We start from the raw sequence: 57,671 nt of genomic DNA, 5'->3' as shown, positions 1-57,671 counted from the left end.
AGGCTAAGTGCCAAGGTAAGCCTCCTGCACGCGTTGGTCGGCCATGACTTCGGATGGCGTGCCGATGGCGATGATTCGGCCAGCGTCGAGGCACATGACGCGTTCGGAGAAGCGCATCACGGCCTGCATGATGTGTTCGATCATGATGATGGTGATGTCCCGGCTTGCAAGGCTGAGCAGCAGGTCAAGCACCTCGTCGACTTCCGAGCTGGAGAGGCCTGCCATGGCCTCGTCCGAAATCAGGAGCTTCGGATGCGTCGCCATTGCACGCGCGAGTTCCATCTTGCGCAATTCCACCTGACTAAGCTGCGTGGCCGAGACGTTGGCCTTCGAGGCGAGGCCCATTTGATTGAGGATCGACATCATGGTGTCTCGCCGCTGCGCCACCGAGACGTGCTCGTGCGCGGCAAAATCGAGCGCGACCATGAGATTTTCGGCGACCGTCATGCTCCTGAACGGTCGCGGAATCTGGAAGCTGCGGGCGATGCCGCGGCGCGTGCGCACATGCGGCTGCAGCGGCGTGATGTCCTCATCGCGAAACAGGACGGTGCCGGGTTCGGTACGAAACGCGCCGGAAATGCAGTTGATCAGCGTGGTCTTGCCCGAGCCGTTCGGACCGATCAGGCCGAACCGTTCGCCGGGCCGAATGTCGACGCTCACGTTGTGGAGCGCCGTGAACCCGCCGAAACGCTTGGTGAGCGACGAAATCCGCAGCAGGGGCGACTGGGTTCCTGAGAGCGTCATACCTCGCCCTCCTTGCGGTCGCCGCGCAGCTTGCGGATCAGGCCGATGATGCCCTCCGGGGCGCCCACGACAAACAGCACGAGCATCACGCCCAGCACCAGCACATTGACTTCCGACGAGATCGTTACCGTCAGCAATTGCTGCGTTGTGCCAAGCAGGATCGCGCCGATGATCGGTCCGGACCAATGCGCGGTTCCGCCGATCAGAGACATCGCGAGTGTCGTGACGGAGTAGTTGAGATTGAACGCGGACGCAGGGTCGGCATATTGCAGGTACATCGCCGCCGGCGCGCCGACGGCGCACATCAGCGCCCCTGAGATCACACAGGCCAGCAGCTTCAACCGCAAGGTCGGCACGCCCGTGCATTCGGCCGCAAGCTCGTCGTCCCTCAGCGCCTGCAGGCCGCGGCCGATCCATGAGTTCTGGATGTAGCGCGAGATCGCAACCGCCAGAACCACGAGGAGAGCCTGGACGAAGAACAGCATCTGCACATAATTGTCGAATGGCGCCATCACCGCCGGCCGCTGGATCTGGATACCCGCTGCTCCGCCGACGTATCGCCAATTTGTTATCGTCGTCTCGATGATGATCGTCAGCGCAATCGTCGCGATCGAGAAAAAGATGCCCTGCATGCGAAGCGTCAAGAGACCGAGCGCAAACCCCATGAGCGCACCGATCGCGGCGCCAGTCAGTATCTGCAGGGGTAGCGGCGCGCCAAAGGCCTTGACCAGGAAGACCGCGGCATAGACGCCGACGCCGAAAAACGCGCTGGTGCCGAAATTTACATAGCCCGCATAACCGCCGAGGATGCTCCATGCCACGGCAAGCGCGATGAACTGCAGGATGACGTAGCCGGCAAAGAATGGATACTGGTTGCCGACGACCTGTGTCATCACAAAGACCGCGACGAGAAAGACGGTCGCTCCGGTCCAGAAAGCAATGCTGTTGCGTGTCATGATCGCCTGCCAAACAGGCCTTGCGGCCTTACGGCGAGAACGCCGAGCAACATCGCAAAGGAAATCGCCGGAGCCCAGGAGGCGCCGAACATGGTGAGCACAATCGTCTCGGCAACACCGAGAATGATGGCGGCGACGAGCGTGCCGCCCATACTGCCGAGCCCCGCCATCACAACGACGCAGAATGTACGCCCGATATAGGCACGGTCGAGTGTCGGATCGACAGGAGCGACGATGATGAGCAGGGCGCCGGCGATCCCGAGCACGGCCGTGGCGATGCCGAACGCCCACTGCTTGATCCTGATCGGGTTGGCGCCCATCAACCGCAACGCCTCCTGGTCCTGCGCGACCGCCCGGATGGCGCGTCCCATGAAGGTCCGCGACAAATACAGCGTGAGCAGGACGGTCAGTGCGGTCGCGACGACAAAGGCGACCAGGAGCCGGTACGGAATGCGGATATCGCCGAGCCGCCAGGCCCTGCCGACATAGTCGGCGGTGACGGAGCGCTGATCGACGCCGAATTGCAGGATGATCAGCACTTCGATGATGAAGGCGACGCCGAAGAAGAAGGCGATGCCGCGCACCGCGGCGTCGCTGCCTCGCTTCTCGAACGTTTCGTAGTACAAGCGATAGGCCACGAGCCCGAGCAGAAAGAATACCGGTGTGATCAGGAGCCCGGCGATCAGCGGATCAACGGCATAATGCTCGTTGAGGAAATACACCGCGTAGGACGCCAGCACCAGAAACGCCGGATGCGCCACATGGGGGACGTCAAGCAGCCCGAACGACACGGACAATCCGAGGCTGACCGCGCCGTAGAAGCAGCCGAGCAGCACCCCGATCACCACCGCATCGAGCAGCAGATCAAATGAAAACAATTGAGATCCCCCTTGACCCGCTTTGAGATCGACTCCCCGATCAACTCGTGCCGGGGTAGCCGATCCTGGGACGATCTTTACCGAGCCGTCTCGCGATATCCAGCTTACTTCCGCGCGGCCTCAAACGGAGCGACCAACTCGCCGGATTTCAGGTTCTCCGGGAACAGGATCACCTGCTTGCCCGAGCTGCGGAACTGCTCCATGTTCTTATCCACGACGCCGCGGAACTGGGCCTGCAGCACCGCAGTTTCCTTGCGCTCGCCATCAGGTGAAAACGCGATCGGACCGACGATGGTCTTGTGGGTGTTTTCGCGCAGATATTTTGCGAGTGCCTTCTGCTCCAGCGATCCCACCGCGTTGATGGCCTGCTCGATGAGCTGGCCGCTGGCATAGCCGAACGGCGCCAGATAATAGCCGAGTGGATCGATCTTGGCTTCGACGGCACGTTTTGTGTACTTGTCGAAGAACTCCTTGGTGCCCTCGAAATACATGCTCTTTTCGGGCAGCCACGTGTTGTAGTTGACGACGCCGTTGAGCAGCGATCCCATATTCTCCATCACGGCGCCGAACTGCAGGCCGACCATGCCGCCGCCGAAAACCTTGACGTTGTCGCCGATCCCGATCTCGTTCACGGCACGCAGGATGCCCGCCGAATCCGGCGGATAAGACGCGATATAGACGATGTCGGGCTTGGATGCCTTGAGCGCGCGGATGATGCTGGAGAACTCCACCGTGTTCGGCGGATAGGCCTGGTCGAATACCATCGGCAGGTTGCGCTTCGCTGCGACTTCACGCGCGGTCTTCGCCAGATTCTGCGCGAATTCCTGGTCGGCGGCCAGCAACGCCATGGATTTGCCGCCGGCCCTCTGACCGATATCGAGGAACGAAGTGGCCCAGCTGTCAGCCGGTCCCCACGGCGCATTGTTGAACCACATGTCATGGCCGACTTTGCTGTTGACCTGGAAGGAGAAGTTACCCATCAGCAGAAGCCCACGCTGCTTGACCATTGGCATGATCGGCGCCGTCGGCACGGTAGCATAGGGCGCGAACAAGAGGTCGACCTTGTCGACATCGATCAGCTTCGAATAGATCGCCGGCGTCTCCGACGCGCTCGATTTGTCGTCATAGACGACGAGTTCGATCTTGCGGCCTCCGAGCAGCCCGCCCCTGGCGTTGACGTCGTCACGCCAGATCTCGATGCCGAGCAGCGAGGCCTTGCCGCCACCTGCAAGACCGCCGGTCTGCGGCATGCTCATGCCGATCCTGATCGGCGTCTGCTGCGCCTGCACCAGCTTGGCGCCGAACGGCGAGGCAGCGAGCGTTACGCCGGCAGTCGCCAGCAGCCGGCGGCGGGAAATCGATCCTGGCTTGGAGACCTTCTTCGACATTGGCAGTTCTCTCCCCTAGGTCGTTGTTGCTTGGTGTGATTGTATTGTTTTGCGGCGGCGTCCCTCGTCAGATCCGTCCCAAGGCCGTCAGGATAAGCTGCGGTGTCAGGGGGATCTCGGTGATTATTGTTCCGAACGGTTCGAGCGCATCATTGACCGCGTTGGCCACTGCCGCCGCCGCGCCTGCGGTACCGGCCTCGCCCGCGCCCTTGGCGCCGAGCTCGGACTCCCGCGTCGGCGAGACGACGTGGCCCACGTCGATGTCGGGCATTTCGCCGGACATCGGCACCAGGTAATCGGCCATGTTGGCGTTGGTCAGCTGTCCCCGGTCGTCATAGACGCACCTTTCAAACAGCGCCGCACCAAGCCCCTGCACCACTCCGCCCCTGATCTGTTCATCGACCAGCTGCGGATTGATGATGGTGCCACAATCCTCGACCACCCAGTGCTTGAGCAACTTGACGAAGCCGGTGTCGGCATCGACTTCGACCCAGGCGGCTTGAACGCCATTGGTAAAGGCGAAAGGATATTCACGGGGCACATAGTGCCTTGTCGCCATCAGTTCGGGCTGGATGCCCGGCGGCAGGGTGTCGGGACGGAAATAGACGATGCGCGCAAGCTCATCGAGTTCGATGCGCGGCGCGCCGTCGCTGACATTGACCACGGCATTGTCGATGATATCGAGTTCGGCCGAGGTCGATTGCAGAATGACGGCGGCCACATCGAGGATATTCTTGCGCAAGACCTTCGTCGCCTGCAGCGCCGCCTCGCCGCCGATGCCGGCGCCGCGCGAAGCCCAGGTGCCGCCACCGTAGGGCGTCATGTCGGTGTCACCGAGCATGACGCGGACGCGATCCATGGAAACGCCGAGGACGCTGCCCACGATCTGCGCCGTGAGCGACTGCGAACCCTGCCCCTGCTCGGTGATGCTGGTCTGGCAGATCACCGAGCCTTGCGCATCCAGCCGCACCGCCACGCCATCCTGTGACGATATCTTCGCCCCGCCAACGCCATAGAACGCGGCGCTGGGATTGGTGACTTCGATAAAGCTCGCGATGCCGATGCCGCGATGAATGCCTTGCTTGCGCAAGGCCACCTGCTCGGCACGCAGCGCTTCATAGTTCATCATCTCGACGATCTTGGCCAGCGACGCATGGTGCGACAACTGCTCGAACCGCAGCCCCGACGGCGAGGCGCAGGGATAGGCGTCGTCAGCAATGAGATTGCGGCGGCGGATTTCCACCGGATCCATACCGATCTTCATGGCGGCGAGATCGACCAGTCCTTCAGTCACCGAGCAGGCAATGGGATGGCCGACCGCGCGGTACTGGCACATCACGTTCTTGTTCTGAAACACCACCCGCGCCCGGGCGCGATAGTTCTTCGTGGTGTAGGGGCCGCCGACGAGGTTGACGACCTGGTTGGCCTCGATTGCGCTCGTGCGCGGGTACATCGAATAAGGCCCGATGCCGGTCAGATCGTCGATCTCGAACGCCGTGATGGTGCCGTCGCGCTGGACGCCGATCTTTCCCTTGCAGCGATGGTCGCGGGCGTGAATGTCGGTATTGAAACTCTCGACGCGGTCGGCGACGAATTTTATCGGCCGACGCAATAGCTTGGCCAGCGCATAAGTCGCCATCTCGTCGGCGTAGATGTGCACCTTGATGCCAAACGAGCCGCCGACATCCTTGCAGACGACGCGAACCTGCGACTCTCGCAAACCCAGGTGCAGTGCAGCGATGTTCTGCACCATATGCGGGGCCTGCGTCCCCTGATAGATCGTGAGCCGCGCTTCCGCGGCATCCCAGTCGGCAACGACCGAACGCGGCTCCAGCGTCACGCCGGTGTGGCGGCCGAAGATGAATTCGGCCTCGACCACCGCATCGGAACCGGCGAAGGCTTGATCCACGGCGCCTGCGTCGAGGACGCGCTCGAACGCCAGATTGTCGCCAAGCGAAGCATGAATGACCGGTGTCGCCGGATCGAGTGCCGTGCGCATGTCGGTGACGGCCTCGAGCTCCCTATACTCGACCGCAACATGCTCAGCGGCATCCTCAGCCGCCGCACGGCTCGTCGCCACGATGGCGGCCACCGCCTCGCCCTGCCAGCAGACCCGGTCGACCGCGATCGCCGATTGTGGCGCGGATTTGAGGCCCTTGAGATGGGAGAGCACGCCGATCCACGGCGTGATGACGTCCGCAAGCTCTTTGCCGGTGACGACCGCGATCACACCCGGCATCCGCCTTGCAACGGCGGCGTCGATGCTCACGATCTCCGCGTGCGCATATTGCGAGCGCAAGAACACGACATGCGCCATCCGCGGCAGCTCCATGTCGCTGACATAGCTGCCCCGGCCCTGCAGCAGCCGCTCCAGATTCGGCCGGGGCACCGTCTTGCCGATATAGGAGTTCGGCCGGTCCAGGACCGACAGCCTTTCCGGATTGCTGCGGGCCGAGCTCATGCCTTCAGCTCCATCCGCGCCCGCGCGGTCGTCTCGATCGCGTCGATGATGGCGTGATAACCGGTGCAGCGGCAGTAATTGCCCGAGAGGTGCTCGCGGATCTCTTCACGCGCGGGCGTTCGGTTCTCGCGCAACAGATCCTGCGCCGCCATCAGCATGCCCGGCGTGCAGAAGCCACATTGCAGCGCATTGCGGTCGCGAAACGCCGCCTGCAGATCGGCGATCTCGCCGGAGTCGGACAGCCCCTCGATCGTCTCGACCACGGCGCCATTCGCCTGCACCGCCAGCATCAGGCAGGAGCGCACAATCTCGCCGCCGACGCGCACCGTGCAAGCTCCGCAGACGCCATGCTCACATCCGAGATGCGTGCCCGTCAGTTTCAGGTGCTCGCGCAGGAAATCCGCAAGATTGAGTCGCGGCAAGACATGCGCTTCCACGCGCTCGCCGTTGACCGTGACTGAGATCGCCATTGGAGCCGTCACGTCCGTCCTCCGATGTCGAGATCGGGACGGTTCAGGAGCGAAGCGACGCAGCGCGCCAGCAAGACTCTTGCGAGATGCCGGCGCATTGCGGGCGTCGCCTGCTGATCCTCATGCGGATCAAGCTCATGCGAAAGGGCGTCGGAGGCCTCGGCCAGCAGTGCGGGCGTGATTGCAGCGCCCGCCAGTTTGTCGGCAGCCTTCGCCAGGACGGGCTTGTCGCCGACGGCGAAATAGCCGAGCCGGAGGTCGGCAAACCGATCGCCCTGCAGCACGGCCTGCGCCGCAAGGCCGACGATCGCATAGTCGCCGTGCCGCCGCGCAAACTCCTGGAAGAAATGCGCCGAGCCGGTATGGGCGACTGGCAGTTCGATGGCGACCAGCAGGTCCTGCGGTGCCAGCTGCGTCTCGTAAATCCCGGTGAAAAAATCCTCCGCAGCAATCCGCCGCTCGCCGCCGGGGCCGTGGACGACGATCGACGCACCCAGCGCCAGCATGCAGGCGGGCAGTTCGGATGCCGGATCGGCCTGCGCGAGGCTGCCGCCGATGGTACCCCGGTTGCGGATTGCGGGGTGCGCCACATGCGCCGCTGCCGCCCCGAGCAGCGGCGCGCATTTCACAATGTCGGATGATTTCAGGAGATCGGCATGCCGGGTCAGCGCGCCGATGACGAGTATATCGTCCTTGACCGCAATCCCGCGCAATTCGACGAGTTCGCCGATATCGACGATCACCTCCGGCGCAACCAGCCGCAGATTCATCGCGGGGATCAGGCTTTGCCCGCCCGAAAGCACCCTCGCTTTCTCTCCGTGCACGGCAAGCAGCTCCAGCGCATTGGCAACGCTGGTCGCGCGTGCGTAGGTGAAAGCCGCGGCTTTCATTCAGGCAAGCCCCTCCCCGGAACTGCTTTTCTGCTTTTGAGGGGATTAGAGGGTGGGACTTTTCGAAGGTCAAGCGACTAGATTTCGCAGTCTTTTCGACTTTCGGACTTGCCTTGATCGACCGGCCGACGCACCCTCCCGCCAACAAGAACAGCTCGGGGAAGCACAGCAATCATGAAGCTCGGGTTCTTCACGATGCCGATCCATCCCCTGGACAAGGATTGGCGGCAATCCCTGAAGGAGGATCGGGAAGCCTTCCTGCTGGCGGACGAGCTCGGATTTTCGGAAGCCTATGTCGGCGAGCACGTCACCGACCGCGCCGAAAACATCACGTCCTGCATCGCTTTCATCGCCTGGCTTGCCGCCGCCACCAAGCAGATCAAGCTCGGCACCGGCACGGTCAACATGCCGAACAGCCATCCGGCCGCAATTGCCGCCTCTATCGCAATGCTCGACCACATGCTCGACGGCCGGCTGATCTTCGGCATCAGCCCGGGCGGCCTGCTGTCGGACGCCGAGCTGTTTGGCAATCTCGAGGCCGATCGCAATGCGATGTTCCTGGAGGCCATCAACCAGGTGCTGGCAATCTGGGAGGGCAAGCCACCTTATAATCTTGCAGGCAAATACTGGAACATCTCGATCGAAAAAACCCTGATCGAGGACATCGGTCAGGGCTTTATCGCAAAGCCGCTGCAACGTCCGCATCCACCGATCGTGGTCACTGCCGTCGCGCCCTTCTCCAAGGGCGTCACTGAGGCGGCCGCGCGCGGCTGGGAACCGATTTCCGCCAACTTCCTGATGCCGGCATGGGTGAAGAGCCACTGGCCGAAATATGTCGAGGGCTGCGAGCGCGCCGGGCGTCGGGCCGATCCCGCCAACTGGCGCGTGGCCAAAAGCGTATTCGTCGCCAAGGATGCCGCTACCGCCAAGGCCTACGCCACCGACCCCAACGGACCTTACGTCTACTACTATCGCTCGCTCTTCACCAAGCTGAAGCGAAATGGTCGCATCGAGCTGTTCAAGACCCGGCGCGACCAGCCCGACGATGAGGTGACGCTGGAGTCGATCTGCGAAAAACTCATCATCTACGGCACACCGGAGAGCGTTGCCGACCAGTTGCTGGCTTTCCAGGAGGACGTCGGCACCTTCGGCACGCTCCTCTACGCCGGCAAGGATTGGCGCGACCGCGAGGCCGGCCGCCGCTCCATGATCCTGATGGCCGAGCAAGTCATACCACGCGTCAACGCCGCCTCTGCCCGAAGCCGCGACGCCGCAGGTTGAACACGATGGCTCTCTCCGATCGCATCCCCTACATCGCTCAGGTCGACCGCCCGAAGCTCAAGCTGCCCGGCGGCAAGAGGCTCGCCGTCTGGGTCATCCTCAATGTCGAAGAATGGCGGATCGAAAATGCCATGCCTCGTACTGTGCTGTCGCCGCCAATGGGGCAGCCGCTGTTGCCCGACGTGCCGAACTGGTCGTGGCATGAATACGGCATGCGCGCGGGTTTCCGGCGCCAGTTCAAGGCACTCACGGAGCGCAACATCCCGGTGACGCTCGCCATCAACGGCAATGTCTGCAATTCCTACCCCCGCGTCGCCTCCGCCGCGCTGGAAGCCGGGTTCGAGTTCATGGGCCACGGCTTCCTGCAGGGGCCGATGCACAGGCTCGACAACCAGGCCGATGCGATCAAGCGCGCGGTCGACACCATCACCAAATTCGCCGGCAAGCCGCCGCGCTCATGGGAGAGCCCTGGTCTCACCGAAACCGAGGCAACACTCGACCTGCTCCGCCTCAACGGCATCGAATATGTCGCAGATTGGGTGATCGACGATTTGCCGCAGGAGATCGCCACGCCCCACGGCACCATCACCACCATCCCCTATTCGGTGGAGACCAACGACATAGTCATCCATGCGCTGCAGCATCTGCCGTCCGAGCAGTTCTTGAAGCGCTGCACCGACCAGTTCGACCGCCTTTATCTCGAAGGCGCCGATAATGCGCGGGTGATGGCGATCTCGATCCATCCTTACATCACCGGCGTGCCGCACCGGATCAAGTATCTGGAGGCACTGCTCGACCATGTCAGCAGCCATGATGGCGTCGCGCTGATGACCGCAAGCGAAATCGGCGACTGGTACCGCGCCGAGATGGCGGGAAAATAGCGCAGATCTATTTGCTGTCGCCAGATGCGTTCGCTCTGCTGATCGATGAGCCGGGTCTGCGCGACGAGCCCAAACGATGCGGGTTTGTCGTTCTGTCTCTCCACCGCTCGAGGACGGTGATTACTCCGATTGGGTCAGCGGATTTCATTCACATAGCGATGGTGCGCGGTCGTCGCGCGGTGCTCGCTGAGCAGCGCCAATGCTCCGGTCTGATCGTAGGCCTCTTCGTGAATGGCCAGGACGGCGCTCGGCGAGCGCAAGCCGAGCAGACGCCGGTCTTTCGCGTCCGCGAGCTCTGCCGACAATTTTTCGCGGACCGCAGCAACGCGGATGCCGTAGACGTCGAGCAGATGAAGGTAGAGAAGCGCCGGCACACGTGCCGGCTCGCGCGGGAAATCGGGCACGCGGCGCGCAAGGAGCTTGATCTGCGAATGCATGACCGGCACGCCGCCGATTCTCCGGATGCGGTCGAGACATAGCAGCGGCTCACCCGCCGGCTCCGAAAAGAGCGCGGCTTCCTCGGCGCCTGCCGGCCGGATTGCCACGGACAAGACCTCAGGTACGGAGCGCTGCAGGCCGCCGTCCTCACCATGCAGGCGGAAGTATTGAAAGAAGAAGCGCAGGCTGTGCTGCGGAGCACGGCCGGTGACGACCGTACCGGTCTTGCGACGGCGCACCAGCATGCCGTCGGCAGTCAGGTCCGCCAGCGCCCGGCGAATGGTGCCAACCGCAACTCCGTACCGCGTTGCAAGCGCGACCTCTCCCGGCAGCACCGTACCCGGAGCCAGCTCTCCAACCAGGATCGCCTCGGCGATCTGCCGCTTGACGTGCTCGTACAGAGGAACCGGCAGGCTCGACGAGCCCGTCACCGCCGCTTTTGCCTGTTTACCGGTCACCTCTGCCTCATTCTTTGGAATTGACAGCAATCGGTTCTCATCGTGTATTTCTTTATAGAATATAGAAATGAGCTGCCGCAAATGGTTTCTCCGCTTAACGGTCCAGCGCAGTCCGGGCTAAGCCTGGGTTTCGCCGAAATCGAACGCGCTGCCGAAAGCGCGGTCGACGATCTTGCGCGGATGGTGGCGGTCGACACGACCTTCCCACCCGGTGCGGGATACCAGGCGTTTGCCGGATTGATGGAGAGCTTCGTCGCGCCGCTTGGCCTCGAGTGCCGGCGCATCGATGTCCCCGAGCACCTGTGGCGCGTCGCTGGCGGCCCGGCGCAAGGCGCGCGCACCAATCTCATCGCGCGCCGCCGCTCCGGCAGGCCGGTGCTGGGCTTGTATTTTCACGTCGATACGGTGCCGGCCGCGCCGGGCTGGGCCACCGATCCGCTGCACTTGACGCGCGACGGCGACCGTCTGATCGGCCTTGGCGCCGCCGACATGAAGGGGACGATCGCGGCCGTGCTGCTGGCGCTGCGCGCCGCCGACCGCACCGGCCTGCCGCTCTTCTATGATCCGATGCTGCTGCTCTGCACCGACGAGGAAGGCGGGCTCCATCCCGGTGTCCGCTATCTCGCGGACCGGGGCTTGCTCGAGGGGCACATCCTCAACTTCAACGGCGCGGCGGCGCCACGCATCTGGGCCGGTTGCTTCGGGCTGTTTACGCTGCTGGTGAAAGTCCATGGCAGGACGGTTCATGCGAGCGAAGCGGCAAACGCCGGAAGCGGCGCCAATGCCATCGAGGCCGCGCTGCCGATCCTCAATGCGCTCGCCGCCTTGAAGCCGGACATCGCAGAGCGCATCTCCGCCCTGCCCGCCGCGCCAGGCGCGACACGCCCGCTTGCCGCACAGCTCGATATATCGGCCGCTCATGGCGGCCAGTGCGGCGGGCAGATTCCCTCGCGCTTCGATATCCTGATCTGCCGCCGCTATGCGCCGGAGGAGGATTTCCTCGCCGCGCGCCACGAGATCGAGGATGCGATCCGCAAGGCTGCGCCGTACGCAGAGATCGAAATCGCACTGACGGGGCACCTGATGCCGACGTCGGATCCGACCGGTCCGCACTGGCCGCGTTGGCAGGACGCGCTGTCGGCCGGATTCGGCTACGCACCCGACGAATTCGCCAAATGGGGCGCAACGAGCTGTTCCGACTTCGGCTGGGTGCAGGCGACCGGCATGCAGGAGATCCTTCTGACCGGCCTCGGTCGGCCGACCAGTCGCATTCACGCGCCCGGCGAATTCACCACGCTCACCGACATCGTCGCGCTCGCAAAGTCGGTCCTGGCTTATCTGTCCGCCGAATTCCGTCCCGACCTTTCGCCCGAAGCAACCGCCATTCGCTAACTCGAGGAGCCTACTGCCATGCTGTCCGTCACCCGCCGCCTGTTTCTTGCCGGCACGGCCATCAGCCTCGTCACTCTCCCCAGGATCGCCGTCGCGGATACCCCTAAGCGCGGCGGCGTGCTGCGGATGTCGCTCGACCAGGCGGCGTCGGTGATTCACCCGATGCTGGCGCGGGTCAATCCGGAATATCTCGTCACCGAATTGCTCTATTCCAACCTGACCCGGCTGAAGCCGGACATGACCGTCGAGCCGGACCTCGCGCTCTCCTGGGAGCCGAACGAGGCGCGGACGGAGTGGATCTTCAAGCTGCGCCCGGGCGTGACGTTCCACGACGGCTCGCCGCTGACGTCGGAAGATGTCGTCGCCAGCATCAATGCCATTCTCGATCCGAAGACCGCCTCCCCCGGCCGGACCAATGTCGGTCCGATCAAGGAGGTCGCGACGATCGATCCCCTGACCGTCAAGTTCACGCTATCAGGCGCCTATGCCGATCTGCCGGTGGCCCTGACCTATCTCAACGCGCGGATCGTTCCGGCGAAGGTCATCGCCTCCGACCTCACCAGCCTCTCCACGACTGCAAACGGCACCGGCCCGTTCAAGCTCGTGTCCTACGAGCCCGATCGGAAGATCGTCGTCGAACGCAACGCCGCCTATTACGACCCGACACGGCCTTACCTCGACCGCGTGGAATTGCTCGTATATCCGGACCGCACCGCCGAAGCGTCGGCGATGATCTCCGGCGAGATCGACCTGCTTCTGACGACGACGCCCGGCGAATACGAGCGGCTCGTGAAGGCGAGCGGCGTCAAGGCGCTGCGCACGCCCTCCGGCCAATTCCTCAACATCAACCTCGGATGTGATCAGAAGCCGTTCAACGACGTCAGGGTCCGCCAGGCGCTGGCGCTGGCGGTTGATCGCGAGGCGACCGTCGGCTTTGTCGCCGGCGGTTACGGAACCCCGGGCAACGACACGCCGCTCAATTCCGCCTATCACTTCTACAAGAACATCCCGATGAAGAAGCCCGACGTCGCCAAGGCGAAGCAGCTTCTGGCCGACGCCGGCTATCCCAACGGCATTGACCTCACGCTGATCGCATCCGACAGGCCTGCGACCCGCACCCAGCTCGGCGTCGCGGTTCGCGAGATGGCCGCGGCGGCCGGCTTCCGCATCAACGTGCAGACGATGCCGCACGCGACCTATCTCGACCAGGTCTGGAAGAAGGGCAATTTCTACGTCGGCTTCTACAACATGCAGCCGACGGCTGATGCGATCTTCAACCTGCTCTATACGTCCAATGCGACCTGGAACGAGACGCGCTGGAACAACAGCGCGTTCGATGCCGTCATCAATGCGGCCCGCGTCGAGACCGATGAGGCCAAGCGCACCGCGCTCTATGCCAAGGCGCAGGAGATGATGAACACGGAGGTCCCCACCGTGATCTCGGCGTTCTTCGACCTTCTGGCCGCACAGCGCTCCTACGTCGAGGGCTACGCGCTGCATCCGCGCGGTTCGGTCTTCCGCCTCGATCTGGTTTCGCTCGGCGCCGGCGCGCCGAAGCGCGGCTGACGCGGAGGCTTCGGGTGTCGCTTGCCTGGTTCGCGCGCCGTCTGCTGCTGATGGTCTACACCGTCATCGTCGTGTCGATGCTGGTGTTCGCCATCACGCAGGTCCTGCCGGCCGACGCGGCCCAGTCGCTGCTCGGCGAGAATGCGACGCCCGAAATGCTGGCTGCGCTCAGGGCGAAGCTTGGGCTCGGCGCTCCGGCCTGGCAGCAATATCTGCGCTGGGCCGGCCACGTCTTCACCGGCGATTTCGGCATCTCGATGCGGACCAGCCAGCCCGTCGGCCCGGAAATGCTGAGCGCGCTGTCGCGTTCGCTGCTGCTCGCGGCATCGTCCATCCTCGTCACGCTGGTCGTCGCCGTACCACTCGGTGTGGTGGCGGCGCTGCGGCAAGGCAGGGCCGCCGACACCGGCGTTAGTCTGATCGCATATCTCGGCGTCTCACTGCCCGAATTCGTCACCGCGACACTGCTTGCGCTCCTGCTGGCCGACACGTTGCATTGGCTTCCGGCGACGGGCTACGTGTCGCCGCTGGAAAATTTCGGCGACGGCATCTCTCATTTGGCGCTGCCGGTGCTGACGATTTCGGTGATCCTCATCGCGCACGTGATGCGCATGATGCGCTCCGAGACGCTGGACGTGCTGAAATCGGACTATATCCGCGCAGCGCGCCTGAAGGGTTTGCCGGAACGCAGCGTGCTATTCCGTCACGCGCTGCGCAACGCGCTGTTGCCGGTGGTGACGATCATTGCGCTCGATGTCGGCTACCTGCTCGGCGGCATCATCGTGATCGAGGAGATCTTCGCCATTCCCGGCATCGGACGGGCCCTCATGGTCGCCATCACGGCGCGCGACCTGCCGTCGATCCAGGCGGGCGCGTTGATCATGGCGGCGACCTACGCCGTCACCAACACGCTTGCCGACATGGCCTATGCCGTTCTCGACCCGCGGATCCGCTATGACTGAGCTGCTCATCCGCCTGATCCGAAGACCGCAGGGGCTCGTCGGCGTGACGCTCCTGGCGCTCATTGCCATTGCATGCCTGTTCGGGCCGGCGCTTGCCCCGTACGCGCCGGAGAAGATCGATTTTCTCGGCCGGTTTCGCCCACCCGGCTGGCAGAACTGGCTTGGCGCGGACCAATTCGGCCGCGACATCCTGAGCCGCCTGATGGTCGGCGCCCGCTCGACCGTGCCGATGGCCCTCATCGCGACCTTCGTTGGCAGCGCGGCCGGCGCCATCATCGGCGTCGGCTCGGCCTATCTCGGCGGCCGAACCGACGAGGCCATCATGCGCACCAACGACGCGGTGATGGCGATCCCCGGCCTTCTGCTCGCGCTATTGCTGGTCTCGACGCTCGGCAATGGCGCCGGCAACGCCGTCATCGCCATTGCGGTGGCTTTTGCGCCCGGCATGGCGCGCGTCACCCGCTCCGTTGCACTCAACGTGCGCAATCAGGACTACGTCAAGGCGGCCATCGCGCGTGGCGAGGGCGCAGTCTGGATCATCTTCCGCGAGATGCTGCCCAACGTGATGGCGCCGATCGTGATCGAATCGACCATTCGCGTGTCCTTTGCCGTCATGCTGTTCGCGACCCTCAGCTTCCTCGGCGTCGGGGCGCAGCCGCCTGCATCGGAATGGGGGCTCATGGTGGCCGATGCCCGGCAGTACATGTACCAGGCGCCGTGGGGTCTGATCGTGCCCGCGGCGGCGATCGCACTCACCGCCATTGCCTTCAACCTGCTGGGCGACGGCCTTCGCGACGCCCTCAATCCGAAGGATGAGCGGTGATCCCTGCCCTTGCCATCGAGAACTATACGCTCGACTACGCGACGGCCGCAGGACCGGTGCGCGTGCTGCACGACATCTCGCTTCAGATCGGCCCGGGCGAAGTGCTGGGCCTCGTAGGCGAATCCGGCTCGGGCAAGAGCTCGCTCGCCTGGGCGCTGATGCGCCATTTGCCGGACAATGCCCGCGAGATCGCAGGCTCCCTGCATCTCGGTGACACCGACCTCCAGCGCCTGAGTCCGCGCGGGCTGACCCGAATCCGGGGACGCCGCCTCGGCATGGTGTTCCAGGATCCGTCGACCTCGCTCAACCCGACCCTCACCATCGGCCGGCAAGTGACGGAGACGCTAATCCAGCACCGCGGCCTCAAGCAGCGCGAAGCGGATGCGCTGGCCGTCGACCTGCTCAGTCATGTCGAACTGCGCGATCCCGCCGCGATCATGCGACGCTATCCGCACGAGATCTCCGGCGGCGAAAAGCAGCGTGTCATCATTGCCACGGCGTTCGGCTGCCGGCCTGATGTCATCCTGTTCGACGAGCCGACCACGGCGCTCGACGTCATCACCGGTGCACGCATCCTCGAACTGTTCGCCCGGCTGCGCGAGGAAACTGGCGTTGCCGCACTCTATATTTCCCACGACCTCGCGCTCGTGACGCGGGTTGCCGACCGGGTCGCGGTCCTGAAACACGGCCGTCTGGTGGAGCAGGCCCCGGCCGCCGAGATTTTCCGCGCGCCCCGGCATGCCGATACGCAGGCCCTCGTGCAGGCCGTGCCGCGGCCGGAACGGCGTCTCATTCACGACAAGTCCAGTGACGATGTCCTTCTCGCGGCTTCGGACATCGAGGTCCATTACGGTCGCGGCAGCCTCTTCGGCCATCCGCCGCCGCCCGCGACCAAACGCATCGGCCTCGATGTGCGGGCGGGAGAAATTCTCGGCCTCGTCGGCGAATCCGGCTCGGGCAAATCCTCCGTGGCACGTGCGCTCACCGGTCTTGCCCGCTTCTCGGGGAAAGTCCGCTTCGACAATCGCGAGATCACAGGCGCGCGTGACATGAACGCGGCCTATCGCCGCGACGTGCAGATCATCTTCCAGCATCCGGATTCCTCGCTCAATCCGCGCCAGAAGGTCGGCGAAATCCTGTCGCGTCCCCTGAAGCTGTATGGCGGCAGCACCGCCGAGATTCCCCGCCTTCTCGAACAGGTCCGCCTGCCGACGTCCTTTGCCGATCGCTGGCCGCACCAGCTTTCCGGCGGCCAGAAGCAGCGCGTCGCCATCGCACGGGCCTTTGCCGCGCGGCCAAAGCTCGTGATCTGCGACGAGATCACCGCGCCGCTGGACGTCTCCGTGCAGGCGCAGATCATCGAATTGCTGCTGGCGCTGCGCGCCGCGACCGGAACCGCCTTCCTCTTCATCACCCACGATCTCAACCTCATCCGTCAGATCGCCCACCGCATCGCCGTGATGCGCCGCGGTGAAATGGTCGACCTGTTGCCGGCCGAGGATTTCGACGCAGAGCACGTTCATCCCTATACCCGCGAACTGATGGCCGCCTCGCCCGTACCGGTCGGCTGACGACAAGGATTTCTCTCATGGATCACAACGCACTTCTCGCCCGGATCGACGTGCCCGCCGCCCTCGACCTCTTGTCGCGCATGGTGCAGCACAAGAGCTACTCCAAGTCGGAGGGCGAGAAGCAGCTCGCCTCCTTCATGGCCGGCCGCATGCGCGAGATCGGCCTCGAAAGCGAGCTCACGCCCTTCGGCGACGAGGGACGCGTCAACGCCGTCGGCCGCTGGAAAGGCACCGGCGGCGGCAAGAGCCTGATGTTCAACGGCCATCTCGACACCAACCCGGTGACCGAGGGCTGGACCGTCGATCCCTGGGCAGGCAAGGTCGACGACGCCTTCATCTACGGCATCGGCGTCTCCAACATGAAGGCCGGCGACGCCGCCTATTTCTGCGCCGTCAAGACGCTGATCGACGCCGGCGTCAAGCTCCGAGGCGACGTCATCCTCACCTACGTGGTTGGTGAGCTACAAGGCGGCGTCGGCACCTACTCGCTCGTCGAGCAGGGACTTCGCGCCGATTATTTCATCAATTCGGAGCCGACCGACCTGAAGGCGATGACCATGCACGCCGCGGCGTTTATGTTCATCATCGAGCTCACAGGAAATACCCGTCACCTGTCCAAGCGCGAAGAGGCGGTCGACGCCATCACCGCGGCGTGCGACCTCATTCCGCGTCTCAACGCGATGAAGTTCTCGGGCGCGCTCTCGCCGGAGCACGAGGGCATCAACCGCGTCCATGTCGGCGTCGTCCATGGCGCGCTCGGGCGCGAGCTGCACGAATGGCGCGCGCCGCAGGTTGCCGACTTCGTCCGGATCAAGGGCTCGGGCCGCTATGCGCCGGGCCAGACCGAGGCCGGCGCACTGGCCGACATGCGCCGCGAGCTCGATGCGCTCGAAGCACGGTTTCCCGGCCTCAAGGCCAAGATCATGTCGGAGGATCGTTCCGGCGTGCCGACCATGCCGCCATTCGAAGTCGCGCGTACGAGCCCGATCGTCGCCGCGATCAACCGCGCCTATCGCACGGTGCGCGGCGAAGACCAGCCGACCGGACCCGTGGCGCCGAGCTGCTTCTACGGCACCGACGCCGGTCACCTGCACTATTTCGGCAAGATGGAAGGCATCGTCTGCGGTCCCGGCGGACGCTACAACACCATGCCCGACGAGCGGGTCGATATCGTCGATTTCGTCGACATGATCCGCATCTACATGCTCGCGATCCTCGAGATCTGCGGCTGACGCGCGCTCGAAATCGCGCATCTGATCCCACGAGGGCGAATGACGATGTTGTTTCCGATCGACGAATATGACGCACGCGTCAAGCGCGTGCGCGCGCAGATGGCGGCACGAAATCTCGATGTCCTGATCATCGATCAGAGCGAGTTTCTCGCCTATCTCACCGGCTTCCTGATCTCGGAGAACATGTATCGGGCCTGCCTGCTGCCGCGCGATGGCGAGCCGATCATGATTCTGCGCGCCGTCGACCTCGGCCCGTTCAGCGAGAGCTCATGGCTGCAGCGCTCCGTCGCGTTCGCCGATTGGGAAGACCCGGTCAAGGTCCTCGCCGGTATCGTCCGCAGCCTCGGTTTCGCCGCAGGCCGTGTCGGTCTCGACGAAGATTCCTATTGCATGCCGCTGTCCCGCTTCAAGCATTTGTCTGCCCAGCTGCCGGACGCGCAATTTGTCGACTTCTCCGGCGTGATGGCCCTGCTCCGCGCCAGGAAAAGCGCAAGGGAAATCGCCGTGCTCCGGCGCGCCGCCGCAATAGGCGATCTCGGCATCGATGCCGCTGTGAAGGCGGCCGGCGAAGGCCGGTCGGCCCGCGACGCCGCGGCGGCCGTCTATCAGGTGTTCATGCAGGAGGGCGCCGATGCGGCGCGCGCGGGAATCATCACCGCCGGCGTTGGCAACGCCTTTCTGCACGGCGGGCTCACCAAGCAGCCGCTCGCCAAAGGCGACGTTCTGCATATGGAGCTGTTGCCCTATATCGACGGCTACGGCGCCCGCCTGATGCGCTCGGCCGTGATCGGCGAGATCGACCCGCGCCGGTCGCAACTCGCCCGCCGTCTGATCGAGATCCAGGACCGGCAGCTCGAAGCGATGAAGCCGGGTGCCGCAGCCGCCGATATCGACGCGCTGGCCAGAGACACGATGCTCGCCGAAGGCCTGCGGCCCGACTTTCCCAATATCACGGGCTATTCGCTCGGCTGCTATCCGCTCCACACGCCTCGCACCAGCGACTTCTCACGCGTCTTCCTGCCCGGCGCCGACTGGAAGCTGGAGGAAGGCATGGTGTTCCACATGTATGTTTCCGCCGACGGGCTCGCGCTGAGCGAGACCGTGCTCGTCACGGAAGCCGGGCATGAGTGTCTGACACGTGCCCCCCGGCGGGTGTTCCAGATTTAAGTTTGCACGGCCCCAATAGCAGCGACGTCTGCCTGAAGGACTCGTTCAGTCATACTGAGCCGTGTGCGAGCTGCCTCGCTTCACCGCACTTTCCGCAACCGCCGGTCCTGTCGCGGGCACGGCTCCGCCTGCTTTCGGGAATGTCAGCGTCTCGGAGAGCTCGCCGCGCACCATCGTCACCTCGCGTGGGTGCACCGAACTGAGGCGCCAGCCCTGGTAATCTCCGTCGAGCTTCAGGCGCAGCGTGGCCTTGCTGGTCTCGTCGACGAAAATGCCGACACTCTGATCGCCCCCGACGACGGTTCCGACCAGCACGAGCCGCAGCTCGGCCGGCGGTGGGCTCGGCGGCGCGGGCGGCACTTTCGATACAGGCTCCGAAACCGCAGGCGACGACGGCGGCCGACGCGAGGCCGAGAAGATCGGCCGTTCGTTCGTGTCCGAAAGCGCCGCGAGCGGGACGGCCCAGAGCGGATTGCCGCGCATTGCCTCCCGGTTGACCGGAGACCGCGATGGCGCCGCGGAACTGACCGGTGCCAACGTTGCGGGAGACTCCCCAAGGCTGGACGTCCCAAGGCTGGACGTCGGCCCGTTGAAGCCCGGCACGTCGATGTCAGGGAAATCCGCCGGCAGCGCGGAGGTCGAGGCGGACACGTCGAGCAGAAACGCCAGCACGAGCACGAACCCCACCGATATCCGCCGCGCCGCCTTGTGCCCTCTCATGTTCCCAGTCATCGGCCTGTCGGAAGCAACGCGCAAGAGTCTCAGTCAAGAAGGCTGGCGGCCAGCTCAGGCAAGACAAGCGGCTCGCCAGGCGCTGAGCACCGAGGGGAGCAAGGCTTATCGGCTGCCGATGTGACACTTGTGCGAAACATCCGCGACCTCCCCGATGTTTCCCCGGCCGGTTGCCGTCGCGTCATTCCGCGCCTCGACACCGGCTCCGGGCCCCAGTATGACATTGTTGCCGCATCGTCATACTCCCCTGCTAGAGCTTGGCGTTGCTGGACTGGTAGGAATGCGGAGACGTGGCGGTGCGTGGGACCTTGTTGCGGATGTTTTCGGCCGCCGCATCGTCCGCCCTGTGTACGCTTCCGGCAGCAGCCCACGAGCTCAGCCCGGTCGCGGCCGCCGAGCTGCCGCCGGTCACCGTCGCGGCCGAGGTGGAACAGCATCCGAAGCGGCTGGCCCGCAAGAAGTCACCGAAAACTGCGGGTCCACGCAATCATCCGACGGCCGCTCGCACGGACAATTCGACCGAGGGCGGCGGCGCAGCCGGGGCGGCGGCGCCCGGCGGCTCAACCGCCTTGCAGCCCACGGCCGCCAGCGCAGTTCGCATCAGCGGCAAAGAGGTCAATGCCATCCCATTCTCGCGGCCCGGCGAGGCCCTGGAAGTGGTGCCGGGCCTGATCGTCACCCAGCACTCCGGCGAGGGCAAAGCCAATCAGTATTTTCTGCGCGGCTTCAATCTCGATCACGGCACCGATCTTGCGATCAGCGTTGACGGCATGCCCGTCAACATGCCGACCCACGGCCATGGTCAGGGCTACGCCGACATCAATTTCCTGATCCCGGAGCTGATCCAGTCCGTCGATGTGCGCAAGGGACCGTATTTCGCCGACCAGGGCGATTTCGCATCCGCCGGCGCCGTGGCGATCGACTATGTCAACAAGCTGCCGCACAACATCGCGGAGCTCACCTTCGGCAGCTTCGGTTATGGCCGGGCCCTGGCGGCAACATCGAACGCCGTCGGCGCCGGCACGCTGCTGGCGGCGCTCGAGGCCACCAAATATGATGGCCCGTGGCGGTCGCCGGACGACGTCCGCAAGCTGAACGGCGTGCTGCGCTACAGTCAGGGCACCGCGACCGACGGCCTGACGCTGACGGCGATGGCCTATTCCAATGGCTGGAATTCCACCGACCAGGTTGCGCAACGCGCGATCGACCAGGGCCTGATCGATCGCCTCGGCACGCTTAATCCGACCGACGGCGGCACCTCGAGCCGGTTCAGCCTGTCCGGCAGCTGGGCGCAGTCAGGCGACTACGGACAAACCAATGTCCGCGCCTATGTCGTGCGCTCCGACCTGCGGCTCTTCAACGATTTCACCTACTTCCTCGACAACCCGGTCAATGGCGACCAGTTCAGCCAGCTCGACCGCCGCAGCTTCGGCGGCGTCGATGCGCGGCATGCGTTCGACTGGCGCTTTGCCGGCCTCGAATCGCAAACCCGTGTCGGCATACAGAGCCGCTACGACGACATCCATGTCGGCCTGTTCAAGACCGAGCAGCGCAATTGGCTCTCGACCGTGCGCGATGACCGCGTGCGGGAGGGCAATGTCGGCCTCTGGACCGATACCACCACGCGGTGGACCGACTGGTTGCGCACCACGATCGGCATCCGCGAAGATGTCTTCGCCGGGCACGTCTTCAGCGACACGCCGCAGAATTCGGGGAGCGCGCAGGCGTCGATGGCGAGCCCGAAGGCCGGCATCGTGCTCGGCCCCTGGTATGGGACCGAGTTCTACGCCAATGCCGGCTACGGCCTGCACAGCAACGACATTCGCGGCGCGACGATCACGGTCGATCCCAACGACAAGGTGACCCCGCTCGACCGCGTGCCGCTGCTCGTGCGCTCGCGCGGCGCCGAGCTCGGCGTGCGCACCAAACCGATCGAGGGTCTGACCAGCTCGCTCGCAGTCTTCGTGCTCGACTTCGACTCGGAGCTGCTGTTCGTGGGCGACGCCGGCACCACCGAGCCGAGCCGCCCCAGCCGCCGCGTCGGCGTCGAGTGGACGAACCAGTACAAGCCGCTGCCATGGATGACGGTCGATCTCGACGTCGCCCATACCCACGCGCGCTTCACCGATTTCGATCCGGCCGGCGCCCGCATCCCCGGTGCGCCAGCATGGGTGGCGAGCGGCGCGGTCACGCTCGGCGGCGACACCGGATGGTTCGGTGCGCTGAAGGCGCGCTATTTCGGCCCGCGTCCCCTGATCGAAGACGACAGCGTCCGTTCACGGTCCTCGCTGATCTTCAACGCCCGCGCCGGCTACAACTTCGACAACGGCGTTCGGGTGCAACTCGACGTGCTCAACCTCTTCAACGCCCAGACCAACCAGATCGAATACTACTATCTGTCGCGGCTGCCGGGCGAGCCCATCGAGGGCGTTGCGGATCGTCACGTCCATCCGGCCGAGCCGCTTGCGGTGCGGCTGACGGTGGCCGCGAGATTCTAATGCGACTTGCGGGACCGGCGTGGAAGCCACCGGCGCCGGCCGTCATAAATCCTGAAAAAATCTGACATAGGGCGGATGCTTTGATGAACCGAGCGCGCGAGATCGGCTGACGCAAGACCCCGGCTCCGACCGCCAAGCCGGTCGCGTTCGAGGCAGGAGTTTAGGGGAATGCAATCTGAGCCGGACATTAGCATGATCGCCTCGGCAGAGCGGCTCGCGCGCACGGCGCAGGACGAGACCGCATCGATCCGTGGGCAGGCTGCACGCCCGTGGGCGCTTGTCCCCATCGTGACCGCGTCGGGCTTTGCGGGCCTCGGCTACGAGATCGTGTGGACCCGCCAGTTGAGCCTCGCACTCGGCACCGAGATGATGGCGATACTCGGCGTCATTGCCGGTTTTTTCGGCGGTCTGGCCCTCGGCGCGTTCGCTCTTGATCGGCTGATCCGCCGCTCGTCATCGCCATGGCGCGTCTATGCGGCTCTTGAGGCCGTCATCGCCGTCTGGGGCCTGATCAGCGTGTGGCTGCTGCCGGCGGCCGGGCGGGCCCTGCCGCCTCTGCTCGGCACCGAACCGTCTCCAGTCTTGCTGTGGGCCGGCAGCCTGGTGCTGCCGACGCTCGTGCTGCTCCCCGCAACGATCGCCATGGGCGGAACTCTGGCCGCGCTGGAACGGATGACGCGACACGCGCGCGGCGAGGCGCGCGTCACTTCAGGCGTGTATGGGGCGAATACGGCTGGGGCGCTCGCCGGCACGCTCGCTTCCACATTCCTGCTGATCCCGGCGCTCGGATTTTCGGGAACATTGCTCTGCCTCGCCGGCGTCAACGCGTTCTGCGCCCTCGCCGCGCTCGCGCTTGGGTCTGCAGCGGCCAAAGCCGATGCCGAACAGCCGCGGATCGCGCGAATTCGCGACCTCAGGCTCACGATCACCCTGTTTGCAACGGGACTGCTCGGAATCACCTTCGAGGTCCTTGTGGTCCGGCTCGCCGCGCAGGTGATGGAAGATACCGTCTACACATTCGCAGGATTACTGGCTGCGTATCTGCTCGGCACCGCGGCAGGCGGCCTGCTCTGGCAGCGGACCGGACGAGAGGCGACTGACGGAAATCTCCGCGGCCTGCTCGCTGGAGCCGCATTCGCCTGCATCACAACCGCCGCTCTTGCGCCCTATGCCGGCCGACTGGTCGAGATCGCATCGGCTGCGGACATCTTCGGCGAGCTCGCAGTGGCGATCGCCCTCTTCCTGATCCCCGCAACCGCGATGGGCGCACTGTTCGGCCTGCTGGCCCAGCGGCTGAGCGATCAGCGCGGCTCGGTCGGAACGGCCGTCGGGATCAACAGTCTCGGCGCCTGCATCGCACCGCTGGTCGCGGCGCAATTGCTGATCCCGGCCCTTGGCGCCTGGACGGCGCTGCTTGCCGTTGCGCTCGGCTATTTGCTGCTGCTGCCGCCCGGCCGATCGGCGTTGCTGTGGTCCGCGCTACCTGCGATCTGCGCGCTTCTGCTGTGGCTCAATCCAGCGCCGCCATTGACGCGGGTGCCGCCGGGTGGCGCGCTGCTTGCCGTCCGTGAAGGACCGATGGCGACGGCAAGTGTCGTCGATGATGCGGCCGGTACACGCTACCTCGAGGTCAACGGGCATTTCCGCATGGGCGGGACGAGCTCGACGCGGTCCGACTACCGGCAGGCGATGCTGCCGCTGCTGCTTCACGGAGCGCCGCGCCACGCCTTGTTCCTCGGCATCGGCACGGGCGCCACGATGATTGGGGGAACACAGATGCCCGGCGTCAGCGTGCGCGGCGTCGAGCTCTCGCGGGAAGTGGTGGACCTGCTGCCCTGGTTCGTCGATCCTGCGGCGGCCTCAGTGCCCCGACTGACCGTGGCGGACGCCCGCCGCTACGTCGCGGCGGATACGGGCCAGCACGACGTGATCATCGCCGACCTGTTTCACCCCGCGCTCGACGGCAGCGGCGCGCTTTATACGGTGGAGCATTTCCAGGCGGTGAAACGCAGGCTGGCGCCCGGCGGGATCTTCTGCCAATGGCTGCCGCTGTATCAGCTCGATATGCCTTCGCTCCGCGCCATCATCCGCGGTTTTCTCGACGTCTATCCCGACGGCGCGGCCTGGCTCAATCACTACAGCGTCCGCACCCCGATGCTTGCGCTGATCGGAACGCGCGACGGCGGCCGCCTCGATATCGATGCGCTGGAAGCCCGGCTGCACGATCCCGCGACCGCGAAGATCGTACGGCCGCTGGGGTTCGAGGCGCCGATCGACCTGCTCGGCCAGTATGTCGGAGGTCCGCGCGCTCTCTCCGCCTTCGCCGGCGAAGGTCCGCGCAACACGGATGATTATCCGTTCGTGACGTTCGATGCGCGGAGGAATGTCCGCGCGCTCCGGGCCGCCCCCTGGTCACTGCTGCTGGCCGTGACGAAGGACCTCCAGCCGGATCCGAATGAACTGCTGGCCGGGCCCGGGCGCGATGCGTTGAGCGCGCGCCTCACCGCCTATTGGCACGCGCGCAACCGCTTCCTCGAAGCCGGCGCATCGCTGCCCGGCGATCCCCGCGGTACCGCCCTGATCGAAGCCGCCTCCCCGGGCCTCATCGACGCGCTTCGCCTCAGCCCCGAATTCGACCCGGCTTATGGACCGCTGATGGGCATGGCGAAATGGCTGATCGGCTCGGACCGCGCGGCGGCCGCCCGCCTGCTGCGCAAGATCAATGAGGCGGCGCCCACGAGGCCGGAAGCGCGGGAGCTGCTGCTGCGCGAGTTCGGCTTGCGGAACGAGTGATCTGCAGGCCTTACGGCGCGAAGTTGATGCGATAGCCCCAGCAGTCGAGATGATCGGGAATCGCGTTGAAGGCGATCGTGATCCTCTGACCGCCCTGATTCCTCGGCACCTCGTGGTAGAGGTAGCTTGGAAACAGCACGAGATCGCCGGGCTCGGCCTCGGGCAACGCATACTTGCCCGCGTTGAAGGGCCCAATCGCGGCTTCGCGCGTGTGGTGGCGGAAGGAGAAATCGAATCCGCCGGGCGGCCGCACGAAGACCGTCTTGCAGGCCGGATGCGAGGGCGTCAGGTAGAAGATGCCGGAGACGAAGCTGTTGGCATGGGAATGCAGCGTCTGGTTTCCGCCGGTCTCGAGCATGTTTGTCCACATCTCCTTGACGGTCCAGCGCAGCTTTTCGCCGAACAGCAGGACGCCGAAATCGACCAGCTTGGGGACGGCAAGCTCGGCGATCTGACGAAACAGCTCGTTGTCGCGGGGATCGGCAACTTCGGTGTGGAAGAGCTGACCCGAACGCAGATTGCCCTCGATCCGGGTATTCCGGATCGCGGCCACGGCGGCCTCGTTCAGCGAGGGCGGAAGCAGCCCGGGCGACCGCAGCAGGGGAATCGGAAAAAGCGGCTCGATCTGATCCATGTCGCAACGTCACCCTGTTCTTGAAACGCGGGCAGACAATGCGCGGGCTAAGATGACACTGCGATGACAGTGCGAAGGATCTCTAAAATTCTCCGATCCCGCTACTCGTCGGCCCGGAGCACTTTCAGCTTCTCGCCCGGCCGCAGTTCATGGCGCCGTTCGCGCACCTCATCCGAGGCGCGTGCGGCCATGTCGACACATTCGTCGAACTCGCCATTGCCGGCTTCGACCAGCGCCTGATGCAGGTGCCGTTCGGCGAAGTAGCGCGACAGATGATCAGGCGGCAAGGCAGCCGCCAATGCGCGCGCCTCCGCCACCGCAGCATTGCACTCGTCTTGGGTCGGTTCCTCCGAGACAGGCACGGCCGCACCAGGGCTAGCCACAGCGCAGCCGAGGCCAGCGATCAGGCCAAACGTGCAGAGCGTAACACGAAACAGATGCATGTCAGTCGTTACTGGGCAGCAACAGCCCGCTTCAAAACGAGTGCGGCGGGACGCAATGTTGCGTCCCGCCGGGTGGACTCACATCACGTCAGTGGTGGTCGTGATGATGATGATCGTCGTCGTGGTCGTGGTCGTTGTCGGCCCGCTGTCCGAGCTTGCGCGCCAGCTCAGCATTGGTCTCGACCAGAAGCTTCGGCGAGCCTTCCGGCCTGACGAAGATCGGGTTGGCGTAGAACCAGACGTTCGAGTAGGCCTGAACGTCGTGGGTCACCTTCTTGGCGCCGTTCACCGTCTCCAGATGCGCCGGGCACGCCGGATCGGTGCAGCTGACCTGCGCGTTGTTGGCATCCAGCAGCGGATTGCCGGCGGTATCACTGACGTTCGGAGTGCCGTTCGGAATGTTGGTTCCGCGCGCACGGATGTAGAACGGCTTTGTGCCCGCGGTAAACGTCGTCGTGAACGTCAGCCGCACGCCGTCACGATCGCCGCGGCGCTCGCGATGCATCTGCGTCGCGGGAATCTGCCGGGCGATCGTCGCCGACGGATTGTACACGATCGACGCGCCGGCCGTGCCCGCGGCATTCGCCACCGCGTAATTGGGCGCATCAGGCGCAACGACGCCGGTGATCTGGCCGGTGATCAGGTCGACATGGTCGAGCGACGGCTTGTTGAGCGGCTGCTGGATCCCCACCGGCACCAGCAGCGGATTGTTGAAGGTGTAGGGGCTGTTGTTCTCCCGCGGCACGGTCAGTTGCATCTCGACCGTGATCTTCTCGCCGGGCCGCACGACCAGCGTCTCACCCATGGTCTTCCAGTCGTCGCCGCGCGTCTTGGCGCGGAACACCATGTCCGGACCGATCAGGTCGGCGTTGACCGAGTACGAGTTGCCCGAACGCATGCCGTCGACGACGTGCTGCGACGAGAACCGTCCGGCGTTCGGAACATACAGCTTGGTGTATTCGCCGGGAATGAAGTCGGCCGTCGTGAAGGAGTCGCGCGCACCGCCGGCACCGCGGCTGTGCCAGTCCGAGCTCACATACATGAAGAAGTTGCGGCCTTCGCCGAGCAACCCGTCCCAGAGGCCGCCGACCTTCGCGGTGTAGATGCCGCTCATGCCGTAGGTGCCGCCGCCGACCGCGCCCGAGGTGTAGGAGCCGGAGCCGCCATTGGCACCGCCTTCGGCGAAGTGGCCTGGCGATTCGATACCGAACGCGACCGTCGGGCCCGCATTGTTGAAGTCGCGGAAGTGCTCGATGTTGTAGCCCTTGTTCGCGGTCGTGCTGAACGGGCCCTGGCGCTCAGTGTGGGTCGGGATGACGTAGGATTGCAGCGGGTAGTTCGCCTGCAGCCACTTGATGCCCGTGAGCGCCTTCTGGTGGCCCGCCGTGCCGGTGTTGTTGACGTTGTCCTTGCCGGGCCAGAGCTGGTTGCCGCCGGCGTCGATGACGGGGCCGATCGCATCGGTGTCGGCGCGGTCGAAGCGGTATTCGAATTCCGCCATCTTGTCCGCGTTGCCGGGCCCCTTCCTCGGGTGCATCGGGTGCTGCCCGGTGATGACGGCGACGTCGACGTGTTCGTGGCCGGGCGCGATCCACTCGAGACCCTCGATCAGCACCTTGTCGTAGCGCGCCGAGCGATTGACGATGGTCGGATACTCGACCTCGCGGATCGACTGCCAGCGCCACATCTGCGCGCCGGTGCCGGAGCCGTTCGGGGTGCCCTTCAGGCTGCTGATGGTGATCCCGTCGATGGTCTGGCCGAGCGTCTGGCTCCAGGTCGTCGTGGTCTGCCCCGGAATATTGGCGCTGGTGTCGCTGAAGCGGCAGTCGCGATTGCCGGAACCGCCGTGGTTGCCGAGCGTGAACCAGTCGAGGTCGAAATTGTTGCCACCCGCCGACGCGGTGCCCCGCCCGACGGCGCGGTCGATCGTGTAGCCGGCTGCTACCGAACCATCCGTGCAGGTGTTGTGGTTGTGCATGTCACCGGCGACATAGGGATTGCCGCGGCGCTCCCCCCGACCGAACTCCTCGGCCGTCGCGCTCTGAGTCAGCGCTAATGATGCCGATGCGGCGGTCAACAGGATCGTCTTGCCAGATGGAAACATCTATCTCCCCTCATTCAAGTCAGATATCGCGAAACAACAACGGAGCCTCCGGGAATCGAACACCATGTGCCCCAATTGGGGTGAGCGGATTCCCTGCGCGCGGGATCATGACCAGAGTTCCGATACAACTTCGTGAAGGATTTATGTTTGGTGCGCGCAGGTCGGCAATTTCGCCAGGCATCTTGCCTCCAGCGTTTGTCCGTTGCATTTTCCGCGCCGCGTGAAGGTGACAGTTGAAATGCTCTGCCGCATCAAGCGGCGGCGCGTGCTGCGAGATTTGTGACAACCATATGTCAATGCCGGCGACACCAGTTGAAGTGCAGTCCTTTCCGATATCGCACGCGGGAGGCCCGGGCGCCGATGCCCGTGGCGCCACGCAGCCGTCGCGCTCCTTCGTCTCGGCGCTCGTGCGGCTCTCGCGCGAACCCTTGCTGCACTTCACCCTGCTCGGAGCGATCATCTTCGGCGTCGACGCCGTGCTGCATCCGCCAACCAAGGACGAAAAGGTCATCACGGTGACCAAGGCGATGCGACAGTCCTTCATCGACAATTTCGACGAGGACAAGGAACGCGCCCCGTCCAGCGAGCAGCTCCAGAAGATGATCGACAGCTGGGTCGCGAGCGAGATCCTCTACCGCGAAGGCAAGGCGCTGGGTGTCGATCGCGGCGACGAGACGATCCGCGACCGGATTGCCTTCAAGATGCAGTTGCTGATCTTCGACCAGATCCGTGTCCCGCGTCCTACGGACGAACAGCTCCAGGCATGGTTTGCGGAAAATCACGCCCGCTTCGACGAGCCGGAGCGCGTCTCCTTCTACATCACCCCGCCCACGGACCAGGCGACGGCGCAGCGTCAGCTCGACGACATCGTCCAGCAGCGCGAATCCGAGGAGCTGCAGCATCTCACGCGCGCCGTCCTCGCCCGGCCGGTCGAAAGTCTTGCCGCAGGCTTCGGCGAAGGCTTCCGCGATCAACTGCTGGCGATGCCGGAAGGGGAATGGAAGCTGCTGCAATCCAAGGACGGCTGGCACGTCGCCCGGCTGGATTCCCGGCGCGAGGGGAATCTTGCCAGCCTCGACAAGGTTCGGGATGAGGCCGCCAGGATCTGGCATACGGACGAGACGCGCAAGCTGGCCTGGGAAGCGGTCAAGCGGCTCAAGGCGTCCTATCAAGTGCGGTACGAGCCGTGAGAACGATCCCATATCTGCGGTTGACGCTGCTGGCTTTGACGCTGGCGCTGGCCGTGCTCATCCGGCCGTCGGCGCTCAGCGCGCATGAAGCGGCGATGGGCGTGCTCGAATTCCGCGAGGTCCGGCCCGGCGCCTTCGTCGGGCGCTGGAGCATCGAGCCCTCGATCGGGGCATCGCGGGTCGACCTGCGGGTGCCGCCGCACTGCTTTCTCCGCCTGCCCGAGATGAACTGCGGCGCGAAGGGACTGGTGGGTCCGATCACCATCACCAATCTCGGCTCCAATATGTCGGTCGTCCTGATCAAGGTCATCCCGATCGAAGGCGAGCCGCGCAGCTACACGATCTCGACGGCCAATCCGGTTGTCTCCGTTCTCGGCACCGGCGCGCCGACGTTCGAGGTGTGGCTCGAGCTGGCCAAGACTTATGTGAATTACGGCATCGATCACATCCTGCTCGGCGCCGATCATCTGCTGTTCGTGCTGGGCTTGATCTGGATCGTCGGCGGCGGCTGGCGTCTGGTGAAGACGATCACGGCTTTCACGATCGGCCACAGCGCTTCGCTCGCTGCAGCGGCTTTCGGCCTGATCGGCGTGCCGGAACGCCCGCTCAATGCCTGCATCGCGTTGAGCATCGCCTTCGTCGGGGTGGAAATCGTCAAGCAGCAGCGCGACGAGATCGGGCTCACCGCCCGCTATCCCTGGATCGTGGCGTTCAGTTTCGGCCTGGTGCACGGCATCGGCTTTGCGAGCGCGCTCGCGGGACTCGGACTCGAACTCCGCCTGCTGCCCGCGGCGCTGCTGTTCTTCAACGTCGGCGTGGAAATCGGACAGCTCGCCTTCGTGCTGCTCGTGCTCGCCCTGATCTGGGCGCACCGACGGCTCGATGCCGTCGTGCCGCGCTGGGGCGAGGCGCTTCCGGCCTACCTGATCGGGTCGGTCTCGATGTTCTGGTTCTTCGGCCGTCTGGTGCGCGTGTTCGCAGTGATCTGAGCGAGAGTCCCAACACAATGTCCTTGCGCCTTCCCCTCCGCCTCACGACTGCGATCGTTTCACTCGCACTGATGCAACCGGCGCTCGCGCATGAGCAGGCCGGCGTGGCAGGCGGCCTTCTCAGCGGCCTGCTTCATCCGGTCACGGGCATCGACCATCTGATCGCAATGGTGGCGGTCGGGATCTGGGGCGCGCAACTCGGCGCGCCGGCCATCTGGATCCTGCCGATCACATTCCCCCTCGTCATGGCGATCGGCGGAGTGCTGGGTGTGCTGCATGTCCCGCTCCCGATGCCGGAGGTGATGATTGCCGTCTCCGCCGTGATCCTGGGAGTTGCCGTTGCCGCCCGGCTGCGCCTGCCCTTTGCCGCGGCCGCTGTCGTCGTCGCGGTATTCGCGATCTTTCACGGTCATGCGCACGGCGCCGAGCTTCCGCGCGCGGCGAATGCGCTCGCCTATGGCGTCGGCTTCGTCACCGCCACCGGCCTGTTGCACCTCTGCGGCATCGCGATCGGCACGTTGACGCGCTGGCCCGCCGGCGAGCGCCTCATCCAGGGACTTGGGGCCGGCATTGCGGCAATCGGCTGCTATTTCCTTGCGCAGGGCGTCGGAGCCTTCGCATGAAGCTGAATTCCGCGCGCCTGTTGATCGCCGCAGCGATGCTGCTCGCCGGCGGAAATGCCGCCGAGGCGCATATCGTCGCGGCGCGCCTCGGCGATTTCTACATGGGTGTGGTGCATCCACTCACCGATCTCCAGGATGTCGTCCTCTGGACCGCGACCGGCGTGCTGGCGGGTACGCTCGGAGCCGCCAAGGGGCGCTGGCTCATCGCCGTGTTTCCCCTAGGACTGCTGGCCGGTCTGCTCCTCGGGCACGTCTTCGGCGCGGCGTCCACACAGCTGGCGGACGCGGCAATGATGCTCGCGATCGGCCTGCTGCTCGCAGGCGCAGCGCAGGTGCCCACAGTGCTGCTCTGCGCGATGGCCTTCGCGGTCGCCGTGATCAGGGGTGCCGCGAATGGCGCCGACCTCGCGCCCGAAACCGACCGGCTGCTGTTTGCAGCAGGATTGACGTGCATCGGCTACGCCGCCATCACCCTGACGATGGCGCTGACCGCGGTGTTCAAGCGAACGAACCCGGATAGCGCAACATCCTGGCGCACCATCGCCGTTCGCGCACTCGGCGGCTGGATCGCGGCGATCGGCCTGATGATGGCAAGCCTTGCACTGGCGTCATGAGAAGGCACCAGGAGCGCCCTTGTTGTAGGATCAGTCAGGACCTGGAGTTGGACGGCAGGCCTCCGAACCAGGCGCCGAAATAGCCGGCATAGAGAGCCGGTCGCTCCAGATTCATCGAATGCCCGATGCCGGGCACGATCACGAGACGGCAATCCGGCATCGCCTTGGCCATCGCGCGAAGATCGTCCGGCGCAATCCAGCCGTCCCTTTCACCCCACAGCACCAAATGCGGATGCCGCAGTTCCGGCATGCGGCGCTCGAGCTCGCGGCTTTCCTTCTCGCGCGTGAGGTTGACGGGGGTGCCGATCCAGATTCCTTCCGAGACACCAAACGTCTGGTCGATGATGCGGTCGAACAGCGCCTCGATCTCGCCCAGCCCTTCGCGAAAGCGCGGGATGGCGTTCGGCGCCATGCTTTCCGGCACGAACAGCGAGGACGCCGCCGTTGCCATGATCGTCCGCGTCAGCTCCTTGCTCATCATCATCGAGCGGAACAGGCCGATCTGGTCGGCATTGAAGGCCATGCCGAGCGGAGTCACCGGATCGAGCGCAAACACCCGCCCGAAACGCTGCGGCTGCATCAGCAGCATGCGCGCAGCGATGATGCCGCCGGTCGAATGCGTCGCGAGATGGCAATGGCGGATGCCCAGCGTGTCGAGCGCCGCCAGCATGTCCTCGGCGTGCTGCTGCATGGAATAGTTGGAATAGTCCGCGTTCGGCTTCGGCCGATCGCTGTCACCGCACCCGCGCCAGTCCAGGCCGACGACCCGCAGCCCCGTTGGAAACAGGGGCGCGGCGAGCTCGATCCAGTCCTTGCTGGCGAGATTGCCGTGGATGAAGACGACGGTGACGTCGCCCTCTCCCCACTCTCGCCAGCCAAGCTGGACTTCGCCCGCCCGCACCCGTGGCATCAGCACGTCCTATTTGTTGAGACCCGCCGTCGGTGCCGCACCGGGAGGCGTTGGCGCCACCGGCAGCGCCGATGCCACCGCGCCCCTGATCATGCGATCGGTGCCGAGCGGCGACGACGTATCGACCGTTCCCTTGGTGACGAAGTCCACCACGTCGACAGAGAACTCGACCGGGTTATCCGTATGGATGAAATGTCCGGTCTCCGGATAGATCTTGAGGATCGGCCGGTTGCCGGCATTGGTCATCCGCGACATGAACGGCGTGATGACGTCGCGCCCGAGATCCGTCAGCCCGTTGAAGGCGGGCGTCGGGATGAACGGCTCCTTGTCGCCGAATGACAGGAATATCGGCGCCTTGATCTGGATGACGCGCTCATAGAGATTCTTCGGATCATCCTGCTGAAGCTCCGCTCCGATGGTATAGATGTCGAAGATGAAGACGTTGCACCATTGCTCGAGCTCCTTCGGGTTGCCCTTGGTGAGGCCGACGCGCTGCTCGGTGTGCAGGCGGGCATATTCGCTGTCGCTGAAGAAGTACCCGCTCTTGGCCGCCGACACCGTGCCGGTGTTCGGATCACGCTTCTTGAAATAGAAGAAGTCGCGGATGTTCTGCTCGTCGCGCGCCTTCTCCGCCGCGAGAATGCCGGTCTGATCCCAGACCTGCTTCCATTTGTCGAAATCCCGGCCGAGGCCGTCGGCGAAGAGAGGCGCCTTCTTGTCCTTGGCGATGGTGATCTCGCGCGGATATTCCTCGAGGCCGGAGGGTGCTTCCAGGGCGAGGCCCTGCACCGCGTCCGGCCAGGTCAGCGCGTAGCCCACCACGAACTGGCCGCCGAGCGAGTGGCCGAGGTAGTAGGCCTTCTTGACGCCGAGCTGGTTGACGACGAGGTCGTAGATCACCTCGCGCATGTCCTGCATGGTCCGCGCCGGGCTCTTGTCGAGATTGCCGGGCCCGGACATGCCGTAATGCGGCAGGTCCGGCACGATCACGCGCAGGCCGCTGCGCAGCGCATACTGCATGACGTTGCCGTAGTGCCCGCCGAAGGCGCCCTTGCCGTGGATGATGACGAGCACCTTCGGATCCTTGTCGGTGCCGGCATATTCATCCATGTAACCGATTTCCCAGGAATTGCCGCTCTTGTCCTTGGCGTTGCCGAACTTGACCGGATAGGGATAGGTCACATACGCCTTCCAGAACGACTTCTTCGGATCGATGTTCTGGGCGACGTCGGCCACGCGGTAATTCTTGTCGACGAATTTCTGCGCGCGATCGAGGCTCGCGACGTCGTCCATGAAGGAGACGAACTTCGGATCGTTCTTTCGATTGTTGATCAGCGGGAACACGCCGTAATGGGCGACCGGGCTTTCCTCGGCGATCAGATCCGCGCCGGGCACGCGATCGACGGCTTTCTGGGCGAGCTTGAAGTTGAGCCAGAGATCGTTGGTGATGTGCATCACCAGCGTGCGGGCCTGGATGCGGCCGAGATAGGGATTGACGTTGTGCGTCTCGCCCACCCGGTTGCGCCAGACGAGATCGACCGCGTCATAGAGCTTGGCGCGGTTGATGACGTTCAACCCGGCCTTCTCGTTCGGCGGATCCCAGTAGAAGATTTCGGGCTGAACGGCCGCCCAGTTCTGGGTGGTGCGGAAGGCGAAGTCATAGCCGGTCATGCCGAGGATCGACCAGCCGAAGGCCACGCCCGGCACCGGGTGCTTCTCCTTGGGCAGCTTGTAATAGTCGCCCTTGGTCGCCTGCCAGACCGGATCGCCCTGGATCGCGGCCGTCATCATCTGGAACGTCCAGTTGCCGACGGGATCCTCGCCATCGGACTGCGTGGTGCCGCCGATCGGCATCAACGCGCCGATATATTCGGGATGCATGACACCCCAGACATAGGTCTGGGTGCCACCCATGGAGACGCCGGTGACCAGCGCGACGCGCGCGACCTTCAGCTCGTCGCGCAGCAGGCGATAGTTCGCCTGCACCATGTCGTAGTAGCTGTACTGCGGGAACTTGATGCCGAGACCGTCGGACGGCTTGCTTGCACCCCAGGTGCCGAGCGGATCGACCATGATGACGTAATAGCGGTCGGTGTCGATCGGCCGGCCCGGGCCGATGACCGGGACGCCGCCTGACAGGGCGGCGCCTTTGACCCACTGCTCGTACATGTCGGTGGAGTCGCCGGAATAATAGGAGTTGATCACGACGGCATTGGTGATCTCGCCGGCGGCATTGCGCCGCGCGTTGCCGATCGTGATGTAGCCGGTGCGCAGCTTGCCGCCGCCAAGCGATTCCAGCGTCACGCCGCCCTCGCCGCCATTCTCCCATTTCGAGGGATCGGCCAGGTCGTACTTTCCGCCGAGGCGGAAATTCGCGATCTCGTAGGTCTTCTTGAGACCGTCATGCTGCATCTGCGACGAGCGGCGCGTGAACGGTTGCGCCACCGCAAGCGCGGTGCCAACCAGCAACAAGATCATGCTGACGATGCAACGCTGCAGCGCGTTTCTCCCGGTCATGGCGACCTCCCTCCTGGCGGTGTTTTGACCGCACGCTAGGTTGGGTGCCCCTGGGAGGTTTGATTTAGCTCAATGGAATCCTCGCGCCGGCGTCGAGGATCGCGGCCATCACCACCTGGCCGGTGCCCGCAATGCCCTTCCTCAATCTCGGCTCATATCGGATCCGCTATGAGCTCGACGGACCGGCGGATGCGCCGGCCTATGTGCTGGTTAACGGTCTCACGCAATATTCCGAGCTCTGGGGCGCTTATCGCGACGCACTGATCGCGCGGCGGTTTCGCGTCGCGACATTCGATCTGCTCGGCCAGGGCGCCTCCGACAAGCCCGCGCTGTTCATTAACCAGGACGACCACGTCGCCGTGCTGCATCGCCTGATCGGCGAACTCGGCGACGGCCCGGTCTTCCTCGGCGGCATCAGCTTCGGCGGGCTGATCGCGCTGCGCTATGCCATCGAGCACGGCGCACGGCTGTCGGGGCTCGTGCCGATGAGCTGCTTTGCGGAGCTTTCACCGCAACTGCTGCTGATCGGCAATGCCTTGCGCACCGGCCTCATCCTCGGCGGCACCAGCTATCTCCAGGATCTGTTGCTGCCGATGAACCTTTCGGATCAATGGCTGAAGCCGCTGCTGGACAAGCTCGACAGCGTGAAGCGGCAGGGCTGGCTGGTGAACGACGTCTACGCCCTCCAGAACCTGATGGAGTCCTTTCTCGACTTCAAGCCGCTGACGCCGCAGCTCTCCGCCATCACTGTCCCGACCATGATCCTGAACGGCGAGTTCGACTTCCTCACGCCACGCGCGTTGCACGAGACCCTGCGGGTCGAGATTCCCGACTGCGCCCTCGTCATCATCCCGAAGGCCTATCACGCCTTCACGCTCGAAAAGGCGGCCCTCACCGCCGATCTGCTGGCGCGCTTCGCCGATGACGTCATGGCCGGCCGCTGGCGGGGCAACAAGCAGGTCTTGATCGCGCCGGAAGAGGCCGGCGGAGACTTTTCGCCGTTTCCGGACGGGTATGACCATCTGCGCGCGATCCCGGTGCAGAGGGCGGCAACATGAGCGCCTTTCTCGGACCGCTGGAAGCCGACGGCCGCGTCCCGCCGCGTCAGCAGTCGCGGGTCTCCGCATTCCTGCTCTCCGCCCATGGTGCGCTGGCGCGGCAATTCGCGCTCGCCCTTCCCGCGAAGTTCGACGCGGCCTGGCAGGCCGAGCTGAACGCCCAGCTCTATCGCGAGAGCGAGATCGTTTCGCTTCTGATGCGTGCGACCGCCTGGGTCCCGGACCTCGCGCTGGGGCCCATGGCCGCGTCGTGGGAGATGGCCTGGCTGCCGGCCCCGATCGAAGGCATCGCCGATCACGCCCGCGCGCAGGCGGTCCAGCTTGCGACCCTCGCGCATGCCGTTCACGCCGGGATCCGGCCCGCGGCCCTGCTGCCGACGGATGCCAAAGCCAGCGATCCCTTCGTGGCGGCGCTGCGCCGCATCGAGTTCGAGAGCGGCCGGTTGCTGCAGGCGCAGATCCTGTTCCTGAAGGGACCGGACCTCGTTCCTTTCCGGGACGCCGTCAGCACTGCGCTCGATCGGCGGCATGCCGAGGTGCGCAGACTCTGGAACGAGACGCTGGAAAGCATCGGCGTCGTCCCGCAGCAATGAGCCTGCGGCCTTGACGCAGATCAACGCCGCGACACCGCCCGGCTCCAACATCGATCCGCAATTCAACTGTGCCTGCCGACCGGAGGTCCGACCATGAAGGCCGTTTCCGTCGAAGAAGCCGTTGCGATGATCCCGTCCGGCGCGAGCGTCATGGTCGGCGGGTTCATGGGCGTCGGGACACCGGAACGTCTGCTGGATGAGCTCGTCCGGCAGAACAAGACAGGCCTGTCCCTGATCTGCAACGACGCAGCCATCCCCGGCAAGGGCGTCGGCAAGCTGTTCGATGCGACGGCGGTCTCGAAGCTGACCGCGACGCATATCGGCCTCAATCCGAAGGTCCAGCAGCAGATGCTTGGCAACCAGATCTCGGTCGATCTGGTGCCGCAAGGCACCTTCGTCGAGCGCATCAGGGCGGGCGGATGCGGATTGGGCGGCGTGCTGACGCCGACCGGCGTCGGCACCCTCGTTGCGGAGGGCAAGCGCCAGATCGAGGTCGACGGCAAGCCGTTTCTGCTCGAGACCGCCATCCGCGCGCAGTTCGCGCTGATCCACGCCTTCCTCGCCGACTATCTCGGCAACCTCGCCTACGCGCTGACTGCGCGCAATTTCAATCCGATCATGGCCATGGCGGCCGACACGGTCATCGTCGCAGCCGAGAACATCGTGCCCGTCGGCGTCATCGCACCCGATCACGTCGTCACGCCGGCGCCGCTGGTCGACTACATCATTGCGAACGGGTGACCCCATGGATCCGCAGATCATCATCGCGCGGCGCGTCGCCAAGGAGCTCCGCCAAGGCAATCTCGTCAATCTCGGCATCGGCATCCCTACGCTGGTCGCGAACTACGTTCCGTCCGATCTCAAGGTCTTCTTCCAGTCCGAGAACGGGCTGATCGGCACCGGGCCGATACCGGAGCAGGGAATGGCGCATCCCCTGCTCACCGACGCCGGCGGCCGGCCGATCAGCGCGCTTCCGGGCGCCTCGACCTTCGACAGCGCGATGTCGTTCGGCCTGATCCGCGGCGGTCATGTCGACGTCACCGTGCTCGGCGGCCTTCAGGTCGACGCGCACGGCCTGCTCGCCAACTGGATGATCCCCGGCAAGATGGTTCCAGGCATGGGCGGCGCGATGGACCTCGTCAGCGGTGCCAAGCGCGTCATCGTCGCCATGCAGCACGCGGCCAAAGGCAAGTCGAAGATCGTTGCCAAATGCACGCTGCCGCTGACCTCGGCGCGGCCGGTGAACCTCGTCGTCACCGACATGGCCGTGATCGGCTTTCCCGACGGCAAGGCGACGCTGCTGGAAACAGCACCCGGCATCAGCATCGGCGAGATCCTGGCGGTGACGGAGGCCGAGCTCGCCATTCCCGACACTGTCCCGGAAATGAAGATCTGACGGGGTGACCATGCGCGTCTTCAGCGATTTCAACGACATCAAATCCGCCGTCGGCACCGAGATCGGCGTCAGCGAATGGGTCGAGATGTCGCAGCAGCGCATCAACCAATTCGCGGAGGCGACCTGCGACGAGCAGTGGATCCATGTCGACCAGGAGCGCGCGACCAAGGAGATGCCCGGCGGCAAGACCATCGCCCACGGCCTGCTGTCGCTGGCGCTCGCGCCCCTCTTCATCCGTTCGGTGATCGGCCTGAAGGGCCTGCGCAACACGCTGAACTACGGCGCCGACCGGATCAGATATCTGGCGCCGGTGCCGGCAGGCTCGAAGCTGCGCGGCCGCGTCACCGTCGCCGAAGCCGAGGACGTGCCGCCGGACGGGCTGCGCGTCAACTATCACCTCGTGATCGAGATCGAAGGCGGCACGAAGCCAGCCTGCGTCGCCGAGCTGATCGCCCTCCACTATCGCTGAATAAAAAAAGGTCGAAAACAACCCCATGCACAGTAGCGGGGGCATTGACGGCATTGCGCTTTTTCTTCCGGTTGTTTCTGCCGGCGAAAGCAATTTGACCCGTCGGGCAAAACACTGGCATGATGCCACGATCAGCCCACAGCCTCCCGACTGCCAACCCGGCGCGACAGCACGCGGCCGGGGTCAGTCGATGATGTGATATCCCCCGTCGATGTAAAGCACGCCGCCGGTGATCAGCTTGGCGCCGTCGAGCGCCAGGAAGGCGGTGGCGTTGCCGACGTCGTCGATGCTGACGAGGCTGCGTGACGGCGCTTTCGACTGCGCCTTGTCCATGAGCTCGTCGAACTCGGGGATGCCTGAGGCTGCGCGCGTTGCCAGCGGGCCCGGCGAGATCGCGTGAACGCGGATGCCCTTCGGACCGAGCTCGGCGGCGATGTAGCGCACCGAGGCCTCGAGCGCAGCCTTGGCCACGCCCATGACGTTGTAGTTCTCCACCACCATCTGGCTGCCGTAATAGGTCATGGTGAACAGCGTGCCGCCGTTCTTCATCAGCGGCTCGGCGAGATGGGCCATGCGCATGAACGACCAGCACGAGACATCCATGGTCTTGAGGAAGCCGTCGCGGCCGACATCGACGACGCGGCCGTGCAACGCCTCCTTGGGCGAGAAGGCGATGGAGTGAAGCAGAAAGTCGAGCTGGCCCCATTCGGCCGCAATGCGCTCGAACACCGCTTCGGTCTGTCCTTCGACCATCACGTCCAGCGGCATGAAGATCGGCGCCTGAAGCGCCTGCGCCAGGGGCTCGACATGCTTCTTGGCGCGATCGTTCAGGTACGTGACGGCGAGATCGGCGCCGAGCGCACGAAACGCCCGCGCACAGCCCCAGGCGATGGACTGGTCATTAGCGATACCGACGATCAGACCCTTCTTTCCCTTCAGGGCCACCTTGCTGTCCGGGAATACTGGGATCATGACACCCTCTCAGATCGTGTGTTTTGCGACGGGCTGTTGACCAGCATCGCCAGCGTGTGCTGCGCGATCATCAGCTCCTCGTCGGTCGGGACGACATAGACGGGGATGCGACTGCCGGAATGCGAGATCAGCCGTGAATGGCGGGCATTTTCGTCGGCGTCGAGGGTTACGCCGAGCCAGGCGAGCTGTTCTGCCACACGCGCCCGGATCGATGCCGAGTTCTCGCCGATGCCGGCGGTGAAGACGAAGGCGTCCAGCCCCTGCAAGGCCGCGGCCAGCATGCCGGCACTGAGCCCGATCCGGTAGACGAAGTAGTCGATCGCGAGCCTTGCATGGGAATCGGTGCTCGCCTCGAGTTCCCGCATGTCGTTGCTGACGCCGGAGAGGCCCTTCAGTCCGCACTCGCGGTAGAGGAAGTCCTGCACCCTCGGAGCAGACATCCCCTTCTCCGAGATGAGATAAAGCACAACGCCGGGATCGATCTGCCCCGGCCGCGTTCCCATCGGCAGGCCATCGAGCGCCGTGAAGCCCATGGTGCTTTCGACGCTGCGCCCGTCCTTCAATGCGCACATCGAGGCACCACTGCCGAGATGGGCGACGATCACGCGTCCGCTGGCGATCTCGGGCGCGACATGGGGCAGCGTTCGGGCGATGTATTCATAGGACAGGCCGTGAAAGCCATAGCGCCGCACGCCTTCGGCATGAAGCTGGTGCGGAATGGCATAGTGGTCGGCGACCGCGTCGTGCGTGCGGTGGAAAGCGGTGTCGAAACAGGCCACCTGGAACAGCGTCGGGAAGTTCGCCAGGAGCGAGCGGATCGGAGCCAAATTATGCGGCTGGTGCAGCGGCGCCAGGGAGACGAAGCGCTCGAGCCGGCACACGACGCCGTGGTCGATCACGACCGGCCGCGAATAGTCCGGACCGCCATGCACGACGCGGTGGCCGACCGCGATCGGCGTCACCCGAAGCTCGTTCCGCAACCAGTCGCCGGCAACAGCCATTGCCGCCGGGACATCCGGCACGGCCTCGATCGGATAGGCGCGATCGACCAACGGGCCGTTGCTCGTGCCGCCGGCCCGCAGACGCGGCCGGCTGCCGATACCATCGATCTGTCCCTTGATCTGCCGCCGAAGGGCCCCCTCGCCCTCGATCGAATAGACTTGAAACTTGACGCTGGAGGAGCCGGCATTGACGACGAGGATCGTATCCATGACATCACGCAGCCACTGTCGGCGCCTTCTGACGCCTGGCGCGAGCATAGAGCGCGGCAACCGCGCAGGACGCCATGCGCGCGCGTGGAGAATCCGCCCGCGAGGTGAGCACCACCGGCACGCGGGCACCGAGCACGATGCCCGCGCCGTCCGCCTTGGCGAAATAGGCGAGGTTCTTGGCCAGCATGTTCCCGGCCTCGAGGTCCGGAACGACCAGGATCTGTGCGCGGCCGGCGACCTCGGAGGTGATGCCCTTGATCCGCGCGGCTTCCGTGTCGATCGCATTGTCGAACGCCAGCGGGCCATCGAGGATGCCGCCGGTGATCTGGCCGCGATCGGCCATCTTGCAAAGCGCAGCGGCCTCGATCGTCGAGGGGATTTTCGAGGTCACGGTCTCGACCGCCGACAGGATCGCGACCCGCGGGGTCTTGCCAAAGCCGGCCTGGTTGTAGAGGTCGATCGCGTTCTGGATGATGTCGCGCTTGGCGTCGAGATCGGGGAAGATGTTGATCGCGGCATCGGTCACGAAGATGGTCTCGGCGTAGGCCGGCACATCCATGACGAACACGTGGCTGATGCGCCGGTCGGTGCGCAGGCCGTCGGTCTTGGCCGTGACGGCGCGCATCAATTCGTCGGTGTGAAGGCTGCCTTTCATCAGCAAATCGCCTTTGGCGGCGTGGATGAGCGCGACGCCCTTGGCCGCGGCGTCCTCGCTATGCGCGGCATCGACAATCTCGAACCCGGACACGTCGAGATCGAATTTGGCCGCCGTCTCCCTGATCTTCTTCTCGGGCCCGACAAGTATCGGCCGGATGATGCCGGCGCTTGCGCTGTCGACGGCGCCGCGCAACGAAGTCTCGTCGCAGGGGTGGACGACGACAGTCGGCAGGGACGCCCCCGCCTTCGCTGCCGCGATCAGGCGGTCGTACTTGCTGCCGGAATGGCCCCCCGTCGTATTGGCCGACATCATGTCACTCCCACTTCCGCCAATCCTGGTTACGACGCTCTTGCTTCTGCTTTCGGGTCGAAAGGGGTGACGTTCGACGTCAGGTCCCCTTCTCCGTCCAGACCAAAAAGCCCGGCGACCTGTTTCAGACGATGGGCGCGCTCGCCGGTGATGTCCTCGCTCGCCGACAGCACCTCGCGCATCGCGGCGAAGGCTGCGCGCCGCTGGCTCATGTCGTCGGGCAGCAATTTCGGGATCGCAGCCAGCGCACCGTCGCGATCGAGCAGCAGCATGAAGAACTGCTCGCGGACCAGCATCTTGAATTCCGCCAGCGTCATCCTGGCGCCGCCATGGTCCCGCCGCACCTGCCGCAGCGCCTCGATGCTGCGCTCGTCCACCATGCCGCGGGCGGAGCCGACATAGAGCAGCGAACGGAGCGCTGCTTCGCGAAGGCCACCCTCGCCGATGCGCGATTTCAGCTCGGAGATTCGCTTCTCGAGCATCGCGCGATGCTCCGCCGACATCTCGCGGCGCTGCGAGGGCACCGAATTCGGATCGATGCCGACGGCCGCCTGAAGCAACGGCGAGCCGTAGACATTGAGGAAGACGGTCTCGCTCAACGCCTCCTGCGCGTCGCGCCAGCTGTCGAGCGCATGGACGATCTGCTTCGACATCTGCTCCTGGATCGCCAGGAACGGATTGTCCTTCGAGGCCGGCCTGCGGTTGTCCTCGACACGATCGGCGGCCGCCTGGATGGTGGACATCCAGGGATTCTTGCTGCTGAAGGCCTCATATTGCATCCGCAGCGGATGCATGTTGCGCGCCAAGTTCGCCATCTGCGGGGTCACCATCTTCTTGACCCAGGGTTGGACGAACTTCTGATAGGCCGCCAGATTGAGCTCCGAGACGCGCTTGGCGGCGGCAAACCGCCTCTCATCCTCGGGCGAGTTGCCTCCCATCGCGCGGATATCGTCGAGCGTGCGCGCCTCACAGCGCATCACCCACTGCCCGGCCGCGAGATCGGCATTGAGCGTCTCGTTGCCTCTCGCCTCGAACGTCGCCTCATAGAGCCCGGGCGGAAGCACGTCGATCAAATCGATGTTGCTCGAGAACTCGGCATGCTCCTTCTTGGCGACGCCGCCAGACACGAAGATGCCGAGATGGCCGATGCTCTCGTGAACGGTATAGACGATGGTCTGGCCATACGCCCTGATCTCGTCGACGTCGGCGTAGCAATCCAAAATCCAGTCGAGCGCCTGCTGCGGCGGCGTGACGTTGTCGCCCTTGGAGCAGAACACCACGATCGGCGAGCGGATATTGCGCAGATCGACCTTCTGTCCGTCCGACATCTCGATGCGGCCGGCGGCGAGATTGTTGCCGATGAACAGCTCGTCGACGATGAACTGGATCTCTTCGGCATTGAGGTTGACGTGACCGCCCCACCAGCGCTCGAAATCCAGATAGCGTTCCGCCTCCGTGTCGACCTTGGAGTAGACGTTGTACTGCTTGGTCCAGAGCGTGTTTGACGGATTCTGATTTTCGAAGTTCTGCACCAGCCAGGCGCCGTCGAACTTGCCGGCGCCGAGATCGCTCGTCAGCGCCGTCAGCCAGCTTCCGCCCAAAAGGCCGCCGGAATAGCGCATCGGATACTGGCCGTGCACGCCTGCCCAATAAGCCAGCGGCGCGCCGGCGATGATCAAGGGCCCGAACAGTTCCGGCCGCAGCGATGCCAGGATCATGACGGCCCAGCCGGCCTGGCAATTGCCGATCACGCAGGGCTTGCCGTCGGCCTCGGGATGACGGCTGATGACGGTCTCGATGAACTTCGCTTCCGCGCGCGCGATGCGCTCGATGGTCTGGCCCGGCACCGGCTCCGGCAGGAAGCCGATGAAATAGCAGGGATGCCCCGCCTTCATCGCCACGCCGATCTCGCTGTCGGCCTTGAAGCCGCCAATGCCCGGCCCATGACCGGCACGCGGATCGACGACCACAAAGGGCCGCCGGCTCATGTCGATCTCGACATCCTTGGGCGGAATGATGCGCACAAGCGCGTAGTTGACCGGCTCCTCCAGCGTGCGGCCGTCGGCGATCAATTCTGCAGCATATTGCAGCACATGCGGTGCGACCTGCGCGACATGCTCGCGATACTGGTCGCCACGCTGACGCATGATGTCCAGAAACAGCACGCTGCGCTGCCCCGCATCGACCATGTATTCGACGGCGGAGGCCACAAGGCCCGACATCGGGCCATCCGGCAGTTTCAGGTCGGGCAGTTTCAGATTGTCCATCGCCATGTCAGCCATCGCCATGTTCGCCCTCGCCGTCGCGTCCAGCCATTCAAGGAGCCCGCGGATTGCCGACGTTGATTTAGGTCAACGGTCAATGACGGAGCGCAAGGTTCCCTGCGGAAGCCTGACGACCTGCCTGTCGCAGCAGACTTGATCCGGTTCAGGCGCAAGTTCCGGCAAATCGCTGAACGGAGAAAGGCGCGCGCTCATGGGGACTCCAGCAAGTTTCACTTGCCGGGAGACGCTACGCGACGGCACCGCGATCGAGATCCGGGCGCTGCGGCCGGAGGATGAGGTCGGCATGCTCTCAGCGCTGGACCAGACCAGCACGCAAACACGCCAGCTTCGCTTCTTCGCACCGAAGCGCCACTTCTCGGATCGCGAGCGCGCCTATTTCATGGAGATCGACTTCGTGAATCACGTGGCGCTGGTTGCCTGCGCGAAGGGTGCGGGCCGAGACGTCATCATAGGCGGAGGCCGCTACGTCGTCGCGACGCCCGGCTGCGCAGAGATGGCCTTTGTCGTTGTCGATGCCTGGCAGGGACGTGGCGTCGGCACGCTGCTGGCACAGCATCTCATCGCGCTCGCGCGCGAGGCCGGGCTGGCTGAACTGATTGCGGAGGTCATGTCGGACAATACTGCCATGCGTCGCGTCTTCGAGAGGCTCGGCTTCAGCCCTGCGGCGAAGCGGGATCCTCAAACGGTTCATCTGACATTGAAGCTGACCTGACAACCTCCAAGTGGATTTCGACTTTTCCCTTGATCTTGATCAACGGTTCGCCGGCCGGCCCGTGGGTCAGTCGACATCATCATCATCATCGCCGCAAGGACGGAGGTCGTCATGACACGTGGTATGATCGGTAAGCTGTTTGCTGCGACCATCGTGGTCGGCGCAGGCCTGTCCGTCTCGATCGGCTGGTCATCCGGCGAGACACCATCACTGTCCTTCAGCCAGGCAGATGCACGGGTCGGACGCCCCCTCACCCCCGTGTCGGTCGCCGGCGTGGCACGCCGGACCACCAGGCGGGCGGTCGTCGGGACTGCGGCCGTCGGCGCAGCAGCCGCAGGCGCGGCATGCGTTCGCGTGCTGGTCAACGGGACGTATGTCTGCCGCTGACCATCGTCGAAATGGATGGGAGGAAGTTGAGCTCTGCGGATGATCTCCATCCGCAGAACGGCTGCGCCATCAGCGTTCCGGGATGAGCGGTGGCGAAGCAGGACCCGAGCAAGCTAGTTGATGGTCGGGTTGTCGAAACGCTTTTCCGCCTGTGCGATCACGATCTCGATGTGCGCCGTATGGTGCCTTGCCGCCAGTTTGCGAGCAGTCGCTTGATCGCGGCTCCATCCCGGCTCGCCGCGCGCACGCCGCTCCCGATAATCGATCAACCAGACGGTTTCTCCATAAGTCAGGCCCACGAAGACGTCGCGTCCCTCGGAATCCGGCCCCAGTTCGGTCAAGTAGGTGACGTGGCTACGCAGCTTCTCTGCCGTCATTGCGCATCTCGCCGCTTGGCCATTTGCTGAGAGCGCGGTCGCAGAGGAATGATCTGCGCCGAGCGCACCGGCTCTGGAAGTTCGGCTGGCGTTGATTGCGGTGCTTTTTTGGCCCTGAACCTCGTCCAACGAAGCCCGGGCGTGTAGCCGTAGAGCACATTGAGCCAAGTGTCCGACAGCGTCGCGCTCGTGAAAGGCAATTCGGGGATGTTCCAGTCAGCGTCTTTCTCGATGCCCGTGTGCATGGGCACTCGAACCGCCGACCCCGCCCAGACCAGGCCGCCGGATGGCAATTCGACATATTCGCAATGGTCCCGTTCCGTCCATTCCTCGACTGAATGGGCGAGACTTCGGGGATGATCGGCGGAGAAAAGGCCGACGATCTGATGACTATCGATTGAGCGGACAAGATAAGCTGGCATGGCAAAATCCAAAAATTGAATATTGCCTATTTTTCCCGATCCTGCCAAGCCCCCTCGTGTCATCGCGCGTGCACCCAGTGATAAGTGCCCGATGATCTCGCCGGATATTGCTGTGCGGAATCTCGAAAGAAAGGCCCTACTCTACGTTCAGATGAACGCTTTTTCCTTTTTTTCCCGCACCCTCAACCGAACGATTGATGCGCTGCAGGGCTGGTTCATACACCCTGCGTGATTCACCAGATGGGGGGTTTTGGTTTGACTTAGATCAATGAAACCGCAGACTCGAACAACCGGGATCCTGCATTTCCTCCCGGCGCTGTTGGAACATCGCGCCGGACCAGGCGAGTGGCGGCCATTTCCCGGCTATCCGTCGTCGGGATGAAGCGCAGCCTTCATGCTCCGCAGCCTGGCTATTCTCCAAATGATCTGCTCGACCAAGCCGTCATCGAAATCAGACAGCTGAACGACGAGCTCCTTGAATCTTTGAATCTTCCTGTCGAGGATCGAGCAACGATCACACATCGTCTGCAATTGCCTTGGCGAAAGGGCTGCTGACACCGGCAAAACAAATCAACAAAATATCGAGATGAAATTAATGGTCGTAACGCCATCCGTAAAGGACGCGCTCGGTGGAATCACCGATGCACATCCCGCGACATGGCGGTATCGAACAGCGAAGCCGCCCATGCAACGCGATACAGCGTCGCGGAAGCCATCTCGCCGACATGCCCGTGTGCGCTCCGGCGAACAGCAAAGATCGAGCAGCTTTTGCCGTCAGATGATGGTGCCATCGCAATAAGGTCGAGTGAGCTGTGTCTAGGCCAACGTGACGACAGCCCGCTCCCGGCAAGTCGCGATTGCGCTTGAGGTGATCTCCGGCAACACCTGCGCCGGCAGCCCCTATCGGCGAAGTGTGGATGCGGGCGATCTTTTCTGCTTCGTATAAAGCTCTATAATGAACGTTTTAATCGACGCATTTAATCGATAGGTATTGCATTGCCATCATCCATAGAATTGATCGTTGCCTCTCATGTGGCACTCAAGGACCGGCGCGGACTCGAAGAGCTGCGCGAGCATCGGCGCCTGCTGCTCGAGCAACTCCGGACCGTGTCGGGCATCGACCCGAGCCGGACCATCGAGCGGATGGAAGAAGACATCCGGGCGATCGACGACGGGCTCGAGCAACTCAAGCCTCCGCCGGGAACCTTGCCTGAGAATGACCGGCGCTAAGCGCGGATCCGCGCTTTCAAGAGCAGGTTCGTCTGCCGCTCCATTTGAAGCGCCAGCTGCTTGCGTTCAAATCGAAGGGCGGCCTGTTGATCGAGCGTGATGTGCCCCTCCCGCTCGAGAATGTCGATGAGAAAAACCTGCTCCTCAATATGCCGTTGGCGCTTCTGGATAGCTTCCATGAGGCCTTCCAGCTCGCTTCGAAGATCTGGATTCACAATTCAAGCCTTTCAATCTCATTCTGAAATACCTTCACTATGTGTCTGACACCTTAAGCAAAGTTTGCATCCAGAGGCCTGCTGCAAGCGTTCGTCCTTAACTTGAAATGCACGTGCCGTTATTTCCCGGGGGCTCCCGAGGTATCATGAGGATGGATCCGAGACATCGCCCTGCCGCCACTTGAGCAGCCCGGGGCACGCCGCTGATGACAGGCGATCGAAGGCAAGCCGATCGCACGTCAAACTTGCCGGCCGTTTAGGCGCCCCTGGATCCGAATCGACGAAGGCCGGATGGTGCTGGCCGCCCCGGGCGGTTTCCAACTCCGGAGTGGGGGAAGCATTCAACCAGCGGCGCGAAACTCTCCGGCCGGCCTGCCACACCCCGCCATATGCGGAACCCGCCCCATCGAACGACAGCCGCATCGCAGCACGGCAGCAGCGCAATTGATGAGTAAAATCAGGTTGCTAGGCAGCAGATTACACGCTGAGTTTGTGCGGCGCAGCTAGCCCTGTTTCGTCCATGAAGAGGTAATTAGTTAGTCTGCCTGAGCTGTCCTCGTGTCACTCGCGCAGGAGACGTCGGATCGATTGCTGCAAGCTGTGACTGAAATGTCATAGGTAGTGCCGTAGCATTTTGCTAATTCTTCCCAGGCAATAATATTTGTTAAAAGACTTTTATGGTGGGGACCATGAAGCCGGCGCATTTAGCCTTCGCAACGATCATCCTGGCCGTCGCCCCCGCGAAAGCCGAACAATTTTCAATCAATGACGCCTTGAAGCAGGCGATGCAGACCAACCCGGGGGTGGGTGAGGCCTCGGCCAACCGCCGCGCAACCGAGAGCGAGCTCCGCCAGACCCAGAGTACGCTGTTACCGCAGGTCCGCATCGACGCCAGCTATGGACCGGAAAAGTTCGACCAGTCGCCCGGCTTCATCGCCCCGAGCATTGCGGTTCCAACGACCGGATCAGGACCGTGGCGGAACGGAAGCCAGGAATCCGTCGTCGTCCGTCAGCTCCTTTTTGATGGTTTCACCTCGATCCACGAGGTGTGGCGTCAAAATGCGCGCGTGAACGCCGCCGCGGCACGCGTCAAGGAACGCACCGAGCTGATCGCCCTCGACGCCGCCGAAGCTTACATCGATGTCGTGCGTTATATGCGCCTGGTGACCTGGGCCCAGCAGAACGTCGCCAATCACGAGAAGATCTTCTCGAACGTGAACTCCCGCTTTTCGGGCGGCCGGGCCGGCGAAGGCGACCTTGAGCAGTCGAGGGAGCGCGTCGAAAGCGCTCGTGCAGCCCTCGCCGAATTCCGCCGCAGTCTCGAGGACGCACGGGCGAAGTACCGCAAGGTCGTCGGAATAGAGCCTTACAATGTGCGTTTCCCGGGCCCGTTGAGGGGGCTGCCGGCCAGCCGGGATGAGGCGCTCGCGGTCACGCTGCGGTTCAACTCCACGATCTCGGCGGCCCAGTCCGACGTCGACGCCGCCAAGCACGCTTTCAAGTCCACGGACGGACTGTTCGCCCCGAAATTCTATCTCGAGGGTCGGGCGACGCATTACGACAATGCGTTCCCCTATGTTGCGGCCGCCGGCTCGCCCGCCGTCACCCATGAGGACTACAGCGGCAAGGTGGTGATGTCCTGGGACATCTTCCGCGGCGGCCAGGACGCCTGGAACCGCTCGGAAAAGGCCGAACGGTTCACGGAGGCGACCGCACGGCACGCCCGCCTGCAGCGGGATGCCTATGAGTCGATCGACAAGGCCTGGAACGCTCGCACGGTCACGCAGACCCGCATTGCGGCGCTGACCAGCGAGCTGGAGGCGGCCCGGAAGACCATCGCCGCCTTCCAGAAGGAATATGAGCTCGGCCAGCGCTCGCTCATCGACCTCCTGAACGCCCAGAACCAGTTCTTCAACGCGCAGGTTTCGCTGACCTCGGCGCGCGCGGTCGTGGTGTTCGCCGACTATCAATTGCTCGCGGCGACGGGAACCCTGATCGAGTACCTGAAGGCTCCTCCCCCTGTCGACGCAGCGCCGACCGATCTCAACCTGTTCGGCCTGCCGGATTACAAGGCGCCCACGTTCCGCTGGACCCTGCCGCAGAGCGGTTCGGAGCCGCTGCGGACCGCCGTGCCGGCACCGACGGCAGCGCCCGTCCGGCTGTCCTATGCGGCGACCGAGCCTGCCACGTCCGCTTTCGGCGATCGCTGGTCCGGTGAGCCGGCGTCAGCCAAGGTTGCCGGCGTGTCGGCCTGGTTTGCGCAGCAGCGGCAAGGCTCCGGCGGGCCGGTCGTGCTCGACAGCGCGGCCGACCAGCGCAGCTCGTATGCCGCGGCCGAGAAGCCCCACTGGCTGTTGACCGCATTCTCGCCGATTACAAAATAGCAACGTCGGCCGAATAACCATTGAAAAAGCCCGCACATTTGTGCGGGCTTTTTTGTTTCGGCCTACCCCGATAACGCACGGATAGAATTTCGGGCGCGCGATTGTTAATCGTTAATCGCGACCGCTCAAATAAGTAAATGAATTAACTCGCAATTTGTCGTAGTCTCGCGACGACTTTGCCAAGTTCGCGTCATCGCTTTTCATTTAAGGCATATCAGCTTGTTGTTTCGTCAAACAAAGACGGCTTCGGCCGAAGGTGCGCGCCCAGACAACATCGGCGAAGAGTCCGCGGCCTCGGCCCGGACCGAGCAAGGCGCAGCGAAACACGGCGATCCCCTGCTGGACTCGCTCATCTTTCTGGCCGGACATCACGGCAGAGCCGTGACACGCGAGGGCTTGCTCGGCGGCCTGCCGATCCTCGACGGGCGCCTGACGGTTTCGCTCTACGAGCGCGCCGCGCGCCGTGCCGGCCTCGAGACCGAGGCCACCAAACGCAAGCTGCTGGACATCCCGTCTCTCGTTCTTCCGGTCGTGCTGATCATGAAGAACGGAACGACGCTGGTCCTGCTGAGCATCGACGAGAGCAAGCGTACCGCACGGGTGATCGACCCGAGCAACCGGCCTTATGTGCCGCAGATGCTGACGCTCGACACCATCGCAGCGGGATATACGGGTTACGCGTTTCTGGTCCGGGCCGCCGCCGAGTCGGATCCGCGAGCCGTCGCGGCCGGCAGCCTTCCCCGACAGCACTGGTTCTGGTCCGTCGTAAAGGCGCATTGGCGCAACTACGGACATATCGCGCTCGCTGCGCTGCTCATCAACATTCTGGCCCTGGCCATGCCGCTCTTCACGATGAGCGTCTATGACCGGGTCATCCCGAACGGAGCGATCCCCTCGCTCGTTGCTCTCTCGATCGGTATGGGCCTTGCGATCGTCTTTGACCTGATCCTGCGGATGGTCCGGAGCAAGATGATCGACGTGACGGGCAAGACGATCGATGTCGTCCTTGCCGCCAACATTTTCGAACACGTCATGGCCGTGAAGATGTCGCAGCGGCCGACATCCGTCGGCATCATTGCCAACCAGCTTCGCGATTTCGATTCCGTTCGCGAGTTCTTCACCTCGGGCAGCGTCGTCTCGGCAACCGATCTGCTGTTCGCCATCCTGTTTGTTGCCGTTCTCTTCGTGGTCGCCGGGCCGCTTGCCTGGGTGCCGCTCCTGATGCTGCCGGTCATGATCGGAATTGGCCTCGTGCTGCAACGCCCGCTCAATCGGGCGATGAAGCGCTTGCAGGCCGAGTCGGCGGCCCGCCACGGCGTGCTGGTGGAATCGCTCGCCGGCCTCGAAACCGTGCGCGCCTCGGGCGGTGAAGCGAGGATGCAGACGGCCTGGGAGCGTTCGGTTGCAGCGACGGCCCGCTCCGGCGAGGCCGTGCACTTCTGGTCATCCCTGGCGCTGACTGCAGCCAACTCGGCGCAGACGCTGACCAGCCTGCTCATGATCGTGATCGGCGTCTTTCTGATCCAGAACGGCACTCTGACGGTCGGCGCCCTGGTCGCGGCGAACATGCTCGCCGGCCGGGTTCTGGCGCCGATTGCAGGCATCGCCTCCGTGATCACCCGCGGCACTCAGACTTTCTCGGCGCTCAAATCCATCGATCGGATCATGACTCTGGAGCGGGAGCGTTCACCGGAACGGACCTATCTCGCCAGAAAGATCGATCAGGGCACTGTCAGCTTCGAGAACGTCTCGTTCACCTACCCCAATGCGCCTGGAAAGGCGCTGGACAAGGTCACCTTCAAGATCCAGAGCGGCGAGCGCGTTGGAATCATCGGCCGGGTCGGTTCGGGAAAGACGACCGTCGGCCGCCTGCTGCTCTCGTTCTACGAGGCACAGGATGGCCGCATCCTGGTCGATGGCGTCGACTCGCGCCAGTATGATCCCGCCGACCTGCGCGCCGGCATCGGCTTTGCCATGCAGGACACCGATCTGTTCTTCGGCAAGCTACGCGACAACATCACGTTGGGCTATCCGGCCGCGACCGACGAGGAAGTGCTTGCGGCCTCGCGCCTGGCCGGCGTCGAAAGCTTCATCGCAGGCCACCCCATGGGCTACGACATGCCCATCGCGGAGGGCGGCCGCAGCCTCTCGGGCGGCCAGAAGCAGGCCATTGGCCTCGCGCGCGTATTGATCCGCAAGCCCAGGATCCTGTTTCTGGACGAGCCAACCGCGCATTTCGACGTCCGCAGCGAAAGCGAGTTCCTTGAACGGCTGAAGAAGCTCGACGATGCGCAGATGACCATCATCATCTCCACGCACCGTCTCTCACTGCTGACCATGGTCGACCGGCTGCTGCTGTTCGACAACGGCCGGCTGGTTGCCGACGGCCCACGCGACCACGTCTTGAGCCTGTTGCAAGGCAAGACTCCGTCGGCCGAGCCGGTCGTCAATCCCAGAGTGGTTCAACAAGTCCAGCCGGCGCAGAAGTCCAATGTCAGCTGATTTCGCTTACGCCAACGACATTCGCGCGGCCGTTCGATTGAGAACGCCGCGGACCTCCCGCATGCTGCTGTGGGCGTTCTTCGCCCTCCTCTCCACATTCCTGATCTGGGCTCATTTCGCCGTGCTCGAAGAGGTCAAGCGCGGAAACGGCAAGGTCGTGCCGTCGCGGCAGATCCAGGTCGTGCAATCCCTGGAAGGCGGGATCGTCGGCGACATCCTGGTCCAGGAAGGCGCGGTGGTTCAGCAGGGACAGTCCCTGATGCGGATCGACGACACCAAGTTCGCCTCCGAGTTTGGCGAGATACGGGAGCGCCGTGCCTCGATGGCGGCCCGCCTCGCGCGGCTCGACGCCGAAGCGAAGGGCCGTAGCGAGATCGTCTTTCCTGACAAGATCGAAGAGGTCAACCCCGCGGCCGTCGCAACGGAACGGAGCGTCTTCAAGACGCGCGCCCTCAAGGTGGCGCAGGATGTCGACGTCCTCAATCAGCAGATCGCAAGGCTGACCCAAACATCGGGCCTGCTCGATCGCGAGCTCGCATTGACGCGCAAACTGTACGAGCAGAAGGTCGTTCCCGAGATCGAAATGCTTCGGCTGGAGCGTCAATCCGCGGAGGCGAAAGGGCAGATCGCCGAAGCCAAGGCGAAGATTGCGACCACGATTTCGACCTTCCGCGCGCAGGCCGACGAAGATCTCGCCAAGTCGAGGGCCGATCTCGCCGTGCTCGACGAGAACATCAAGTCCGCCCAGGACAGGGTGCGCAGGACGGATCTGCGTTCGCCGGTTCGCGGCATCGTCAACAAGCTGAACGTCACGACGATCGGCGCCGTCGTTCAGCCCGGAGCGAACCTCATGGACATCGTTCCGCTCGACGATACCCTGCTGGTCGAAGGCAAGATCAGGCCGCAGGACATCGCCTTCATCCGCCCGGGCCAGGATGCCGTGGTCAAGATCTCCGCCTACGACTCCTCCGTTTATGGCCATCTCGCCGGCAAGGTCGAGCGGATCAGCGCCGACACGATCCTCGACGACAAGGGAGAAGCGGCGCAGCGGCCGGAGACCTATTATCGCGTGATGGTTCGAACCGACAGGAACCATCTCGGTACGGAGGAAACTCCGCTTCCGATCATTCCGGGCATGATCACGACGGTCGAGATATTGACCGGCAAGAAGAGCGTTCTGGATTACATCATGAAGCCGGCTCGCACCTTGCGCGACGAGGCCCTGCGCGAGCACTAATCCGATCGCCTTGCTTAATGCGTCCTTAACGCGCGATCGCAAGCTTTAGCATTGCCGGAGGGACGCGGTTCATCCCACCGGCTCATTCCTGGTCGTCCCCTCCCCGGTTTTAACCCGACTTAAGCGCGCCCACGCGCACGCTGGCTCCCGATAAACAGGTCGGGATGATGACCAGGCGCGTAAAGACGCCGGCGACGTCCCGAAATATGGGGACGGTCAATGAAGTCGCGTTGTGGACGGCGACGGCAGGGCATTCTGGCGTTTGCGGCGGCCATGCTGGTTTCGCTCAGCGGTGCTGCGACCTCGGTCGCATTTGCAGCCGAAGCCGAGCCGCGTGAGATCGCGCCATCCGGAGCAGATACCATTCAGGCTCCCGCGACGTTCTTCACGATCAACGCCGTGCTGGCGAAGCTCGATCGCGAGCGTGGCCGCGGGCCAAATGCCGTGCGTCTGGCAGCGCTGACGCCTCCCTCCGCCACGGCGACGGATGCCCAACCAGAGGCCGCCTCTCCGGCCGGCGCGCCGTCGCTCGGCAATGAACCCTTCGGCCTCTTCACGTTCCGGGCACCTGACAACGCCATCTGGCGCAAATGGCGCACGGTCGAGGCAGAGATCGCGAGCGAGCAGGTCCTGCTCGAGCGCTGCCGCTCCGATGCCGCAAGCTGCCCGCCGAACGCTGCGCAGTTCCTCAGGCTCATCAGTGCGGTCAAGGCGAAGTCCGGTCGCGCTCAGCTCGAGGAGGTCAATCTCGGCGTCAACACCGCGATCCGCTATGTCAGCGATCTCGTCCAGCATCGGGAGCTGGACCGCTGGAGTTCGCCATTGGCGAGCTTTGCGACGGGCAAAGGCGATTGCGAAGACTATGCGATCGCCAAATACGCCGCACTGCGCGACGCGGGCTTCCCGGACGCCGACATGCGCCTGCTCCTCGTCCGCGACCGCACCGTGCGGCAGGATCACGCGGTACTCGCGGCTCGTCTCGACGGCCGCTGGATGATCCTGGACAATCGCTGGGCGGGCCTGCGGGAGGACAACGGCGAGCTGAACTTCGCACCGCTATTCGCAATCAATCACGACGGCGTGCACCTGTTCGCCAAGCCTTACGCAAAGGCTGCGCCGCTCACGTCCGAAGCAGCACCGGCGGCGGCGGGTTCGGAATGGGCGGGCGCGGAGCCGGCCGATGCGGGTGGCGGCGGGTCACTGAGCACGCTGCCACTGCTTCTTTGAGGCAAGGAAAAACCGCCGGCGGGAGGCCCACCGGTGGTTTGTCGTGCGTTACAGCACAGCCTGCTTACGCCACGTGGACGGCGTTGGCTGCGGGGATGCCCGTGCTGATGTGGGCAAGATCGACCGCGTGAGCTGCAGTATTGTCGGCCGAATAGTACAGCTCATTGTTGCTGGTGTTGAAGAAGAAGTTCGAGCCCACGAAGGCACTGTCGTGGGTCTGATCGTTTGCGCCTGTCGTTCCCGAGTTGAACGCGACCGTCTGGGCCGTATTGATGGTCAGGTTCAGATTTGCAACGTCGACGACGATCGAATCGCCCAAACCGAGGTCTGAGATCGTTACATTGGCACCGCCATTGCCATGTAGCACGAACGTGTCGTTGCCCGCGCCGCCCGACAGGACGTCAGTTCCTGCCAGGCCCGCGACGAGAGTGTCGTTGCCGACGCCGCCATTCAGGACATCCGTGCCAGCCCCGCTACCTGCTCCCGCATAGAGGACGCTGCCGGACGGGTGAGCCGTCAGAGTATCCGCAAAGGACGATCCGAAGACGTTTTCGATACCCTTGATGGTGTCACCTGCCGCGCCACCACCCACGACGGCGGCCACCGCATCGGTTTCTGCCGTCAGGTTGACCGTCACCCCGGACGTCGCGTTGCTGTAGTCAACGGTATCTCCCGGTCCCGTTCCGCCGGTGATCGTATCATTCGCAGCGCTCGCGGCGATCACCTCGGGCGCGGTCGTACCTGTCAGGCTGGCGTTGGTGCCGACCAGAGACACGGTCAGATTGTCCGTGCTGGCGTACGTATCGCCGTCACCATCGGTGATGGCGAGCGCGAAGTTCAGGGTGGTGCTGGCAATCGTCGTATTCTGTCCATACGAAAGTGTCGTCAGCACGACCTTGTCGTCTTCATCCGGGACAGCAGAGCCGCTGGCGATATTCTTGACGTCGACTTCGCTGAAAGATGAGAAGAGTGCTCCGGATACCGTTCCGGTAGCGCCCCAGTGCGCTTGATCGACAACAATCGCCGTGCCGTCTGCCTGCACCAAGTCCCAAGTAACGGAATTGGTATGCGTCGCATCCCAAACGGTGACGAGGAAGTGTTCGTTGGTCGAGTTATTTCCCTTGCCGATGCCAACGGTTATGCCGGTCTGCAGATCACCGAACTTGAACATGACGGTTTCGCCGCCATCCAAGTTGCCGTTGTCAATGCCCAAGCCCGGGTTGTTCTTGTGCAAGACGTGAGAGTTTGGACTCGTGTTGCTGCTGTTCCATCCGTCAATGAGGACGGTGCCGGCAGGCACCGTGGCGGGATCGTTGCCGTTGAGGAACGTTCCGGTGCCGTTGACGATCGTCAGATAGTCGCCGTTTCCGCCGTTTGGCAACTGCGAAACGAAACTGAACGTGGTCGTTTGCTGAAGAGTGTTTGTGTCAACGTGGAAATTGTAGGTTCCATCGATGCCTACGGTCAGTTCAAAGAACTGCTTCGTATGGGCAAGGTCGGTGAATGCAAACATCTCCCCGCTCTTCGTGGCGGGATTGTAGTCCGTGTACTCATAGAAGGAGTATAGCGTCGTTGCGCCACTCTTCACGTCAACCTTGAAGAGCTCGTGGCCTGACACCGCCGTATTCGTATCGGTGATGACATAGGTGAGACCAGTCGGGTTCGCTCCCATTGAGATCGAAATCGGAGCGATTGCGTTCGGGCCATCGGCACCAAACAGCGGCTGCCACGTACCGTTGACCTGCGTATTGTTGTTGAAAGGTGCAATCGCATCTTGAATGGCACTGATCGACGGCGTGTCGTCATTGATGTTCACCGTCAGCGAACCCGCCGCCTGGTCGCCGTCGCCGTCCGTCACCGTGAAGCCGATCGCGACGGCGAGATTCTCCTCCGTCGTGCCGCTGGTCGGATGCACCAGCGGCTCCGACTCGGTAAACGTGTACGAGCCGTCAGGTGCGACATCGAGCTTGAACACCACATTGTTCGAGATCGCGCCCGTCGCGGTCAGGATCGTGTGGCCCGCGACCACCGTCGTCGCGTAGTTCAGCGTCTCCTGGGCCCCGAGCCCGTTGGCGTCCTTGTAGATCGCCTTCAGCCCGACCGGGTTGGTGAAGCTGATCGACTGCACACCGTCCGCACCCGCTGCGAATAGCGCACCCGCCGCGCCCGTCGCAACCATTGCGTCCGCAACGTCGCTCGTGCCGCCCGGATTACCCACAAACAGCGTCTGCGCGTCGTCGTCCAGGACCGGCGTCGCGGTCACTGTGTTCGCTTTCGGACCGTCATCGTCGAAGGTGATCTTGCCCGACACGTCGACCGGCGTGCTCGCCTTGTCGCCGTCGCCATCGGTGATCGTCACCGTCAGCGCCAGCGAGTTCGCGTTCAGCGACACCCCGTCGTCCGGCGTGTTGCTGGCGCTGTC

General features: G+C 64.1%; 50 protein-coding genes. 28 read left to right on the top strand and 22 right to left on the bottom strand.

From position 1 onward, the window contains the following. Window positions 1-3: 3 nt before the first annotated feature. The 7 genes from JQ603_RS08915 to JQ603_RS08885 all read right to left on the bottom strand — a co-directional run bounded on the left by JQ603_RS08915 (window position 4) and on the right by JQ603_RS08885 (window position 7,787). Window positions 4-744: an ABC transporter ATP-binding protein gene (locus JQ603_RS08915; RefSeq protein ID WP_212338381.1), complete on the bottom strand. Its 741-nt coding sequence runs from the start codon at window positions 742-744 to the stop codon at window positions 4-6. Then, window positions 741-1,700: a branched-chain amino acid ABC transporter permease gene (locus JQ603_RS08910; RefSeq protein WP_212338378.1), complete on the bottom strand. Its 960-nt coding sequence runs from the start codon at window positions 1,698-1,700 to the stop codon at window positions 741-743. Before JQ603_RS08910 ends, JQ603_RS08915 begins: the two co-directional genes overlap by 4 nt. Continuing rightward, complete coding sequence (locus tag JQ603_RS08905) at window positions 1,697-2,578, bottom strand: branched-chain amino acid ABC transporter permease (protein ID WP_212338375.1); 882 nt, start codon at window positions 2,576-2,578, stop codon at window positions 1,697-1,699. Before JQ603_RS08905 ends, JQ603_RS08910 begins: the two co-directional genes overlap by 4 nt. Window positions 2,579-2,682: 104 nt before the next feature. Further along, complete coding sequence (locus JQ603_RS08900) at window positions 2,683-3,966, bottom strand: amino acid ABC transporter substrate-binding protein (protein WP_212338372.1); 1,284 nt, start codon at window positions 3,964-3,966, stop codon at window positions 2,683-2,685. A 67-nt stretch (window positions 3,967-4,033) separates the two neighbouring features. Beyond that, the gene (locus tag JQ603_RS08895; RefSeq protein WP_212338369.1) at window positions 4,034-6,427 is read right to left on the bottom strand and encodes a xanthine dehydrogenase family protein molybdopterin-binding subunit; all 2,394 of its coding nucleotides are present in this window, start codon (window positions 6,425-6,427) and stop codon (window positions 4,034-4,036) included. Continuing rightward, complete coding sequence (locus tag JQ603_RS08890) at window positions 6,424-6,909, bottom strand: (2Fe-2S)-binding protein (RefSeq protein ID WP_349630717.1); 486 nt, start codon at window positions 6,907-6,909, stop codon at window positions 6,424-6,426. The genes JQ603_RS08895 and JQ603_RS08890 overlap by 4 nt, the downstream gene beginning before the upstream one ends. Further along, entirely contained in the window at window positions 6,906-7,787 is an 882-nt protein-coding gene (locus JQ603_RS08885; protein WP_212338367.1) for an FAD binding domain-containing protein, read from the bottom strand. The genes JQ603_RS08890 and JQ603_RS08885 overlap by 4 nt, the downstream gene beginning before the upstream one ends. 174 nt (window positions 7,788-7,961) lie before the next feature. Here JQ603_RS08885 and JQ603_RS08880 point away from each other — a divergent pair, with 174 nt between their 5' ends. Together JQ603_RS08880 and JQ603_RS08875 are read left to right on the top strand one after the other, a co-directional pair. Beyond that, a complete protein-coding gene (locus JQ603_RS08880) occupies window positions 7,962-9,068 on the top strand; it encodes an LLM class flavin-dependent oxidoreductase (protein WP_212338365.1) in 1,107 nt (368 codons plus the stop codon). Between the two features lie 5 nt (window positions 9,069-9,073). Beyond that, window positions 9,074-9,949, top strand: a complete 876-nt coding sequence (locus tag JQ603_RS08875) for a polysaccharide deacetylase family protein (RefSeq protein WP_212338363.1) — start codon at window positions 9,074-9,076, stop codon at window positions 9,947-9,949. Window positions 9,950-10,083: 134 nt separating this feature from the next. Here JQ603_RS08875 and JQ603_RS08870 read toward each other — a convergent pair whose 3' ends face one another. Beyond that, a complete protein-coding gene (locus JQ603_RS08870; protein ID WP_212339952.1) occupies window positions 10,084-10,845 on the bottom strand; it encodes a GntR family transcriptional regulator in 762 nt (253 codons plus the stop codon). Between the two features lie 81 nt (window positions 10,846-10,926). On the opposite strand from JQ603_RS08870, the gene JQ603_RS08865 reads away from it, so the two are divergent. From JQ603_RS08865 to JQ603_RS08835, 7 genes are read left to right on the top strand one after another with little or no spacing between them, the layout of a single operon-like run. Next, window positions 10,927-12,237: a M20 family metallopeptidase gene (locus tag JQ603_RS08865; RefSeq protein WP_212338360.1), complete on the top strand. Its 1,311-nt coding sequence runs from the start codon at window positions 10,927-10,929 to the stop codon at window positions 12,235-12,237. 18 nt (window positions 12,238-12,255) lie between these two features. Then, window positions 12,256-13,803, top strand: a complete 1,548-nt coding sequence (locus JQ603_RS08860; protein ID WP_212338358.1) for an ABC transporter substrate-binding protein — start codon at window positions 12,256-12,258, stop codon at window positions 13,801-13,803. Between the two features lie 14 nt (window positions 13,804-13,817). Beyond that, a complete protein-coding gene (locus JQ603_RS08855) occupies window positions 13,818-14,765 on the top strand; it encodes an ABC transporter permease (protein ID WP_212338356.1) in 948 nt (315 codons plus the stop codon). Beyond that, window positions 14,758-15,588: an ABC transporter permease gene (locus tag JQ603_RS08850; protein ID WP_212338354.1), complete on the top strand. Its 831-nt coding sequence runs from the start codon at window positions 14,758-14,760 to the stop codon at window positions 15,586-15,588. Before JQ603_RS08855 ends, JQ603_RS08850 begins: the two co-directional genes overlap by 8 nt. After that, a complete protein-coding gene (nikE, locus tag JQ603_RS08845; protein ID WP_212338353.1) occupies window positions 15,585-17,159 on the top strand; it encodes a nickel ABC transporter ATP-binding protein NikE in 1,575 nt (524 codons plus the stop codon). The genes JQ603_RS08850 and nikE overlap by 4 nt, the downstream gene beginning before the upstream one ends. Before the next feature lie 17 nt (window positions 17,160-17,176). After that, on the top strand, window positions 17,177-18,391 hold the full coding sequence (locus JQ603_RS08840) for a M20 family metallopeptidase (RefSeq protein WP_212338352.1): 1,215 nt from the start codon (window positions 17,177-17,179) through the stop codon (window positions 18,389-18,391). A gap of 39 nt (window positions 18,392-18,430) precedes the next feature. Beyond that, window positions 18,431-19,558, top strand: a complete 1,128-nt coding sequence (locus tag JQ603_RS08835) for a M24 family metallopeptidase (RefSeq protein ID WP_212338351.1) — start codon at window positions 18,431-18,433, stop codon at window positions 19,556-19,558. A gap of 45 nt (window positions 19,559-19,603) precedes the next feature. On the opposite strand, the gene JQ603_RS08830 is transcribed toward JQ603_RS08835, so the two are convergent. Beyond that, the gene (locus JQ603_RS08830; RefSeq protein ID WP_212338350.1) at window positions 19,604-20,278 is read right to left on the bottom strand and encodes a hypothetical protein; all 675 of its coding nucleotides are present in this window, start codon (window positions 20,276-20,278) and stop codon (window positions 19,604-19,606) included. A 329-nt stretch (window positions 20,279-20,607) separates the two neighbouring features. Between JQ603_RS08830 and JQ603_RS08825 the strand changes: the two genes are divergently transcribed. Continuing rightward, on the top strand, window positions 20,608-22,788 hold the full coding sequence (locus JQ603_RS08825; protein ID WP_245003566.1) for a TonB-dependent receptor: 2,181 nt from the start codon (window positions 20,608-20,610) through the stop codon (window positions 22,786-22,788). A 168-nt stretch (window positions 22,789-22,956) separates the two neighbouring features. After that, on the top strand, window positions 22,957-25,581 hold the full coding sequence (locus tag JQ603_RS08820) for a spermidine synthase (RefSeq protein ID WP_245003523.1): 2,625 nt from the start codon (window positions 22,957-22,959) through the stop codon (window positions 25,579-25,581). 10 nt (window positions 25,582-25,591) lie between these two features. On the opposite strand, the gene JQ603_RS08815 is transcribed toward JQ603_RS08820, so the two are convergent. From JQ603_RS08815 to JQ603_RS08805, 3 genes are all read right to left on the bottom strand, one after another. Continuing rightward, entirely contained in the window at window positions 25,592-26,215 is a 624-nt protein-coding gene (locus JQ603_RS08815) for a 2OG-Fe(II) oxygenase family protein (RefSeq protein WP_212338349.1), read from the bottom strand. 101 nt (window positions 26,216-26,316) lie between these two features. Continuing rightward, the gene (locus JQ603_RS08810; RefSeq protein WP_212338348.1) at window positions 26,317-26,658 is read right to left on the bottom strand and encodes a hypothetical protein; all 342 of its coding nucleotides are present in this window, start codon (window positions 26,656-26,658) and stop codon (window positions 26,317-26,319) included. Between the two features lie 88 nt (window positions 26,659-26,746). Further along, a complete protein-coding gene (locus JQ603_RS08805) occupies window positions 26,747-28,762 on the bottom strand; it encodes a hypothetical protein (protein WP_212338346.1) in 2,016 nt (671 codons plus the stop codon). Between the two features lie 290 nt (window positions 28,763-29,052). Here JQ603_RS08805 and JQ603_RS08800 point away from each other — a divergent pair, with 290 nt between their 5' ends. The 4 genes from JQ603_RS08800 to JQ603_RS08785 are packed head-to-tail and all read left to right on the top strand — an operon-like array spanning window position 29,053 to window position 32,178. Then, window positions 29,053-29,952, top strand: coding sequence for a peptidyl-prolyl cis-trans isomerase (locus JQ603_RS08800; protein WP_433996633.1), 900 nt, complete (start codon window positions 29,053-29,055; stop codon window positions 29,950-29,952). Next, window positions 29,949-30,941 (top strand): HupE/UreJ family protein, encoded by a 993-nt coding sequence (locus tag JQ603_RS08795; protein ID WP_349630716.1) that lies wholly within the window; start codon window positions 29,949-29,951, stop codon window positions 30,939-30,941. The genes JQ603_RS08800 and JQ603_RS08795 overlap by 4 nt, the downstream gene beginning before the upstream one ends. 17 nt (window positions 30,942-30,958) lie before the next feature. Further along, window positions 30,959-31,564 carry a HupE/UreJ family protein gene (locus JQ603_RS08790; protein ID WP_212338341.1) on the top strand — a complete coding sequence of 202 codons (606 nt, stop codon included), beginning with the start codon at window positions 30,959-30,961 and terminating at the stop codon, window positions 31,562-31,564. Then, the gene (locus JQ603_RS08785; RefSeq protein WP_212338338.1) at window positions 31,561-32,178 is read left to right on the top strand and encodes a HupE/UreJ family protein; all 618 of its coding nucleotides are present in this window, start codon (window positions 31,561-31,563) and stop codon (window positions 32,176-32,178) included. Before JQ603_RS08790 ends, JQ603_RS08785 begins: the two co-directional genes overlap by 4 nt. Window positions 32,179-32,212: 34 nt before the next feature. Here the strand turns inward: JQ603_RS08785 and JQ603_RS08780 are convergent, their stop codons facing one another. Together JQ603_RS08780 and JQ603_RS08775 are read right to left on the bottom strand one after the other, a co-directional pair. Further along, window positions 32,213-33,088 carry an alpha/beta fold hydrolase gene (locus JQ603_RS08780; protein ID WP_212338336.1) on the bottom strand — a complete coding sequence of 292 codons (876 nt, stop codon included), beginning with the start codon at window positions 33,086-33,088 and terminating at the stop codon, window positions 32,213-32,215. Between the two features lie 9 nt (window positions 33,089-33,097). Beyond that, window positions 33,098-35,605, bottom strand: coding sequence for an alpha/beta hydrolase (locus JQ603_RS08775; protein WP_212338333.1), 2,508 nt, complete (start codon window positions 35,603-35,605; stop codon window positions 33,098-33,100). Between the two features lie 131 nt (window positions 35,606-35,736). Between JQ603_RS08775 and JQ603_RS08770 the strand changes: the two genes are divergently transcribed. The 5 genes from JQ603_RS08770 to JQ603_RS08750 all read left to right on the top strand — a co-directional run bounded on the left by JQ603_RS08770 (window position 35,737) and on the right by JQ603_RS08750 (window position 39,121). Further along, window positions 35,737-36,663: an alpha/beta fold hydrolase gene (locus JQ603_RS08770; protein ID WP_212338331.1), complete on the top strand. Its 927-nt coding sequence runs from the start codon at window positions 35,737-35,739 to the stop codon at window positions 36,661-36,663. Continuing rightward, complete coding sequence (locus JQ603_RS08765) at window positions 36,660-37,256, top strand: hypothetical protein (RefSeq protein WP_212338329.1); 597 nt, start codon at window positions 36,660-36,662, stop codon at window positions 37,254-37,256. The genes JQ603_RS08770 and JQ603_RS08765 overlap by 4 nt, the downstream gene beginning before the upstream one ends. 93 nt (window positions 37,257-37,349) lie before the next feature. Then, a complete protein-coding gene (locus JQ603_RS08760; protein WP_212338327.1) occupies window positions 37,350-37,997 on the top strand; it encodes a CoA transferase subunit A in 648 nt (215 codons plus the stop codon). A 4-nt stretch (window positions 37,998-38,001) separates the two neighbouring features. Next, window positions 38,002-38,652: a 3-oxoacid CoA-transferase subunit B gene (locus tag JQ603_RS08755; RefSeq protein ID WP_212338325.1), complete on the top strand. Its 651-nt coding sequence runs from the start codon at window positions 38,002-38,004 to the stop codon at window positions 38,650-38,652. 10 nt (window positions 38,653-38,662) lie between these two features. Further along, window positions 38,663-39,121: a MaoC family dehydratase gene (locus JQ603_RS08750; RefSeq protein WP_212338323.1), complete on the top strand. Its 459-nt coding sequence runs from the start codon at window positions 38,663-38,665 to the stop codon at window positions 39,119-39,121. Between the two features lie 183 nt (window positions 39,122-39,304). On the opposite strand, the gene fabI is transcribed toward JQ603_RS08750, so the two are convergent. The 4 genes from fabI to JQ603_RS08730 are packed head-to-tail and all read right to left on the bottom strand — an operon-like array spanning window position 39,305 to window position 44,559. Then, the gene (fabI, locus tag JQ603_RS08745; protein ID WP_212338321.1) at window positions 39,305-40,093 is read right to left on the bottom strand and encodes an enoyl-ACP reductase FabI; all 789 of its coding nucleotides are present in this window, start codon (window positions 40,091-40,093) and stop codon (window positions 39,305-39,307) included. Continuing rightward, window positions 40,090-41,304, bottom strand: a complete 1,215-nt coding sequence (locus JQ603_RS08740; protein ID WP_212338320.1) for an acetate/propionate family kinase — start codon at window positions 41,302-41,304, stop codon at window positions 40,090-40,092. The genes fabI and JQ603_RS08740 overlap by 4 nt, the downstream gene beginning before the upstream one ends. Before the next feature lie 4 nt (window positions 41,305-41,308). After that, entirely contained in the window at window positions 41,309-42,271 is a 963-nt protein-coding gene (locus JQ603_RS08735) for a phosphate acetyltransferase (protein ID WP_212338318.1), read from the bottom strand. A gap of 29 nt (window positions 42,272-42,300) precedes the next feature. After that, a complete protein-coding gene (locus JQ603_RS08730) occupies window positions 42,301-44,559 on the bottom strand; it encodes a DUF3141 domain-containing protein (protein WP_245003522.1) in 2,259 nt (752 codons plus the stop codon). 187 nt (window positions 44,560-44,746) lie between these two features. Between JQ603_RS08730 and JQ603_RS08725 the strand changes: the two genes are divergently transcribed. Beyond that, window positions 44,747-45,268 carry a GNAT family N-acetyltransferase gene (locus tag JQ603_RS08725; protein WP_212338316.1) on the top strand — a complete coding sequence of 174 codons (522 nt, stop codon included), beginning with the start codon at window positions 44,747-44,749 and terminating at the stop codon, window positions 45,266-45,268. A gap of 111 nt (window positions 45,269-45,379) precedes the next feature. Beyond that, complete coding sequence (locus JQ603_RS08720; RefSeq protein WP_212338314.1) at window positions 45,380-45,655, top strand: hypothetical protein; 276 nt, start codon at window positions 45,380-45,382, stop codon at window positions 45,653-45,655. Window positions 45,656-45,768: 113 nt separating this feature from the next. On the opposite strand, the gene JQ603_RS08715 is transcribed toward JQ603_RS08720, so the two are convergent. Both JQ603_RS08715 and JQ603_RS08710 read right to left on the bottom strand, forming a co-directional pair. Continuing rightward, on the bottom strand, window positions 45,769-46,032 hold the full coding sequence (locus JQ603_RS08715) for a hypothetical protein (RefSeq protein WP_212338312.1): 264 nt from the start codon (window positions 46,030-46,032) through the stop codon (window positions 45,769-45,771). Continuing rightward, on the bottom strand, window positions 46,029-46,502 hold the full coding sequence (locus JQ603_RS08710; protein WP_212338310.1) for a hypothetical protein: 474 nt from the start codon (window positions 46,500-46,502) through the stop codon (window positions 46,029-46,031). Before JQ603_RS08710 ends, JQ603_RS08715 begins: the two co-directional genes overlap by 4 nt. A gap of 297 nt (window positions 46,503-46,799) precedes the next feature. Between JQ603_RS08710 and JQ603_RS08705 the strand changes: the two genes are divergently transcribed. Both JQ603_RS08705 and JQ603_RS08700 read left to right on the top strand, forming a co-directional pair. Beyond that, the gene (locus JQ603_RS08705) at window positions 46,800-47,009 is read left to right on the top strand and encodes a hypothetical protein (RefSeq protein ID WP_212338308.1); all 210 of its coding nucleotides are present in this window, start codon (window positions 46,800-46,802) and stop codon (window positions 47,007-47,009) included. Window positions 47,010-47,486: 477 nt separating this feature from the next. Further along, on the top strand, window positions 47,487-47,684 hold the full coding sequence (locus tag JQ603_RS08700) for a hypothetical protein (RefSeq protein WP_349630715.1): 198 nt from the start codon (window positions 47,487-47,489) through the stop codon (window positions 47,682-47,684). On the opposite strand, the gene JQ603_RS08695 is transcribed toward JQ603_RS08700, so the two are convergent. Beyond that, on the bottom strand, window positions 47,681-47,863 hold the full coding sequence (locus JQ603_RS08695; protein ID WP_212338304.1) for a hypothetical protein: 183 nt from the start codon (window positions 47,861-47,863) through the stop codon (window positions 47,681-47,683). The two genes, JQ603_RS08700 and JQ603_RS08695, sit on opposite strands and share 4 nt — an antisense overlap. A 725-nt stretch (window positions 47,864-48,588) precedes the next feature. On the opposite strand from JQ603_RS08695, the gene JQ603_RS08690 reads away from it, so the two are divergent. The 4 genes from JQ603_RS08690 to JQ603_RS08675 all read left to right on the top strand — a co-directional run bounded on the left by JQ603_RS08690 (window position 48,589) and on the right by JQ603_RS08675 (window position 55,249). Then, entirely contained in the window at window positions 48,589-50,283 is a 1,695-nt protein-coding gene (locus JQ603_RS08690; RefSeq protein ID WP_212338302.1) for a TolC family outer membrane protein, read from the top strand. A gap of 222 nt (window positions 50,284-50,505) precedes the next feature. Further along, window positions 50,506-52,785 (top strand): type I secretion system permease/ATPase, encoded by a 2,280-nt coding sequence (locus JQ603_RS08685; protein ID WP_212338299.1) that lies wholly within the window; start codon window positions 50,506-50,508, stop codon window positions 52,783-52,785. Further along, window positions 52,775-54,022 (top strand): HlyD family type I secretion periplasmic adaptor subunit, encoded by a 1,248-nt coding sequence (locus tag JQ603_RS08680; protein WP_212338289.1) that lies wholly within the window; start codon window positions 52,775-52,777, stop codon window positions 54,020-54,022. The genes JQ603_RS08685 and JQ603_RS08680 overlap by 11 nt, the downstream gene beginning before the upstream one ends. A 399-nt stretch (window positions 54,023-54,421) precedes the next feature. Then, entirely contained in the window at window positions 54,422-55,249 is an 828-nt protein-coding gene (locus tag JQ603_RS08675) for a transglutaminase-like cysteine peptidase (RefSeq protein ID WP_349630714.1), read from the top strand. Between the two features lie 64 nt (window positions 55,250-55,313). Here JQ603_RS08675 and JQ603_RS08670 read toward each other — a convergent pair. Then, a partial coding sequence (locus JQ603_RS08670) for a DUF5801 repeats-in-toxin domain-containing protein (RefSeq protein WP_245003520.1) occupies window positions 55,314-57,671 on the bottom strand: 2,358 nt, incomplete at its 5' end.

Origin of the sequence: Bradyrhizobium liaoningense (assembly GCF_018130825.1) — a bacterium.
In the GTDB taxonomy this organism is placed as follows: domain Bacteria; phylum Pseudomonadota; class Alphaproteobacteria; order Rhizobiales; family Xanthobacteraceae; genus Bradyrhizobium; species Bradyrhizobium liaoningense_B.
Note: the sequence above shows the minus strand (reverse complement) of the source record. Positions and strands in the feature narration are given on the sequence as shown.

What these genes read in the sequence shown, in the direction of transcription:
- JQ603_RS08915 (WP_212338381.1), bottom strand. Translation starts at nt 744, where the DNA reads ATGACGCTCTCAGGAACCCAGTCGCCCCTGCTGCGGATTTCGTCGCTC.
- JQ603_RS08910 (WP_212338378.1), bottom strand. Translation starts at nt 1,700, where the DNA reads ATGACACGCAACAGCATTGCTTTCTGGACCGGAGCGACCGTCTTTCTC.
- JQ603_RS08900 (WP_212338372.1), bottom strand. Translation starts at nt 3,966, where the DNA reads ATGTCGAAGAAGGTCTCCAAGCCAGGATCGATTTCCCGCCGCCGGCTG.
- JQ603_RS08895 (WP_212338369.1), bottom strand. Translation starts at nt 6,427, where the DNA reads ATGAGCTCGGCCCGCAGCAATCCGGAAAGGCTGTCGGTCCTGGACCGG.
- JQ603_RS08885 (WP_212338367.1), bottom strand. Translation starts at nt 7,787, where the DNA reads ATGAAAGCCGCGGCTTTCACCTACGCACGCGCGACCAGCGTTGCCAAT.
- JQ603_RS08880 (WP_212338365.1), top strand. Translation starts at nt 7,962, where the DNA reads ATGAAGCTCGGGTTCTTCACGATGCCGATCCATCCCCTGGACAAGGAT.
- JQ603_RS08875 (WP_212338363.1), top strand. Translation starts at nt 9,074, where the DNA reads ATGGCTCTCTCCGATCGCATCCCCTACATCGCTCAGGTCGACCGCCCG.
- JQ603_RS08865 (WP_212338360.1), top strand. Translation starts at nt 10,927, where the DNA reads ATGGTTTCTCCGCTTAACGGTCCAGCGCAGTCCGGGCTAAGCCTGGGT.
- JQ603_RS08860 (WP_212338358.1), top strand. Translation starts at nt 12,256, where the DNA reads ATGCTGTCCGTCACCCGCCGCCTGTTTCTTGCCGGCACGGCCATCAGC.
- JQ603_RS08850 (WP_212338354.1), top strand. Translation starts at nt 14,758, where the DNA reads ATGACTGAGCTGCTCATCCGCCTGATCCGAAGACCGCAGGGGCTCGTC.
- JQ603_RS08840 (WP_212338352.1), top strand. Translation starts at nt 17,177, where the DNA reads ATGGATCACAACGCACTTCTCGCCCGGATCGACGTGCCCGCCGCCCTC.
- JQ603_RS08835 (WP_212338351.1), top strand. Translation starts at nt 18,431, where the DNA reads ATGACGATGTTGTTTCCGATCGACGAATATGACGCACGCGTCAAGCGC.
- JQ603_RS08830 (WP_212338350.1), bottom strand. Translation starts at nt 20,278, where the DNA reads ATGAGAGGGCACAAGGCGGCGCGGCGGATATCGGTGGGGTTCGTGCTC.
- JQ603_RS08825 (WP_245003566.1), top strand. Translation starts at nt 20,608, where the DNA reads ATGTTTTCGGCCGCCGCATCGTCCGCCCTGTGTACGCTTCCGGCAGCA.
- JQ603_RS08820 (WP_245003523.1), top strand. Translation starts at nt 22,957, where the DNA reads ATGCAATCTGAGCCGGACATTAGCATGATCGCCTCGGCAGAGCGGCTC.
- JQ603_RS08815 (WP_212338349.1), bottom strand. Translation starts at nt 26,215, where the DNA reads ATGGATCAGATCGAGCCGCTTTTTCCGATTCCCCTGCTGCGGTCGCCC.
- JQ603_RS08810 (WP_212338348.1), bottom strand. Translation starts at nt 26,658, where the DNA reads ATGCATCTGTTTCGTGTTACGCTCTGCACGTTTGGCCTGATCGCTGGC.
- JQ603_RS08805 (WP_212338346.1), bottom strand. Translation starts at nt 28,762, where the DNA reads ATGTTTCCATCTGGCAAGACGATCCTGTTGACCGCCGCATCGGCATCA.
- JQ603_RS08800 (WP_433996633.1), top strand. Translation starts at nt 29,053, where the DNA reads ATGTCAATGCCGGCGACACCAGTTGAAGTGCAGTCCTTTCCGATATCG.
- JQ603_RS08790 (WP_212338341.1), top strand. Translation starts at nt 30,959, where the DNA reads ATGTCCTTGCGCCTTCCCCTCCGCCTCACGACTGCGATCGTTTCACTC.
- JQ603_RS08785 (WP_212338338.1), top strand. Translation starts at nt 31,561, where the DNA reads ATGAAGCTGAATTCCGCGCGCCTGTTGATCGCCGCAGCGATGCTGCTC.
- JQ603_RS08780 (WP_212338336.1), bottom strand. Translation starts at nt 33,088, where the DNA reads ATGCCACGGGTGCGGGCGGGCGAAGTCCAGCTTGGCTGGCGAGAGTGG.
- JQ603_RS08775 (WP_212338333.1), bottom strand. Translation starts at nt 35,605, where the DNA reads ATGACCGGGAGAAACGCGCTGCAGCGTTGCATCGTCAGCATGATCTTG.
- JQ603_RS08770 (WP_212338331.1), top strand. Translation starts at nt 35,737, where the DNA reads ATGCCCTTCCTCAATCTCGGCTCATATCGGATCCGCTATGAGCTCGAC.
- JQ603_RS08765 (WP_212338329.1), top strand. Translation starts at nt 36,660, where the DNA reads ATGAGCGCCTTTCTCGGACCGCTGGAAGCCGACGGCCGCGTCCCGCCG.
- JQ603_RS08760 (WP_212338327.1), top strand. Translation starts at nt 37,350, where the DNA reads ATGAAGGCCGTTTCCGTCGAAGAAGCCGTTGCGATGATCCCGTCCGGC.
- JQ603_RS08755 (WP_212338325.1), top strand. Translation starts at nt 38,002, where the DNA reads ATGGATCCGCAGATCATCATCGCGCGGCGCGTCGCCAAGGAGCTCCGC.
- JQ603_RS08750 (WP_212338323.1), top strand. Translation starts at nt 38,663, where the DNA reads ATGCGCGTCTTCAGCGATTTCAACGACATCAAATCCGCCGTCGGCACC.
- fabI (WP_212338321.1), bottom strand. Translation starts at nt 40,093, where the DNA reads ATGATCCCAGTATTCCCGGACAGCAAGGTGGCCCTGAAGGGAAAGAAG.
- JQ603_RS08740 (WP_212338320.1), bottom strand. Translation starts at nt 41,304, where the DNA reads ATGGATACGATCCTCGTCGTCAATGCCGGCTCCTCCAGCGTCAAGTTT.
- JQ603_RS08735 (WP_212338318.1), bottom strand. Translation starts at nt 42,271, where the DNA reads ATGTCGGCCAATACGACGGGGGGCCATTCCGGCAGCAAGTACGACCGC.
- JQ603_RS08730 (WP_245003522.1), bottom strand. Translation starts at nt 44,559, where the DNA reads ATGGCGATGGCTGACATGGCGATGGACAATCTGAAACTGCCCGACCTG.
- JQ603_RS08725 (WP_212338316.1), top strand. Translation starts at nt 44,747, where the DNA reads ATGGGGACTCCAGCAAGTTTCACTTGCCGGGAGACGCTACGCGACGGC.
- JQ603_RS08720 (WP_212338314.1), top strand. Translation starts at nt 45,380, where the DNA reads ATGACACGTGGTATGATCGGTAAGCTGTTTGCTGCGACCATCGTGGTC.
- JQ603_RS08715 (WP_212338312.1), bottom strand. Translation starts at nt 46,032, where the DNA reads ATGACGGCAGAGAAGCTGCGTAGCCACGTCACCTACTTGACCGAACTG.
- JQ603_RS08695 (WP_212338304.1), bottom strand. Translation starts at nt 47,863, where the DNA reads ATGGAAGCTATCCAGAAGCGCCAACGGCATATTGAGGAGCAGGTTTTT.
- JQ603_RS08690 (WP_212338302.1), top strand. Translation starts at nt 48,589, where the DNA reads ATGAAGCCGGCGCATTTAGCCTTCGCAACGATCATCCTGGCCGTCGCC.
- JQ603_RS08680 (WP_212338289.1), top strand. Translation starts at nt 52,775, where the DNA reads ATGTCAGCTGATTTCGCTTACGCCAACGACATTCGCGCGGCCGTTCGA.